Origin of the sequence: Methanofollis formosanus, assembly GCF_019633745.1 — an archaeon.
GTDB classification, from domain to species: domain Archaea; phylum Halobacteriota; class Methanomicrobia; order Methanomicrobiales; family Methanofollaceae; genus Methanofollis; species Methanofollis formosanus.
In genome coordinates this window covers 1,052,244-1,108,405 of the sequence record NZ_CP037968.1, presented here as the reverse complement: position 1 = coordinate 1,108,405, position 56,162 = coordinate 1,052,244, and the positions used below count along the sequence as shown (strand labels likewise).

Sequence of the window (56,162 nt, the reverse complement as noted above, 5' to 3'; positions counted from 1 at the left end):
TTGATGAACTGCGCGCCCCGCTTCTGGGAGTACTGGCGGATGATCCGGTTGACGATCTCACCGTCGAAAGCGCCGATCGCCTTTTTATCGATGGTGCCGGTGATGAGTTCGCCGTCTTTGATCCTGACATAGGCGTCACGTTCGCACATCTCCCGCTTGCAGACCTCACAGTGCTCGCAGGAGGAGGCCTTGAAGATCATGTTGATCTTATCCGGGAGGATCATCGAGAAGACCTGCTTGTTTGTCCAGTAGGGCTTCCCATCCTCGACCTTTTCAGGCTCGGGGAGGTGGTCGAACTCGACGTTCCGCAGCATATAGAGGGTCTCGCTCTTGTCGAACCACCGCTTTGTGTGGGTCAGGAGGAAGATCCCTGAAATGTGATCGTGGATGCCGCCGATGATCGGTCCGCCGAAACGCGGCGAGCGGATGTTCTCCTGGACATTGACCAGGATCTCGGCCTCGGCCCGCGCCTCCTCGGTCTGCGGGACGTGGAGGTTCATCTCGTCGCCATCGAAGTCGGCGTTGTACGGGGGACAGACCGCCGGGTTTAACCTGAACGTCTTGCCGTCCATGACCTTGATGTGATGGGCCATGATCGACATCCGGTGCAGGGAAGGCTGACGGTTGAAGAGGACGAGGTCGCCGTCCTGCATCTGCCGCTCGACCGTCCAGCCGGGCTCGAGCTGCTCGGCGACGTCCTCTTTGTTCTCATCGGAGAGACGGATACGCCGCTGGTCCGGGCGGATGACATAGTTAGCGCCCGGCGGGTCGGTGAGGAGCTTGCGTACGGGGCCGTTCAGGACATATGACCTGGCCACCTCGATGTTCTGCGACGTGACCGGGACCGGAACCGACATCTCGTTGGCGATGGCCAGCGGTACCCCGACCTCGTTCACCCTGAGGTACGGGCTTGGCGAGATGACCGTACGGGCCGAGAAGTTCACACGCTTCCCTGAGAGCGAACCCCTGAACCGTCCGTCCTTCCCCTTCAGACGCTGTGAAAGCGTCTTGAGAGGACGACCGGACCGGTGGCGTGCCGGCGGGCACCCGGCCACCTCGTTGTCCATGTAGGTGGTCACATGGTACTGAAGGAGTTCCCAGAGATCCTCGATGATCAGCTGCGGGGCACCGGCGTCCTGGTTCTCCTTGAAACGCTGGTTGATCCTGATGATATCGACGAGTTTGTGGGTCAGGTCGTCCTCGGACCGCTGTCCGTTCTCCAGGATGATCGACGGCCGCATCGTCACCGGCGGGACCGGGAGCACGGTCAGGATCGTCCACTCGGGCCGCGCCACCGTCGGGTCGATCCCGAGGAGGCGGAGGTCGTCGTCAGGGATCCGCTCGAGCCTGGCACGGATGTCGGCCGGGGTGAGTTTGTGCTCTTCCTTCTTCTCCTTCCCGGCGTCGTCGACGGTGACGACGACTTCCGAGAAGGTCGTCGGTTTCTCGAAGTTGACCTTCAGCTGCTGCTCGCCGCAGTACGGGCAGACCCGTTCTTTCTTGATATCTTTCTCGGTGACCAGTTCGCCGATGACGTCCTCTTTTTCGTCCCCGACGATCCTGGTGATCTCCTCGGGCGAGAGGAGAAGCCTGCCGCAGCTGCGGCAGGTGACTCGCAGGAGTTTCCTGATCAGCCGGGTGTATCCGACGTGGATTACCGGCTTTGCGAGTTCGATATGGCCGAAGTGGCCGGGGCAGTCGCTTGCTTTCTGGCCACAGGTCTTGCATCGCATCCCCGGGTCGATGACTCCGAGGTGGAGGTCCATCAACCCCTGTGAATAGGGATAACCGTCGTCGTCATAGGTATCGGCCCAGATGATCTTCCTGACCGATACCTGGCGGATCTCCTTCGGCGAGAGCAGGCCGAACTCGATCTTTCCAACTCTCTTCGGGCTTGTCATCTCCTCATCCCCCCTATACCATGTCTTCCAGCCGCATCCTGGGTGCGATGCCCATGCTCTTCATCTCGTCGAGGAGAAGTTTGAATGCATAACTCATTTCTACAGGGTAGATATCGGTCTCGCTGTCGCAGTTGAGGCACCGGGTCACGTTGCGCTTGCGGTCGACCATCGCGATCATCCCACACTTGGCGCAGACGTACTGCTCGACCTTGTCGGACTCATCGAGCAGCCGTTCCTTGAGGGCCATGGCGGCGCCGTGTCCGATCATCACGTCGCGCTCCATCTCACCGAACCTGAGACCACCCTCGCGGGCACGCCCTTCGGTCGGCTGCCTGGTGAGCACCTGGATCGGGCCGCGGGACCGGGCGTGCATCTTCGAGGATACCATGTGGTAGAGTTTCTGGTAGTAGATGACCCCGACGTAGATGTCGGCATGGAAGTGCTTGCCGGTGTAGCCGTCGTACATCACTTCACGGCCGGTGTGCGAGAACCCGAGTCTCTTGAGGGCCTCGCGCATGTCCTCTTCCTTCTCGCCGCGGAAGGGCGTGGCGTCGATCCGCCGGCCTTCCAGGGCACCGACCTTGCCGCCGAGCATCTCGAGCATATGCCCGATGGTCATCCGGCTCGGGACGGCGTGCGGGTTGATGACGAGGTCGGGAGCGATCCCGGCCTCGGTGAAGGGCATGTCCTCCTGTGGAACGATCCAGCCGACGACACCCTTCTGCCCGTGCCTGGACGCGAACTTGTCGCCCACTTCAGGCACCCTGAGGTCGCGGGTCCGCACCTTGACGAGACGGGCCGAGTTCTCGCCCTCGGTGATGATCACCGTGTCTACGATCCCGTGCTCGTTGCTGCGCATCGTCACCGAGGTGTCGCGCCGCTTCTCGACGGCGATCAGTTCGCCGCTCGGTTCCTCGAGGAACCGCGGCGGCGAGGTCTTCCCGATGAGGACGTCCTTCTCGCGCACGACGGTCTCGGGGTTGATGATCCCGTCGTCGTCGAGGTTCTGGTAGTACTCCGCACCGTGAGCGCCCGAGACCTCTTCGTCCGGGATCTCGATCCGGTCCACCTGGCCGCCCGGATACCGCCGCTCTTCGCCCTCGTAGGTTCTGAAGAAGTGGGATCTGCCAAGGCCGCGCTCGATGGAGGCCTTGTTGAAGATGAGGGCGTCCTCGATATTGTACCCTTCGTACGAGAGAATGCCCACGACGAAGTTCTGGCCGGCTGGCCGTTCGTCAGAGCCGATCAGGTCGGAGGCCTGGGTGTAGACCATCGGCTTCTGGGCGTAGTGGAGGAAGTTGGCCCTGGTGTCGGGACGCAGTTTCATGTTGGCGGTCGCGAAGCCCAGGGCCTGCTTGACCATGCCTGCACCCATCGTAACACGTGGTGATGCGTTGTGTTCAGGGAAAGGAACGTGCGCCGCCCCGATCCCGAGAATCAGTGAGGGATCGATCTCGAGGTGAGTGTGTTCGGGGGTGACCCCGTCCTCGGTGATCGCGATGAAGAGGTTCTCCTCCTCCTCGGCGTCGACGAACTCGATGACCCCCTGTTTGATCAGGTCGCCGAAGGTCTCTTCCCTGTTCTCAACCTGTGCAAGGTCTTCGTTGGTGATAAGGGGCTTGCCGTCCTTGAGAACGATGAGGGGGCGGCGCGCCCGGCCGCGGTCGGTGTTGATGACCACATCGCCGTTGAACTCCTCGAAGGCGATGTTCACCTCGGGGGAGATCGCGCCGTGTCGGCGCATCGCTCTGGCCTTGTCGACGAGTTCTTTCGGGTTTTCGACCAGCCCGATGAGCGAACCGTCAAGGAATACGCGTGATTTCTTCACTGTTGCTCACCTCCGATCCCGAGGGTCAGCGGTTCGACGCCGAGGTTGTAAAAGATGTTCTTGACCTCCTCTGTATTGTCATAGCCTTTCGAGATCTCTACCATCTGTGCAAAGTTCTTCACAAGACCACAGTTCGGACCTTCCGGGGTCTCGGACGGACAGATCCGTCCCCACTGGGTCGGGTGCAGGTCACGGGCCTCGAAGTGGGGCTGTGACCTGGACAGCGGCGAGATGACGCGGCGCAGGTGCGAGAGCACGCTCATCCGGTCGGTCCGGTCCATCAACTGGGAGACGCCGGTCCGCCCGCCGACCCAGTTCCCTGTAGCCAGGGGGTGAAGGAGCCGTTCGGTGAGCACGTCGGCCCTGACCGCGGTCGAGATCGAGAGGTCGCGGTGGCGCATGCTCGCCCGCTCGAGCTGGTACTTGATGTCTCTGGTGAGGCGGTTGAGGGAGATCCTGAAGAGGTCTTCCATCAGGTCGCCGGCGAGTTTGAGCCGCTTGTTCGAGTAGTGGTCTTTGTCGTCGACCTTCCGCCGCCCGAGGACGAGGTCGAAGCATGCCTCGGCCATGCGGCCGAGATAATGGGCCTTTGCGAGTCTGACGCTCTCGACGGTCTTTTCGTAGCCTTCGTCACCCTCTTTGAGGTTCTCAGGCATCAGGTAGTTGAGGTGCGGCAGGAGATAGGAGTCGAGGACGAACTCGGCCCGCCGACGCTGGTATTCCTTCGTCTGGTTGGGCGCGAGTTTCTTGCCCACATACATGACGCCGCTCTCGACTGAGTCGCATTCGGACTCCTCGAGGTTCTGCATCATGTAGGTGAGGATCTCCTCGTCGGTCGAGACGGCCTCCACGATCTCCCGGTCGGTCCCCAGGCCGAGGGCCCGCATCAGGTCGACGAAGCGGAGGTGCCCGGCGACCGATGGGAACGAGACTTCGAGGAGGTTCTTCTTGTTTTTCTCAACGACGACGAGTGCACGGTAGCCGCGGTACTGCGAGAAGACCTTCGCCACGTAGATCCGTTCGTTGTACCGCTCGGTGAACTCGGTCATGATCTTGTTGGAGGCAAGGTCCTCGAGGGTCATCAGCACCCGTTCAGAACCGTTCACGATGAAGTAACCGCCCGGATCGTACGGATCCTCGCCGTGGTCAGCCTGCTCGTCTCTGGAGACCTCCGAGAGGTTGCAGGCCATCGATCCGACCATGATGGGCAACTGCCCGATTGTCGTTGTGATGGGTTCGCCGCGGATGTCTCCCTGGACCAGCGTCATGTCCAGTTCGAGCGGCGCCGCATAGGTGAGATTGCGCAGGCGCGCCTCGGTGGGGAAGAGCGTGCTCTGTGAACCGTCGGCCTCCCTGACCATCGGTTTCTTAACACGGATCGTTCCGAGTTCGACCCAGACCGCCTCGCTGTTCTTGCCTCTGTTCTCGATGTCGGTCTCGATGATGCGCTGTTCGTCCACGACCTTCTGGAGGTTGTGTTCAAGGAAATGATTGAACGAGTCCAGCTGGTGGCGGGCGACATGATCGCCTGAGAAGTATGCCCGCGATAAAATACTTCTGTCTAACAGGTTTATCCGCCCCGGTTATTTTTTCGGTCTCTTGACCACGTACCGATACGACTCGGCAAGTCCTGCTGTCTGACTTTTCCGAATAATCCTGATGACGTCTCCGGTTGTTGCCTCGATTGACTTCACTGCCGGATCGTCGCCGTAGATCCGTGGCAGTTGTTCGAGCGTGATCTGGTAACGGGACAGCAGTTCCGCAACCTCTCCTTCGCTCATTTTCTGGTGATCCGGCACCATATCGTGCTCTATAACATTAAATCTGGTGCTCAATTTTTGTCCCCCGGGTGAGAAAGAGTCAAGTTCAGGTTATCACCACGTAAAAACCACAGTCTGCGCCATGGAAGCGGGCCTAGAGGGATTTGAACCCCCGACCACCTGGTTAAAAGCCAGGCGCTCTACCTAACTGAGCTATGGGCCCAATGTCCAGACAGCACTATTACAATGTTTTCAGAGCAGATAAGGCTTTCGGGACCGTACGGTCATACGCTCCCGACTGCACACGTCTCTATGGGGAGTGATAAGATTTAATTGCTCCGATCTGCAATATCGGCTGATGAAAAACGGAGATGAGTGTCATCCGGGCATGGGGTGGGCGATACGCGCGATCATGGGGGTCAATTCGGCCATCTACCTGGTGATCGCCGCGGTGCTCTCTCTCCTTGCGGTCATTTCGCTCTACGATGTTGCACTCCGGTTTTTCGTCATCCTGGACGGGGGGTCGATGACCGAAGGGGTGCTTGCGGTCCTGCATGCGCTCCTGGTTACGATCATCATCATCGAGATTCTCGAGACAGTGACGGCCTACTTCAGAACCTGCCGGCTCCAGGTCAGGCCGATCCTCATCGCGGGCCTCACCGCGATGGTGCGCAAGATCCTGGTCTATGGGCTGGAACCGCTTGATGTCTATGATGTGGCCGGGACGGTGGCCATCATCGCGGTGCTGTCGCTGGCTGTTGCGCTGATCGGAAAAGAAAAATAGGGCGGCCGGACCCGGCACGGTGTTGCCGGCCTCTGCTGAATACTTTTATTGGATCTGTTTCTGCTGGAGGGCCTCGATATCTTCCTTGATCTGTTTGAGTCTGCCTTCCTGGAACCTGATGCTGTTCTCCATATTCTTGATTGCAAGCGAGATCTTCTCACTCGCTTTGGAGTCTTTGATATTGTAGGTGGTCTCGAGGATGCGCAGCAGCCGGGTGTTCACGTCGACGCCCTTGGCAAGTCTGGCATATTCGTCGACGAGGTGTCGATCCAGGCCGACCTGCTGCGCGCGTTCGACGTCGTTTCGAATCACCTCGCGGCGCTGGAGCACCCGTTCGATCGCCTCGTAGAGTTCGCGGTGGGTGATCGGTTTGAGAATATAGTCCTCGATGTACGACCCGTAGCCTTCGGCTTCGTCGGGGGTCAATTGCTTGGCGGTCAGCATCAGCACCGGGATTTCTCTGGTCGCCGGGTTGATCTTGATGTTCTCGAGGGTCTCCCATCCGTCCATCGGTTCCATCATGATGTCGAGGAGGATGAGGTCGGGTGTCATCGTTTTGAGGATTTCAAGCCCTTCTTCTCCGCTGTACGCTGCAATCGCACGGTATCCTCCGCGCTCCAGCATCGTGACGAAGACATCGACGATGAACGGGCTGTCGTCGATGACCATGACTGAATACATCACAGTACCTCCGCGATCTCGCGCGCGATCTCTGTCAGAGCCGTGTAGGCCGCTTCCTGGTCGGTGTCATCTTTGAGTATTGCGGCGATAAGCGTCCGTTCCCCGGCGCTGATCACCATCATCAGTGCGCCCTCGCTGGTGGCTACGATCTTCTGCGGGGCGGGGACGTGTGCGATGCTGGCGGCTGCTTCGGCGGATGCCAGGAGCGTCGCGCTCATGGCAGCAAAAGAGGGTACTGATATGTCGTCGGAAAATGCCTTGCCCATCAGGATTCCGTCTCTGGAGGAGAGGACACAGGCCCGGACGCCCTCCACTCCCATGATGTCCTTGATGAACCGGTTGATCCTCTCCTTCAATCCCAGTTGTTCTGTCATGCCCACCTTACCTTGCCTCTGCTCATATAACATATTTTGCTTTCTCTTGGTGCTAGTATGGGGCGTCCTTCTCGATAAAGGGTGCTCAAATTCCCCTTCCCGGAACTCTCAGTGATATTTGTTGAAATTTTTCGGATTTTTTGTCTTTGTAAGGTGAATGGGTGGATCGGCCTGCTCCATATCCGTTTTCGGTTTGAAAACCTTCTTTTTTAATGTCTGAACTTCTGTCCGGCCGTATCGTGGATAGGCATATTTTTAAATCCAAATTCTTACCATTTCGAAGTCATATATATTTTGTTCTATTTCGCCCAATTAACGTATATTTATAATATCTACAAACACTTCAACCTAGTAATGGATATTCCGAGAGGTAACTTCTCTTCCATCAGACGCGATATACCTTTATCTTCCGTACTCGCTGAGATGGCAGAGACCTCCTTCTCAGGCCATGCGATGGTGAACCATGAGGGTGCCTCGATCTCGCTGGTGTTCTCGGAAGGTACCTGTATCCTTGCCGAGTATCTGGACCATCAGGGCACGCCTGCATGGGAGGCGGTCAGGAATCTCGGGGACGGCCCGGTTGAGGTGGCCCTCTATCTCCTGAGCGGGCCGCAGATCCGTCTGGCGGCCGAGTTCAATGCAAAGGCCTCGGTCTCGCGTTCGGAGGTGCCGCCCCCCCCGGTCCGCCCTGCCGACACCCGCAAAGTCGAACCTCTGCCGGCGGGGGGGAAGGCCACTCGCCTTCAGGTGCCCAGGGGGTGCTTCGTTGAGATCAGACGGAATGAGCCCGGTCTGGAGATACTTGAGGGTCTGAACCATTCTGGTTTCACGGGATATGCCATTTTTAACTCTGGTTCCGACAGCTTTACCCTCGTCTTCTCGGGAGGTCTCTGTGTCCTCGCCGGCGGGGGGTGCGAGCACGGCGCCCCGGTGATCGGAAAGGTCAGGGAGATGAAGGACCCCGGCGAGGTGGCTCTCTACTCCCTGACGGCGCCGCAACTCGCCCTTGCCCGCGAGTTCAATCAGGGATGTCAGGTCGGGGACGACCGGCAGCCGCCCGTCCCCCGCCCGGCCCCGCCCGTGCGCAGGCGCGAGGTGGGGGATGCACCCCAACCCGCGCCCTCTGTTCCAAAGGATGCAGGTCGTGGGCCCGTGCCGGGGAAACGTGTAGAGGGGGAGCGACACACCCGGGCGCCTGCAGAGATGCCGCGTGAGGATCCTGTTCTCAGGGATCTGGCCGCTCTGGATGAGATTGACACCGACCAGATGGCGGCCGATCTGAAGGGCAGTTACGTCTCGATACTCGATCGCCTGGAACTCGGTCATCTTGTAGGGGAAAACAAGGAAAAAGGAGTGAAGAAAGAGTATGGATGACGGAACAACGCTTGTTGTTTTGGGGGAGATCATTGTCGTCCTTCTCACCCTGATCGGGGTGGGCATCGCGGCGTGTGTGCTCCAGATGGTCAGAGTCAGGGGTCTTCTCGAAGAGGTCAGGGTCGACAATCAGGAGCGCCAGCAGGCCGGGCTTCTGCGGGAGATCGTCGGGGGGACGGCCCAGGCCCCGGTGGATATGTTCAAACTTTTCAAGCATATCCAGCGTTCCCGTGAGGTCGAATGGGAGAAGCCCCCCCTTGAGATCGAACTCATCAGGGGGCGTGCCGATATTATGGAGAGCATGAAGGCGCTCTGTGAGAAGTATTATCTTGACGCCTTTACGATCTCGACCGACGACGGTCTTGTCGTCGCCTCTTCTGGGGGAGACGCAGCGTCGGATGCCGCGAAGTACAGTTATGTCTTCTCCGAGGGCAGGCTCCCCGACGACCCGACGGTGATGCTCTTCGGTATCCAGCACAAGGGCTCCAGTCTGGTCGGGATCCTGCACACCGAGCACAACATTCCTGAGACGTGGGTACAGGACATGGAGCACGATGCCGTGGAGGTGCTGCAGCAGTGGCTGTAGGGCCGTACCTGGTACCCGCACGACGAGAGACAGAAACAGGCGAGGAATGAGATGATCAAAGCGTATACGATTGCTTCAGGCAAGGGCGGAACGGGCAAGACGACCATGACGGTCAATCTCGGGACGGCGCTCGCACAACTTGGCAAGGAAACCTATATCCTCGACGCCGATGTGGGCATGGCAAACATCGGGATCCTCCTCGGGCTCGAGAACGTCCCGGTCACCCTCCATGAGGTGCTTGCCGGAAAGGCGACCGTCGAAGAAGCGGCCTACGAGGGTCCTGCCGGCCTGAAGGTCGTGCCCTGTGGGATATCGCTTCAGGGTTTCCAGGACGCCAACCCCGACCGCCTCCGCGAGGTGATGCACGATCTTGTCAACCGGTGCGACTATCTCCTCATCGACGCTCCGGCGGGCATCAGCAGGGACGGGGTGGTCCCGCTCGCGATCGCCGACGAGGTAATCCTTGTCGTCAACCCGGAGCTCTCCTCGATTGTCGACGGGCTGAAGACCAAGATCCTGACCGAACTGGTCGGGGGGAATGTCAGGTATGCGATCATCAACCGGGCCGGGCGAGACAATGTCGATTTTGTCGAGCGCAAGATCGAGAAGTCGCTGGGGGTCCAGTCCCTGGGTGCCGTCCCGGAAGACACGTTTGTCCGTGAGTCGGCGGCCTATAAGACGCCGATCGTGATCAAACACCCGACCAGTCCGGCTTCGAGGGCGATCAAGAGGATCGCCGCAGAGATCGCAGGCTGTGAGTATCATGACGACGGCGCGGTGGAGCGTGAAGGTTTCATTGAGCGTCTTGCAAGAACACTGTTCAGGGGGAAAAACTAGATGGCAGCAGAAGCATTTGGGATGGATGGAATTCTCCTCATCATTCTTGGTATCGTGATCGTCATCCAGCTCTTTATCATGTACATCATGTACGTCAGGATCCAGCAACTCCTCCATGAGGTGGACATCCTTGGGAGCAGGATGCAGATTACCGACAGCGAACTCGAAGCGCTTACGAAAAACGTGGAAAAATTCAAGCAGCTCAGGATCTGAGCGGTGTGCCTTTCAGGGGGCACTCATCTTTTTTGGGTTTGTAGTTTTGTAGAATCGGGCATGAACCCGGGGTTCAGGCATATGCGATGAAAATATTCTGAGCAGCGCTTCAGCGTGTGGGCGGATCCCTTTCAATCGCGACAGGGTATCTTGAAGATGGGGTTTCATCGCCGCCTCCCGGCGCGAGACGGCGGTGATGAATCTGCGATGCGGGCGGCACGTCTGATCATCACGCCTTCCCCCATGAATCGCGCCGGGTGTCCTGCCCCCGGACTCCCGGGATGAAGAGGGGGCGGGGAAGGCAGAGGACAGAATTAGAGGTCATCCCAAAACTCTCCGGCCTTGATATGTGACGAGAAGACGTTTCAGAAGTACGGCGTCGTTCAAGAGATTGCTGCCGCCCCTTGGCTATCTTCGTCGTGGGGGGTCCGGGGGGTCTCCCCCCGGCGGGAGAGAGCAAGGAAACACGCTTTCTTCTCTCGGTGGGCGGCACGGCTGATCAGTCCAGATACTTTTGGGATATGCTCTTATTCAGAGGGGGTATTATTTTCTCTGCGTATCGCCCGTGAGAGATCCTGAAGAGGGCCGGTCATCATCTAAATCTGGAGAGTCGATCATCGGGATCATTTTCATGGTAATTCGGCATGAACCCCGGGTTCAAGCATATGGGGTTGAACATTGCTCTGGGCAGCGTTTCAGGGCCTGTAGGGATCCCTCTCCTCGCGACAGGGGAAACCCCTCAATCGCCGCCCTCGCCCATCTTCATCGTGGGTAGGTCCGTGGATGGCCGGTCCCCCGGTAAAATCGTCGAGCCAGGGGTATCTGCAGAGCAGGGTCTTTGGTATCCTGCGTTCCAGACGTTGGGAAGGCCAGCGCACCCCAAAACTTTGCCGGGCATGGGTGCCGGACGGAAGAGTACATATATCGTGAGGTCGAATAGTAATGAGTCATTGGGGTCATAGGGTAGCCTGGACCATCCTAGGAGACTGGGGGTCTTCTGACCCGCGTTCGAATCGCGGTGACCCCATTTCTTTGTTTTTGGTGTTTTTATGAAATTTCAGCCACGGTGTACTGATTGTCTCCTCTCGCGAGTCGTCTATGAGGCGGGCCTGGTGCTCGATGATCCGGCGCGGATCACAGCGGTGCGGGACGCGGCGGCCGAAGTCCTTGCATCCGGCCGGGAGGCCGGGATGGCGGCTCCGGTCATTGCGAGCGCCGTTCACCGTTGCGCCTACGAGATGATCGGTTCGGACGATCCCTATCTCGCGCTCAAACAGGAGAACAATGCCGACGCCCTCGCCGCCGCGGCGGTGGTCGGGCCGCGGCTCTTGACCTTCAGGGACTATGTCTGCGCGGCGGTCCTCGCCAATACCTTCGACTATGGTGTCCAGTCCCATCAGGTGACCGACGACTTTCTTGCGTTCTTTGATGAAGAGTTCTCGCAGGGTCTGACCATCGATGAGACCGATGCGATCCTCTCTCTCTGCGACCGGGTGGTGTATCTGACCGACAACTGCGGCGAAGTGGTCTTTGACCGTCTCCTGATCCGGTATCTCAAGGACGCGGGAGCCGAGGTGACCGTCGTGGTGAGGGGCGCTCCGATCCTCAACGATGCGACGGTCGAGGACGCCCGTGCCCTCGGGTTGGACGCGCTTGCCGACCGGGTGCTGACGACGACGGCCGGCGAGCGCGAGCTCGGGGTGAACCTGGACGTGGCCCCGCCTGAACTGCTCGACGCCCTTGACCGGTGCACGCTGGTCATCGCGAAGGGAATGGCAAACTACGAGTCGCTGACCGAGTACGACGACTTTCCGCCGGTCGCGCATCTGATGGCGGTCAAGTGCGAGACGATCGCGGAGATGGTCGGTGTGCCGAAGGGCTCGCGCGTCGCCCTTCTCAGAGATTAAATCCTCCGTTTTTTCTGTGCTTCCCTGTACCTCCCGGCGACTGCTCTGACGTTGGGATGTTCCGGGCAGAGTTCGCAGGCGCGCCTGCAGAAGATGGCGGCATCATCGAACCGTCCGATGTTCATGAGCCGCGCGGCGATCTCGGTGATGAGGTCGATGTTCTTCGGGTCGAGCCGGCACCCCCTGGCGAGGTAGCCGATCGCTTCCTGATCTGAATCGGCGGTCCTGGCAAGGTAATACATCAGTTCGGGCTGATCGGGTTTGAAACGGTAGGAGGTGAGAAACGCATCCTTTGCCCTTGCTTCTTCACCACGATGATAACAGGCGATGGCGTGGCCGAGCCAGGCATCGCCGTCGTACCGGTTGAGGGTGATCGCGGCGAGAAAGGCCTCGTCGGCAGGTTCGTATCTCCGGAGTTTGAGGAGGGCGGTGCCGAGGAGGATGCACCCCTTGAGGTTTTCCGGTTCGGCGGTTGCGGCTGCAAGGAAACATTCGTACGCGTCAATATATTCTCCGAAGGCCATCAGGACCTCGCCTTTGCCGATCAGAAAGTCCGGGTGGTCGGGTACGGCCTTGAGGGCGCGGTCGAAATACGAGAGGGCCTCCTCGTATTCGTGCATCGAGAGGTGGGTGACTCCTTCGTGGTACCAGCCGAGGGCATACCGTTTCTGTATCGGGATCTCACGTATCTTGCTCACCTGCTCGCCAGAATAATAGATCCAATTTATATTATTTATAAATTTTCTGAATTTAACATTTTATTGATATTATTATTGTTGATTTTAATTGTTTTTATGGGATTATTATCGGTTTCGTTTGCTTTTATGGCTCTGTAGAAATCATCCGTTTTTCATCCACCCAGACCGCCTGTGAACCGAATCCGTTGCCGTTCCCTATGAATCACGCCGGGAGGTGTTGCCTCCCGGACCCCTCACGACGAAGATAACCGGGGGGCGGCAAGGAGGTGGTGGCCCGAGGTGGTGCCCTGCTCCGACGAATGAGCATGGATCCACACACCCTGGAGACCAACGAGAATTTTCATCGCGTATGCTTGAACCCGGGTTCATGGTGAATTACTATGAAAATGATCCTGACGATCCTCTCCTCAGGTTTGCATGAGCGTTTGAACTTGCCATATCCCTTTGAAGCCGATACGCAGAGGATAGAATATTCTTCTGATGGATCGACCGCCCCCATCGTCGAGATTTCCCTGCCATCTCGCCCCGGGAGGTGTTGCCTCCCGGACCCCCCATGATGAGGATAGGTGGGGGCGGCGATTGCGTGAGGTCTCTACGAGTACTCCTGTCTTGAAAAAGAGCGATCAAGCGACGAGAAATTTTCATCCCGTATGCTTGAGGCAGGCGCTCGCCTCATGAAAAATTCTACAAAGCCGGGGGTTCCTCTCATGATCGGGCAGGGGAGACGGAGCCTGAGGATCTGAAGGACACGGTGCGGTCCCTTCTTCTCTCCAGATGCGGGGGTTCGGGGGGTGGCCAGCCTCCGGGATTGATCTCAAGAGGGGGGATTTCGAACATGCATCATGTCACCACATCCGAAATCCGATAACGATATCAGTATCAGGGTGATTTTATGAGTGTATGGGGACGACCGGGGAGTATCTGCGGGAACGAATAGATGAGATTCAGACGGCCGTGATCGTGGGATCCCCATTCCCCATCTATATGGCTTCATCTACATTCTATACCTTATATGCTCTATTATGAGTCCTATTCTCTTGATTGGGCATCTTTATATCTTGAGGGACCAATTTCAACCCATGGAAGTGCTGGGCATCTCTATCGGATGGATCCTCATCGTCCTTGGCGCCCTCTTTCTCTTGATAGAAGCAACAAATCCGGGCTTTTTCATCGCGGTCCCGGGTACGGTGATGATCATCCTCGGAACCCTCTTTGTACTCGGGGTCGATGTCTTCGGCTCACCGATCGGTGTCATCGCGGGAGTTGTCACGGCTCTTGCTGCTGCAGCGGTAACGGTCTGGTTCTATTCCCGGATCACCCCCGATGAGAATCCCCCCACAACCCTCAGCCGCGATTCGGTCATCGGGCTTGAAGGGCTGGTGACGAAAGAGGTCGAACCCGAGAGCATCCGCGGCAAGGTCGCGATCGAGGGGGTCGAGTGGAGTGCCCGCTCAGTAGACGGTATTATCCCGGCAGGGACGAAGGTGGTTGTCGTGCGTTCCGAGGGGGTGCACATTGTGGTGGAGGAGATGAAATAATGGTACTTGAAGAGATCGTCAGCAATCTCATCACGATCTTTCTGATCCTGGTCGTGATCTATATCATGTCCAAGGGGGTCGTGATTGTCCAGCCTTACGAGCAGGGATTACAGATCCGGCTCGGGAAATATATCGGGCGATTGAATCCCGGTTTCCGGTGGGTTTTCCCGGTCATCACCGTAGTAGAGAAACTCGACCTCAGGACCCTGGTGATGGACGTCCCCTCGCAGGAGGTGATCACCAAGGACAACTCGCCGACCAATGTCGATGCGATCGTGTATACTCGTGTGGTCGACCCTGAGAAGGCGTTCTTCGAGGTCTCGAACTATGGGATGGCGACGGTCGCCCTGGCCCAGACCAGTCTGAGGGGGATCATCGGGGACATGGAACTCGACGAGATCCTGTACAACCGGGAACTGATCAATACCAAACTCCGCGACATTCTGGACCGCGAGACCGATCAGTGGGGGGTGAAGGTCGAGCGGGTGGAGATCAAGGAGGTCGATCCGGTGGGTGCGGTCAAGCAGGCGATGACCGAGCAGACCGCGGCCGAACGTGAGCGGCGTGCGGCAATCCTCCGTGCCGAGGGTGACAAGCGTTCCGCAATTCTCCGTGCCGAGGGCGAGCGGCAGTCCATGATCCTCCAGGCCGAGGGCGACCGGCAGAGCAAGGTGCTCCGTGCTGAGGGCGAGCGGCTCTCGAAGATCCTGCAGGCGCAGGGCGAGGCCCAGGGGCTGCGGATCCTCTCCCTCGGGTCCAGACCGCTGGACAAGAAGGCGATCACGGTTCTCTCGCTCGACGCCCTCAAACAGATGGCCGAAGGGCAGGCGACGAAGATCATCTTCCCGTTCGAGGTTTCGAGCCTGGTGAAACAGAGCGCGAAGTTCCTCGGGGCGACCGAGGAGATGCCCGAAGAGGAGGGAGCGGAGGCGGCTCAGGCCCTTGACGAATCGATCCTCGGCGGGATCCCGAGCCCTGAGGAGGTCGATATCCTCCTTCGTCAGCTCGAGGAGAAGATCGAGGAAGGAGAATCGATCGAGGAGCTGAAGTCAGGAAAGAAAGAGTTAGACTGATCTTTTTCATTTTTGCTCTTTTGAATCAGGGATGAAGCGGGAGCATGCCTCGGGCACGCCGGATGATGTTTGTTTCGGGGAGCTCCCCCGCGTGGGGATAGATCCGCGACCCCTTTCCTTGCGACCGGACAATAGGGAGGAACGCCATTCAATAATCGCCCCGCCTCTCCGCTGTCCGTGGGGTGTTGCCGGGGGCGCTGCCTCCGCATCCCTGGATGGCGATGGGGGAGAAGGCAGGGCTGAACGAACGGTTCCAGTTGGACTGACACCGCCCCCAATCGCGGCGATTTCCATGCGTTCTCCCCGGCCATATGGCCCCGCCCCGGCGGTCGGGGGGCTCAGACATTACCTTCGCTCATACGGGCCGTCAGAAGGCGGGACAAATCCATGATATTGTCTGCGTTTCGTGAACGGACCCCATCTGGTTTGATTCCCGGATCTCTTCAATCCTGGCCCGGATCAAGTGCCCGGATCCTCAAATCCAGGTCGATACGGGCGTATTTTCCTCAGGTCAGGGCCGCCGTCGGGGGGTGACACCCCCCTTCCCTCACGGCCGGTAGAAGACCATGATCCAGATCGTCGTCGCGATGAGGGCGAAGAAGGTCCAGGTGATGGCCGACATGATCGTCTGCGAGTATCGCTTCAGTCCCCGCGGTTCGAGGACGCGGTCCAGGCCTTCCTTGAGGATGTATCCGCCGTCGAGGGGGAGCATCGGGATGGCGTTGAAGATCCCGACGTTGATGTTGATCCAGGCCATCCAGAAGAGGAGGTGGATCACCTCCCAGAAGAAGGGGAAGGGGACGGTGAAGAACTGGATGTCAGGCGAGGGCGAGGTGAGGATCAGGAGGTGCTGTCCGATGACGGGGTTGTAGAGGTGTGCGAGGGGGATCGAGATGAAGAGGAAGAACCCGGGCACTGAAAGGACGCTTGCGGCGGTGTTGGTGACGATCTCGGGCTGGTAGTAGTAGATGCCCATGTACCCGCTCTCCCGCGGTCCGGTCTGGTCGGTGATGCTCTCCGGCCAGGAGTCGAGGGTGAGGGAGTATGCACGTTCGGTTCCGTCGTTTTCCAGGACGAGGTCCAGGGTGTCGCCGGGTCTGGTGGTGTTGAGGACGGCGGCGACGTCTGCCGGTGTCGAGACGTCGATGCCGTTCACTTCGGTGATGATGGCGGGCGTCGGGAGGTCGGCGCGGTCGGCCGGGCCGTCCTGGTAGATGCCGTAGACCACCGGGGCGGTCGTCGGCACGACCATGCCCATCAGGAATACGAAGAGGACGATACAGATCGCGCCGAGGACGATGTTGTTCGTGATCCCGGCACCGTACATCCTGGCCTTCGGCATGCCGGTGGTCTTCTCGACGTCCTCTTCGTCGGGTTCGACGAAGGCGCCGATGGGGATGACGGCGTAGAGGAGGCCGGCGCTCTTCACCTTGATGTCCTCGATCCTGCAGAGGACGCCGTGGCCGCATTCATGCACGAGGAGGGTGACGAAGAAGGCGAGCCAGACAGCGACGGTCGAGGGGATGAAGGGGTTGAGGCCGGGGATGAGGAGGACGGCCTGGGGTGCGAGGGAACCGCCCTGCTGGTCGATATTGGTAAGGGTCAACTGGAAGGAGAGGACGACCATGAGCGCCATCCCGATGGATGCCAGCACGACCATCACCACCCCGAAGGTGCCGTAGGCGCGGAGGAATCCTGAGATCGGTTTGAAGAGGTCGAAGAACCCGACTCTGGACGTCCTGATCATCATGATCGGGCCGTAGAATGATATGTGCTCGCTGAAACGTCCGGTCTTCAGGACGTATGCGGCGACGGCGATGTAGATCGCGAGGAGCAATGTGAGTACCAGTACCCAGTCCATCTGAAGATACTGGTAGTTGTCCCTCTCTGATTAAAGTACTGGCCTCCTGACCGGGGCCGCCGGCGCTGTCAGGGATTGCAGGGGGGCGGGTGTCGTGCCTGAACTTTTGTGACGGCCCTGCGATCATGGTGCCGATTTTTTCGACATCGGTTCCGGCGACTGTGCAGGGGCACGGGGCAGGGCGATGTTCTGTTGCCTTCCGGTGATGATGTTTTTCTGCAAAGGCCACGATAAAGGTTATGAGAATGTATTTATAATTTGAATATATCTTATGATCGTACATATAAATGTTAGGTGATGGGATCCATGGATCAAACGAAAAAAATTATTTTGACGGCTCTTGGGATGGCTTTGATCGCCTTCTTCATCGGAGGGGGCACGTACGCGTACTTCAGCGATGTTGAGATGGCTCAGAATAACAACTTCACGGCCGGGACACTGAACCTGTGGGTTGGACAGTATGACCCCTGTAACGAGAGTGTGACTATTAATCCTCTCAAACCCGGGGATAGTGGCATCACTGCCAACTGGACCCTGCGTAACACCGGGAATATTGCAGGCATCTTCAATGTCTCGATGGGTGCGGTGACGGGTGACGAAGGTATTTCGACTGAGCCTGAGGGAGAGATGACGAACGGTTCCACTGTTGGACTTGAAGATAAACTGAGAGTCGCTCTCTGGATTGATGTGGATAATGATGGAGTATGGGAATCTGGAGACCAGTACCTTGACAGTGCAGGTAATATTCGAAATTACTCCGCTGGGGACCCAGACCTCCCAGAGGCTGCCTATGATGCTCTGGATACCTTTGGAAATCGGTCATGGGACGATATCAAAACTGCTGATGCAGACTCTGCCTTTGGCTATTTCAGGATCTCCTACGATCTCCCCCCTGAGACCGGCAACGAGGTCCAGGGCGACAGTTGTTTGTTTAACATCACGTTCAGGCTGAAACAGCCACAGCCGTAAAACCGGACCCACACAGCAAACAACTGATCAATGGCAGAAATAGGAAAGGCGCCGACCGGGCGGCGGGGGGTGCTCCTCCTGCTCCTGGTCGTGGCAGCGGGTGCCATACTCCTTGCGGCGATGGGGGGGTGGCGGGTGGACACCGTGCTCTCGGGGAGCATGGAGCCCGCGATTCCTGTCGGCGGGGTGGTGGTCACGAGGCCGGCGGCGGCCTCGGAGATCGGCGCGGGCGAGATCATCACCTTCCGTGAGGGCGGCCACCTCACCACCCACCGCGTCGTCGAGGTCGTCCCCGGCCCGCCGCGTGCCTTCGTGACGAAGGGCGACGCCAACGAAGATCCCGACCCCTCGACGGTGGCGGCGAAGGACGTGGTCGGCGTCGTCGTCCTTCATCTCCCCTTCCTCGGGTATCTCAGCCACTTTATCCGAAGCCCTCCGGGATTCGTCCTGTTGATCGTCGTCCCCGCCTGTCTCCTCCTCCTGACCGAGGCTGTGTCGCTCCTGCGACAGGTCGGAAAGGGGGGGGAGTAGTTGGGATCCGGTGTGCGGGGCGTCAGGCTGGTTATACTTTTTTTCCTCGCCCTTGCACTCTGCACTGTCCCCTTCGGGGAGAGTGGGTGCGTCTTTGTTGACCGTGAGAAGACCGGGCCGATCACCTTCGAGGCGTGGTGCTCGGAGTGTCGGATCTGGACGACAGAGGATGACTTTGAGGTTTGTGTGCGTGAAGATGTCGATGTGAACTCGCAGCCCGGGAATGTGACCCTGGTCACGGAGAGTATCGGCACACCGGTCGAACCCATGGCCTCGGTGGGGACCGGTTATTGGAGTTCCTGGTCGGAACCCGGGGCGACGTCGTACGCGGCGGGAGGCGATGCCGTCCTGCCCGCTTTTGATCAGGATGTGGATCATCGTGATGCATCCCCAGACCAGTTCGCCGATCAGGATCGTGATCCGGGTTTGAACGCGACCGCCCTGAACGCCTCGTCGGTGGATGTAGAGAGAGGGAGTTTGAAAGTACCGGATGATCTGGTCGATGAAAATGAGAGTGGAAACGGTGAAACCTCTGGAGTTGTTTCCACTTCCAATGAACTTCAGGACCATGAATCCATTCCGGTCGCGACGGCCGGCGCGAATGCAACGGCCGCGAACTTCACCACCGTGGACTCTCTGTCGGGGGACGGTGAGGCATCACCTCTCAACTGCACTGCAGGGGAGGAAGAAGGGGACAACGACGATCCCATCGAGGTTGCGGGAGAGAACAAGAGCACAGAGGGATTTTTCCTTTCTAAAACACCGGACGGAGTCTCCGCCGATGACGACGACCCCCCCGGCGGTGCAATGGCTGCAGGAGGTGGGACCTGGAAATATTGTGCGCCGATCACCATCACCAACCCCGGCGACGTCGCACTTGATGACTATCAGGTGAGGGTCGAGGTGCCGTATCAATGGGGTATGCAGCATGATTTTAGGGACATCAGATTTACGGATGATATCACGGGCCCTCTCCTCCCACACTGGTGTGATGGTTATTCCTTGTTGGGTTCTGCAGTCTTCTGGGTGCGGGTGCCGTCCATCCCTGCGGACGGGACGACCATCTATCTCCACTATAGGAATAATGCTGCAGAGAGTGCGAGCGATGGAGAAGCTACCTTCCTCTTCTATGATGACTTTGAGGATTACATTGTTGAAAATTTCCCGAATGGATGGACAAAGGAGGGAAATTTTGATGTTAGGGTAGTAAATAACGGAGGGAGCAAAGTACTGAGAATAGACGATAATACAGGCGAACGGGGTTATCTTTATCGGGACGATCAGAATTGGTCGGATGTTGCTGTCAGGGAACGATTCAAGTTTGATCCTTCTTCTACATTCTTAGAGACAATCCGGGCAGGTGTCATTGCCCGGTTTGTAGATGGTGAAAATTATATTTCTGGACCGGTCAAAAAAGAACCCCCTTGGCAGAATTCAGCCTGGGTCGAGGGTTATGTTGGGGGTCAACACTGGTTTGATGAACCGTTGGAAGTGCCGGGAGGAGCAACTGGTTGGCATACTGAGGAACTCGGCCTCTTCGGGCAGCGGGCTGATCTCTATATCGATGATACACTTTTGAAAAGTGTTCATCTACCTGCTGATACACCTTCTTCTGGTAAGACTGGTTTCTTTGTTCAAAAATGGTCTGGCTACAGAGACGAACACATCGTCCGTCGCTACTCACCGGTGTATGAGGGGGGCCATTATCTCTCGCCCGGCACCATCACCTCAGACGTCTTGGACACCACTGCCAACGACTCAAAGTGGGACTCCCTCGCCTGGACTGCCAGCATCCCCGCAGAAACCAATATCTCGTTCGAGGTGCGGGCCTCCAACGCTAACTTTTCATATAACAACGCGACCCTTGCCTGGACGCCGGTAGGGAACATTTCCCCGGTAAGCACAAATCTCCCCTCTAGGCGCTACCTCCAGTGGCGGGCAAACCTCTCCACAGACGACACCACTGTAACCCCGGTCCTCCAGGAGGTACGCGTCTGGTACACGCCAGGAGGGTACTGACCGTGCGGGCCACCACATATCTCCTCGCCGCAGTCCTCGTCATATCCCTCGCGACCCCCGTCTTCGCCGCGGAGATCGACCTGGTCGTCGACAAGGGGGCGTCCCTCTCCTGGAATGAGGAAGGGATTAAACCCGGAGAGGAGGGGGAGACCGTCGTAACCCTCAGAAACGCCGGGAGCAGACCCGGCACCCTCTCCCTCTGGGTGAGCGGCCTCACCGAGAGCGACGGCGGTGGTGACGGCGCCGCCCTCGGCCGCTACCTCTTCTTCACTCTCTCGGGGGAGCGGCTGGAGAGCGGAGTAACGTTCCCGGCGAACCTTGCAGCCTTCCCGCACGGGCCTGACGACCGGAATACGATCGGGATCTCCAGGCTCGATGCCGGGGAAAGCGTAAACCTCACCTGGCACTGGGAATTTCAGGAGATCTACAAACCCCAGAACGACGCCCAGGGGGATGCCATCTCCTTCGAGGTCACCTATCTCCTCACCGAGATCCCCGGTCCTCCGTCGCCCCCGGGGCCGGGAGGCGGCGGGGGAGTGAATCCGCTCCCATCCCTCCCGGTCGAAGAGGACGATCGACCTGAGAATGAGAGCTGGGAGGAGGACCGGCCCACCGTCTCGCCGACACCCGGTTCTCTCCCGCCGTCGACCACCAGAGGCCGGGGCCCCATGTTCCACTGGATCCCTGCCCTCCTCGGCATCGCCCTCCTCGCGTACAGCCACAACCGGGCGTCGTCCCGCGGCATGCTGCCGCAGGGATCGGAGCGGGAGACCCTTGTCGGGATGCTCATGGTCCTGGCCGGCGCCGGGGTTGCGGTCGCCGAAGTCGGCTATCCGGGGCAGACCGGTCCGGGAGGGTATTACCACGCCCTTGCCGGGACGCTGGCCGCGGCCATGGTCTCTCTCGTCATCGCGTCCTATTACACCGACAGAGGGCGATTATGGCGGTTGCGCCGGTCTGAACTCTACCCGCACCGAACCGTCAGGACGATCACCCTGCTCCTCTTGATCACCCTCCTCACCGGGGTGCTGATCGTGCTCACCGGCTGGGTGGCCCCGGTGCTTACACCCTAAAAATCGCCGAGACTCGTCTGCCGCCGCCGGTCGAAGAGCCGGGCCACGGTCTCCCAGCTCGTGCGGGCGAAAATGGGGGCGGTGCCGTGTCCCGCGATATAGTCCTTGAGATAGGCGATCGTGACTTTGTCCGAGGGGTATCCGCTCCCGATCGCACCATACTCAACCCTGAGGTCTTCGAGTGCCCGGTCCCTCGTTACTTTGGCGACGATGCTTGCGGCGCTCACCACCGGGAAGAGGGCGTCGCCGTGGTGACGGGCGACAACCTCGCAGCCGTCTCCGACAAGGGCGGCGACCTTCGAGCGGTACCGCTCCTCGTCGACATCGCAGGCGTCGAGGAAGGCCTGTCCGGCCCCCAGGCTTCTGACCGCCTCGGCATGGGCCCTGACCACCAGGTCGTTCATCGTCATCTCCTGCCTGAGGCGATCGATCTCGGCCGCCGGGATCTCGACCACACGCCAGGGGAACGACCCCGTGATCTCGGCATAGAGCGCCTCCCGCCGTTTGGGGGTGAGGGCCTTCGAGTCCCGCACCCCAGCGGGGAGGTCCTCTTCGGCCTCGCACCCGACGACTCCCACCACCATGGGACCAAAGACTGCGCCCTTTCCTGCCTCGTCGACGCCACAGATCATGGGTGATAGGTTGGATGCACAAGCTATTTCAAGCCGGGGGCGGCAAACTGGTGTGTGTACATCATCATCGTTGGTCTCGGCGGGATCGGGAGAAATCTGACGGCGATATCGGCAAATCATGGGAACAGCGTCGTTGTCATCGATCAGGACGAGACGAAGTGCAACGACATCCTGGAGCACTACGACGTGCTTGCAATCGCCGGCGACTCCACCGACAGTTCGGTCCTCGACGATGCCGGGATCGAACGGGCGCAGAGCCTCGTCGCAACGACGAGCGATGATGCCGTGAACCTGATGACCTGCTGGCTGGCAAAACGTTTCAAGGTCCCAAACGTCGTCTCCATCGTGAACCAGAAGGAGCACTCCGCCCTCTTCAAGGAAGTGGGGGTGAAGATCAGCGAGAACCCGGACGAACTCGTGGCGACTCGCCTCTACTACTGGGCCGAGAACCCGAACATGCAGCAACTCGCCTCCATTCCGGGCGGGACGATCTTCGAAGTCGTGGCAGAGGACGATGCGCCGATCATCAACCACGAGATCAGGGAACTTGAGGTGAAGAATTTCGTCTTCATCGCGATCAGGCGGGCGGGCGGCGAACTGATCATCCCGAGCGGGGACGTGAAGATCCGGCCCGGCGACGTCATCACGGTCTTCACCAAGAAAGAAGCCGAAAAAGAGTGCATCGCCATTCTCAACCGGCAGTTGAAGAGCCCGAAGGCCTGAGACGCCGGGAGGTCTCTTTTTTTGGCTCTGTAGAATCGGGCCTGAACCCCCTGCTCAAGCATACGCGATGAACATTGCTCGTCACGTGCTCTCTCTCTTTTCAAGAGAGGAGAATCGGCGGGGATCGTGTTCCGTCGCCGCCCTCACCGATCTTCGGTCCGTGGGGGGGCCGGGGGGTGAAACCCCCCGGCGCGAGATGGCAGAGAAATCTCGACGATGGGGGCGGCCGATCCATCAGAAAAATTTTCTATCCTCTGCGTATCGGCTTCAACGTGATATGACAGGTTCAAACGCTCATGCAAACCTGAGGAGAGGATCGTCAGGATCATTTTCATGGAGCATATCCCAGAAGTATCCGGGGCTCGATCAATCTCGAGATCGAAACTCTTCTCAGCGATGATTCCTCTGCCTTCCTCGCTTCAATCACAATCCCGGGGATTCCTGGGGCGCCGCCCCTGTCGTGATGAATGGGAGAAGGCGTGATGATCCGATATACCGCCCACAGAGAGAAGAAAGAATGGTTCCTTGTCCTCTTATGCCGGGGGGAGACCCCCCGGACCCCCCCCACGATGAAGATAGGGGCGGGGCGGCAGCAATCTCTTGAACGAAGCCGTACTTCAGAAAAATCTTCAGGTCACATAGCAAGGCCGGAGAGTTTTGGGATGACCTCATAGTAAACCATCCTCTTTTCATCACCTCAACCCCCCTGTGACCTTCATCCATCACCTCCCCTCATGCTCACGCCGGGGGCTCCGCCCCCGGACCCCCGGGATGAAGATTGGGACGGGAAGGCGGAGAGATGACCATGAAAGGGGGGTTGCAGTCCGCCGCCTATCTTCGCTCGGGGGGACCGGGTTTTTTTCCCTCGGTGCGAGATGACAGGAAAGGTTCCTGCGATAAGGGCGGCGGATCAGATCGCCGTGCCCCCCGTCCTCGCACCGGGTGCTCTCTCGAAGGTCGCAGCTCCCGGACCCCCCGGCATGGTGATGGGACCTGGAAGGCAGAGAAAAAAAGTCCTGAAGAGCGTATGGCAGTTGCCGGTTCTATCATTCGCGCTCAAGAACTTTTATTCAAAAAAATAAGCCGGGAGCCGGATCCGGCACGTACCCGGGCACCGGTTGATCTAATGTTTGAGTGCGTCTTTGAGTTCTCTCAGCTCAAAGAGCATCTTCGGGTTTCTCTTGATCAGTTCCAGGACGAGGGCCTTGACCGAGAACTCGGCGAAATCGATGTTTGCGATCGAATCGGCGAGGTCGTTCATCTTCTCGTCGGAGAGTTTGATAAAGAACTCCTTGACCTTGTAGTTGCGCTCGAGGTTCTGACCCATCTTCGAAGCCCGCCACTCCACGTCGTACGGCATCAGCGCTGCTTTCGAGGTGTCGCCCGCGGCGATCGCCTTCGCCGCCACCTCTGCCGCAAGTCTGCCGGTGATCATCGCGTTGCCGATCCCGCCGCCGGTGATCGGGTCGACGACCCGTGCGGCGTCGCCGATGATCATCAGTCCGTCTGAGACCGTGCAGTCGATGGGCCGGCAGACCGGGTCGCCGCCGAAGATGCACTCGATGATCTTGCCGTCAGGGAAGTGTTCGGCCATAAAGCGGTCGAGATAGTCCTTGGCACGGTTGCCAGGCATATTCTTCGAGGCCGGGATCCCGATCCCGACATTGGCGCTCCGCTCCCCCTTTGCAAAGACCCAGAGATACCCCTGCGGGGCGACCTCGTTGCCGAGGTAGAAGTCGTTGGAGGCCGGGTCGATGTCGATGTCGGTGACGAGATACTGGACGCAGCTCATCAGTTCCTGTACCGGGACGGCCGTCTCGATCCCGCACCAGCGGGCGAACTTCGACTCCACACCGTCGGCGGCGATGGTGACCTGCGCCCTGACCTCCTGGCGCCTGCCGCAGGACTCGACGACCGCTCCCTTCAGGATGCCGTCCTCGATGATCGGTTCGACGGCCCGTGTCTTGACAAAGACATCGGCACCGGCTTCAGAAGCCTTCCAGACCAGTTCGCGGTCGAAGAACTTCCGGTCGAGGACGTAACCGACCTCCGCCCCGGCCAGGTCCTCCTTGAGCTGGATCTGGGTTCCGTCGGGAGCGACGATCCGGGCGCGTTTGATGTCCGCGGAGATCCAGCGCGGGTCGGGCTCGAGGAAATCGGTGAGGAGTTTCTTCCCGATCCCCTCAGCACACCTGACCGGGGCACCGATCGCCGGTCTCTTCTCGATGAGACAGGCCGAGAGCCCCTTCCTGGCGGCGGTCCACGCTGCGACGGCGCCGCCCGGTCCGCCCCCGATGACGAGGACGTCGTACTCAGACTTCATTGATGACCTCCAGGGCCCCGAGCGGGCACGCCTTCGTGCAGATGCCGCAGTTGATGCAGGTCTCGCTGTCGACGGTGAGGTATGCGTCGATCAGTTCGAGGGCTCCTTCAGGGCATACAGAGACGCAGGCACCACAGTACCCACATATCTCCCGGCGAATATTGAGCATTGTACTCAATATTATCCCGCCATTCCATTAATATTATCTTCATGCCCGGAGTGCCGGTGGTCAGGGACGATCTCATTATTGCTGCGTTTCTCCCGGCCTTCCGTCTCGCCTCCGGCCTGCTCCTGAGGATCTCTTCCGACGGTCCTGACCCCGATCTCCCGCCCGCTTTCTATGGCATAGGCGGCGATCCGCTCGCGGGTATGGGCGACCATCCCACCCGCGGTGAGGATGAGCGAGTCCTCACCGGCGACCGCCCGCAGGAGGCACTTGTCGATGACGCCGTAGGTGAAGTCGGGGATGATCCCCTCCTCGGAGGCCCGTTGTTTCGCCCTGGTGCCCATCGCCCCCACCCGGGCGACGGTGCCGGAAGCGAGGAGGGTGTCGAGTGCGGTGCTATCGGTCCCGGCGGCGTCCCAGATAGAGATGGTGCCGCACCTATCCTGATATCGCCGGCCGCCGGCCAGACTCTCGACCAGGTCGGTGAACGCAAGGGCGCTGCGGGGCGGTTTCTCACCGTTGAAGAGACCTCGGTCGGAGAGCTCCCGGTACAGATCCATCACCGCAGGCGGTTTGAGTCTGGCCTGGTGGAGGAGGGCGGTGTCGGAGAAGATCGTCTCCGGGCTCCCGTGCCTCAGCACTGTGCCGCTCTCCATCAGCACCACTTCATCGGCCCAGCGGTAGGCGAGTTCGACGTCGTGGGTGGAGAGGAGGACGGTCCGGCCTTCGTGGTTCAGTTCGTCCAGGAGGTCCATCACCTCCTCGGCGGTGGCCGGGTCGAGGGCGCTGGTCGGTTCGTCGAAGACCAGCACCTCAGGCTCCATCGCGAGCACCCCCGCGATGGCGACCCGCTTCTTCTCCCCTCCTGAGAGGTGGTGGGGCGGGCGTCTCTCGTAGCCGTTCATCCCGACCTGGTGAAGGGCCCGGTCGACCGCCTCCTTGATCTCGTCCTTTTCCATCCCGAGGTTGAGGGGGCCGAAGGCCACGTCCTGCCAGACGGTGGGGGCGAAGAGCTGGGCGTCTGAGTTCTGGAAGACGAGTCCGACCTTCCGCCGCACCTCCCGGAGGGATCGGGCGTCGTAATGCACCGGTACCCCGCCGACCCGCACCGCGCCTCTCGTCGGCCTGAGCATCCCGTTGCACATCAGAAGGAGGGTTGTCTTGCCGGCGCCGTTCGGGCCGACGAGGGCGACTTTGCTCCCTTCTCTGACGGCGACGTCGATGCCGCGGAGGGATTCGGGGCGGTTGGGGTAGGCGAAGTGTACGTCCTGGAATTCGATTGCTTCTCTCATGGTCGTTCTCAGAATGGCTGTACGCCTCCGGTCAGGAGGGCGATCGCACCGGCAGCGGCGAGGTACACGGCGACGCCGGCGGTGCTCAGGGGCGAAGGGCCGTCACCTCGCTCATCGAGGGCGAACTTCCCGTCATAACACCGGGCGTCCATGGCAAGGATCAAATCTTCCCCTTTCTCCCAGGCCCGCACGAAGAGCGCTCCGGCGAGCATCGGGAAAGAACGGAGCGAGTTCCTGAACCCGGCGTAGCCGTGGCGGATCTCCTGGGCGTTGTGGGTAGCCACTGCCTCGCCGATGAGCATGAAGATGAAGTGGTAGATGAGCATGGCAAGGTCGACGAACTCGGCAGGGAGCCTGAGCGCCCGCATCACCGCGAAGATCTCGACCATCGGGGTGGTGAGCGCGATGAAGAAGAGGGAGCACATCCCCCCGAAGGTCCGGGCCAGGACCAGGGCGGCCTGGTCGGCGCTGCCGGTGGTGGCGGTGAGGGTGATCCCACCGACGGGCAGGGCGAAGAGCGTCTCTCCCCCGCCCTGGAGAAAGAGGATCACGCCTGCGGAGAGGACGGCGAAGGAGAGGGGGATGGTGAGGAGGGTCGCGTAGAACCTCCCCGGTATCCGGGCGAGGAAGACGGTGATCGCCGCCATGGAGACGGCGATGAAGAGCGGGGCGACCGGCCCTGTCGAGAGGATGCCGACGATGATCGCCCCGCCGCCGAGGACGAGTTTGAGCCGGGTGTCGACGTCCCGCAGGGCGTTCTGGTGGGCGTAATCGTCCAGGATATTCTCCATCTTCCTCTCCTGTTCCTTCGCCTTTTTGCATAAAATGGGTAGTTTCAGGTATTGATCCGCCGTCCGCGGTAATAATACCCGAAGAAGAACCCGATCACCAGCGCCCCGATCGCGGCCTGGAGACAGAAGAAGAGCGACTCGATCTCGCCGCTTGCAGGTTCGTAGATGGGGTCGGCCCAGGGTTCGTACTCGGTGCCGGTCATCTCGTTGATGATGTCGCCGGCCTGGCCGTCGGTCCCGCCCCACTCGTGCTCGCCGGTGTTCAGGACGATGACGAATGATCCGGCGAAGAGGAGGATGAGCGCAAGGACGGTAAGCTCCATGGCGTACTTCATGCCCTCGCCCCCTGCAGGCGTGCGGCCACGGCGTCGGAGAGCACCCCGAGCCTGACCAGGATCTCGGAGCGGACGTCGATGATGTACTTGAAGGTCAGGGCGATGACCGCGCCCTCGATGATCGCGAGGGGCACCTGGGTGACGGCGTAGACGCCGGCGAAGGCGAGGAAGGAGGTGACGAACCCGCCGGCCTCTGCCGGGAAGGCGAGGGCGAGCTGGGCCGCGGTCACCACATAGGTGAAGAGGTCGGCGAGGGCGGCGGCGAGGAAGACGGTGAGGTAGGTGTTGAGTCCGACCTTCTGGCCCCCCCGGTAGACCGCATAGGCAAGGAGCGGGCCGGCGATCCCCATGGAGAAGAGGTTCGCGCCCAGGGTGGTGAGGCCGCCGTGGGCCAGGAAGACCGCCTGGTACAGGAGGACGATCAGCCCGAGGATCGAGGTGATGAAGGGGCCGAAGAGGACCGCCCCGAGCCCGGTGCCGGTGGGGTGGGAGCAGCTCCCGCTCACCGAGGGGAGTTTGAGCGAGGAGAGAACGAAGATGAAGGCGCCTGCGACGGCGAGGAGCGGGAGTGCCTCTCTCTTCTCTCTCATCAGTATTCTCAGTTGGTACATCCCGTAGACGACGAACGGGGCGGAGACCAGGAACCAGAAGAGGCACCAGGCCGGTGGGAGGAATCCTTCCATGATATGCACGATCTCACCATTCACAATTTTTTTTGACTTAGTGAAAGATTATCGTACTTCGTGTGCGGTCATGCTATTTATCCTGCGCTGTCGGTCGGGATGGCGGGTTCCTCTCAGGTATGAACCTGGACCCTCGTGCTACGGTTGGATGGGGACGCGCGCAGGGAGGAGGGCAATCGCACTCGCACCGGAGATGCCGGCCTTCGGTGGTGTGATCTTCTGAAAAGAGGTCGTCCCTCTCCCATCCGGCTTCTATCCTCGGGGTCATGACAACGGGAAGGCATGATGATCAGTGTGCCGTCCCCCTTCACCGGATCTGTTCTGCCATCTCGCGAGAGGAGAGGGTGGGGGACGGCACGCGGTAGTGTGATCCCGCTGAGAACTGATCGGCACTCTGCCGTCCCGGATCTATCCCCGGGGTCATGATACCAGGACGGCGTGATGATCAGACCATGCCGCCCCTCATCACCGGATCTGTTCTGCCGTCTTGCGAGAAGATCGTACGGAGGGCGGTCGGGGCGCGTGATCCCGCTGAAAAAGATCGCCTCTTTTCCGTCCCGCTCCAATCTTCGGGGTCATGAATGCGAGACAGCGTGATGTTCAGAATATGCCATCCCTTGTCGTACAATCTTCCCTGGTATTTCGCGAGAAGATGGGGTGGGGGACGGCACGCAGCGCGTGATCCTGCTGAAGAATGATCGGCCCTTTCCCGTCCCGGTTCTATCTTCGGGGTCGTGACAAAGGCGCGGGGTAGCGTGCCCATCCCCCGTCCGGGTTCTATCTTCGGGGTCATGAAAGCGGGACGGCGTCATGATCAAACCATGCCGTCCCCCTTCACCGAATCTGTTCTGTCGTCTCGCAAGAAGATAGGACAGGGGGACGGCATCACCCGTGTTCCTGGTGAAGAATGATCGGCCCTTTCCCGTCCCGGTTCTATCTTCGGGGTCATGACAACGTGGCGGCGTCATGATCAAACCATGCCGTCCCCTCATCATCATCGATCTGTTCTGGTATTTCGCGAAAAGATAGGACGGGGGACGGCATCACGCGTGTTCCTGGTGAAGAATGATCGCCCCTTTCTCGTCCTGCTCCAATCTTCGGGATCATGACAACGTGGCGGCGTACTGATCAGAATGTGCCGTCCCCTCATCATCGATCTTGGTCTGCCGTCTCGCGAGAGGATAGGACGGGGGACGGCACGGGGTGGTGTGTTCCTCTGGTGTGCCGTCCTCCAGTGAACTGCAGGCCCGTACCTGCCTGTCAGGATCCCGAAAATCGTACCCGCTCTTCAAAGGGCGAGGGCCGGACCGATTCGGTCCGGTCGTCTCCCGCGCCTACAGAAAAGAAAACGTGCCGTATTTCCCGCCGCCGCCCGGGACCAGGTTCACCCGTCCGTCCCTGAAGGCGGCGATGGCGTCCCCCACCTCAAGGTCGACCTCGGCGATCTCTTCGGGGGGCACCTCGGCGAGGACGGCGATCTCGGTCTCGAAGGCGTCGGTCAGGCGAGCATACCGTGCCTCCACCTTTCTGGTCGTTGGGGAGGAGACGCCGAGGACCACCCTGATGATCTCGCCGAGCGGGATGATGTGATAGTATGGGGGGCGGCCCGAGCGGTCGCCGCCGCCGCCGAGTTCGTGGGCGCGGTTCTGCACGCCCTTCTTGATCTTCCCGCCGTCGATCGGGCAGGTCCAGGCATGGGCCTCTGCCTCCTCGAGGGTGTATTGCCGGTAGCACCGGGTGCAGGCGGTGCGGTTGTACTTCCCCTCCTCTGGGAAGAACCCGGCGTTGAGCGTGACCTTCCCGCGTTTCACCGCGTCGAAGGCGGCCTTCGGCGTGACCGTGCCGAGGTCGAGGCGGTTGAACTCGCGGCCCAGTTTGACCGGGTGTGCCGAGTGGGCGTCCGAGTTGGAGAGGAAGGGGACGCCGTCGAGTTCTGGGATCCCGGCGCCGTACGAGGTGTCGGCCGAAAGACCGAGTTCAAGAAAATCGATCGGTTCCTCGCCATAACAAGAGGCGACCGAGTCGTGGGAGGCATAGAGCGAGGTCCAGGGGGTGAAGGCGTGGGCCGGACCGACCAGGCCGCCGAGGTCGTGGACCGCCGCGGCGATCGTCTCCCCGCCGAGGCGCACATGCGGCCGCCCCCCGGTCAGGAGGTCGCGGGAATGAGGAGCGAAGACGGCGGCGAGTTCCTCGAAGCAGGAGAAGTCCTCCATGACGATGAGGTGGTGGACGCGTCCTTTCCCTTCCACCTCGGTGGTCGGGAGGACGACCGTCCCGGTCCCGTCCTCATATCTTTCCCAGGCCGCCCGCCACTCTGGGTGGAGGGCGTCCCCGCTTCCCAGCACTCCGACCCCCTTGAGGGCCGCGGCATCGCAGAGGGCCGCCGGCGTCATCGAGGGGGAGGTGGCCATCGAAAAAGGAGAATGGATGTGGAGGTCGGCGTAGACGGCCATGCTCGTTCACCCGATGTAGTTGAGGGACTCTTCCTCTTTGCCCCGCTCCATCTCCTCGTACCGGGCGAGGATCTTCTCCATCTCCGCGGCGTGCTCGGAGAGCCGCGTGGGATCGATCTCGATCCCGAGGAGTCTGGTGAGGACGGCGAGCACCCTGCCGGCACTCTTTGGGTCGACGAGATACCCGGGCGTCTCGCCCATCAGGCAGATCCCGTCCATCCCGCGCTCGGCGGCAAGGCCGAGGAGGAGCCCCGCGGCCCCGACGATCCCGCCGGGTTCGTCGCCGGTCATCGCGCCGCCGGCCCCGGTCACCTCTTCGATGAGTTTCTCGTCGGTCACCGCGCCGAGCACTCTCGGTTCCTCGACGAGGTGCCCGACCCCGAAGCCGCCCAGGGTGTAGACTCGCTTCACGCCGAGTTCTTCGGCGATATCGAGATAGGCGTCGGCGAGGAGATAGTGTCCCTCGTTGGAGGTGCTCTGGAAGTCGCCGATGAGAAATGCGATCGCGATCTCGTCACCCTTCCAGAGAAAGATCTCGTTGGCCGGCAGGCGGACGACGCCGCCCGGGTCGATGAGCACCTGCGGCGGGAGATAGATGGAGATGATATCCACGACCTTCTCCGCGCCGAGTTCCTGGATCATGTGCTCGACGACGAGTTTGCCGACCTGACCGATCCCGGGCAGTCCCTCGATGAGGATGTCTGCCTGGACCTTGTCTTCGGTGAGATATGCGATATCTATGTCGTCCATCGCTTCGCCTGCCTCCTGTAGGCGCCGTATCGGTCCTGGGGCGAGTACCTGGCCGGATGTGCCGTCCTTGTCGGCCCCCCACAGACCGGACAGCGGAAAAACAGGGTGTAGCGGCGGTCCCGCTCGCAGTATCGGATCCGCCCGCTCATGCGCTCTTTGCCTTTCGTACAAACTTTCCGGCGTCGCCGGCCCGTTCCATGACTCCGATTGCCGCAGATGACGCCTTTTCAATGGCTTTCTCGGCTCTCTTGTAGTCGGGAGCGGTGACCTTGATCCGGTAGTTTGGCGCCCCGAGGTAGACGAGTTCGATCTCGACATCTTCCTCGACCTTCGGCTGTGCACTCCGGAGGGCCCTGCGAATGATGTTCACGCCGTCCGGCTTTGTCGAGGTCAGGACGAGGGTGCCGGTGATCGTCACCTTCGGGATCTTTACGTTCTCTTGCGCGACTGCCTTGAGCGCCTCGTTGACTCCTTTCTCAAAGTCAAGCTTCTTCAGCGCGGCGTCGCCTTTTGTCACGATCTCCTCGAATGCCGAATAGAGCAGCCCGAAGTTGGAGTAGAAGGCATCTCTGATCATCTGAGGATCGGCGCCCGTGTCTTTTGCGACAAAACCGATCCACTTCTCGGCCTTCTGCTCGTTCTTCCATTCCTGGATCTTCTCGCGCCGCTGGTGGTCGTTGACATCCTTGAGGGAGAGATCGATGTGGCCGCGCTTGGGGTCGACACTGAGGACCTTGCAGACGACCTTCTGCCCCTCTCTGACGAAGTCTCTGATGTACTTGACCCAGCCGGTTGCGATCTCGGATATGTGGATGAGCCCTTTCTTGCTCGCGTATTCGTCGAGACGCACAAAGGCCACGAAGTCCTTGACGTCTTCAACAGTACATACAACGAGTTCGCTCTCTTCCGGCCATTCGTCTTTATCGTGCATCGGTCAATCTCACTGGAGTTCTGCTGTGATCTCAGCTTTGATCGTTGCCTTGCCACCGGTGGGTTCGGCGAGCACATGCCCGCAGACCGCACAGTCGACGACGGTGGCGGCCTTCTCGAAGATCACCTGTTCGTTCTCGCAGTCAGGGCACTTGACCCTGTAGAACTTGCTTCTGTTCTCTCTGTGCTGACGTACCATTCTTTTCACTCCACAATCTCGAACTTGCCTGCTCTCCAGCCCGCACGGAGGTGTGCCTTCCCGCACTTGGTGCAACGGTACCTGACGTTGACCTTCTTGGTCGGCTTGTCGCCGCCCGGCACCTTTGAGAACTTGCCCATGTTGCCCACTTTGCCTCTCCGGGCTTTCTGCCGGTCGATCCAGTGCAGACCGCTGGTGCGGCCCTTCTTCACCTTCTCAACCTCGTGTACCTCATGCGATCTGCAGTGCGGACAGTAAGCCCTAAATTTTGCTGGCATCTTCATGAAATAAGCCCCTCACGATGGTCGTTGCAGCCCGTTCCGGGCTTTGCGGCAGTGCCGGGTCCGACCGTATTATCTGGGGGATCGGGGATCCATGGAAGGATATCCCGTCATTTTCCCGCCCTGATTGCCCGGCACTATTCTCTCGAATACCTGTATTATTTGATAAGCCTTATATTTAAGGCTATGTTGCGCCCGCAGAGGACGTCCGCATTCTCCTTCGGGAGGGTGACGATGTCCTCGGTCTCGAGGGCGTAGGTGCGGCCGTCGAGTCCCATGAACTCGGGGACCTCCGCTCTGATCAGCACCAGCGCGGTGTCGGCGTCGGCCGCGGCTGCGGCCACCGGTGCCGATCGTTCTCCCTCACCGGCAAAGAAGACCGGTTCGTCCTCGACCGGCGCAGGGGGAGTGAACTCCCTCTCCGTCCCCTCGAGAAGGCCCTCGCGGCACGCGGCGATCTCGCGGCAGACCGCATCGAACATCGCTCGTTCTGCCGGGAGCATCAGTTTCAGTTCCTCCTTGTCCGAGTACTCGGCTTCGTTCTGGGCCTCGGCAAGTCTCAGGATCTTTTTGAGCCTGATCTTGATGATGGCGTTGAGCGTCTCCTTGATCGCCTGGAACCGGTCCTGCAGGACGGCGCTCTCCTCGGAGAAGGGGTCATGGATCCGGTTGATCTCGTCGTAGAGTTCGTCCAGCGAGAGTTTCGCCGTCCTGAAGAGGTCGCCCGGGATCTCGGAGAGTTTTCCGCTCTCCCGCTCGTTCCAGACGATGATCCTGAGGTCGTCGAGGTCCATCATCGTCGTCCACCCCCGATCTCGGCGATCCCGCGACAGCAGAGAAAGACGGCCAGGGCCTCGGGGACGAGGTTGGTCCCCTTCTTCAGGGTGTAGGTATTGCCCAGGACCGGCATGGAGAGGCCGAAGGCGGCGTTCACCTTCACCTCCCGCTCTGAGAAGACGACGGCGTCGACGAGCGGGTCGAAGTCGGGGAGTTCCTTGATCGGCACTTCGACAACCCGCAGACCGCTCCCGCCGTGGAGTGAGGTGGGCATCCTGATCAACCGTTTGATGTCGGTCGTCACCGGTTCGTCGACGAGGGCGGCCCGGTCCTTGACGAGGGGGAGAAGTTCTCCACCGTCCTCAGAGAGGAGGGTGCGCAGCACCGGTGAGGAGAGGAGGTTCTTTGGGATCCTGCCCGCGGCGAACTCCGCGGACTGGAGCGAGGCGATGAACCTCCCGGCATAGGTCTCCCCCACTCCTTCCATCCCGAGCAGGTGCTTGCGGGCGGCCTCCTCGCCGCCTGCAAGGAGCTGGTCGGCATACTCCCGGAGGGCCGAGGCGAACCTTGCCTGCCAGCCCTCGCTTCCTTCTCCGCCAAAGAGGGACGTGGGGACAAGGCCGGTTGCGCAGAGATAGTCGACGACTTCCCGGCGCTCCTGGCTCTCCCAGCTATGGACTCTCGGATCCCTGACATGGACGTGATAGCCCCGCCCGCCCGAGAAGACGAGGGTGAGCGATTTTCTGGAGAAACCGAGTTCGTCGGTGAGCATGCCCAGGAGTTTTTCGGCCTCCTCCTTGACCCGCGCGAGCATCGCATCGTAGGGCACCCCCTTCACCAGGTGATCGGCGTCGATGTCGAAGATGAGGTCGGCACCCGCCCACCCCTTCTCGCCCATCGTCCCCGCGCCCGGGTCGGTGTAATAGGCCGTCGAATAATAGGCGTGCGCCGGCGCCATCGACCTGATGTAGTCGGTGCACTCCTCGCGCGACCCGAACCCCAGGTGACGGCGCATCCGTATCCCCTGCTCCTGGCCGAAGAAGACAAAACCCCACTCCCGCTGCTTGAGCCCCGGGGGCATGGCGAGATAATTCTCGCGATAATACGAATTGAAGCGCTGGCTGAGGAATTCAAGGGTTGCGGGTTTCATTGCAGTCTCTTTACCATGTATGGCCCTTCGCGTTCATAGCCCTGACCCCGGTAATAGGGCCTGACGCCGACACCGCTGTTGACGGCGATCCGCCCGAAGCCGTCGGCGCGTGCGGTCTCCTCGGCCCTGGTCAGCAATTCCCTGCCGAAACTGCGGTGTTGGAACTCTCCTTTGCCCCCATCTGTCCCGATGGGGACCATCATCCCGTAGACATGGAGTTCGCGCAGGAGGGCCGCCCCGTCGAGTTCGGGCCTGATCGTCTCCCCTGGATACCGGAGGCGCGCAAACCCGATGAGGGCGTCGCCAGCCTCGGACTGGATGAAATGTTCGGTCCCACCGCAGCACGCGTACTTCAGGTCGCGCATCGCCGGGGTGCCGGCGGACCGGCGCCGTCCGGCCTCGCGGCACCTGATGCACCGGCATGCCCCGCCCTGCTCGTGCAACCTTTGCTGGGCGAGTTGCCTGAAGTTGGAGTGGCGCGAACCCGCGACGATCAGCCGCGCCGGGATGTCGCGCTGCACCCGCTGGAGACGGACATATTCGGGCAGGAGCGACTTTGCGTAGGCGACCAGGTTTACCAGGTCGTCTTCCGGGTACGGTGCGTACTCTCCCTCTTCCCAGAGGGCCTCGATCTCCGAGCCCGGGGTCACCAGGGTGGGATAGATCTTGAGAAAGTCGGGCCTGAACCGTTCGTCTGCAAAGAGCGTCCGAAACATCTCACGGTCCATTTCAAGATCGCTTCCCGGGAGGTTTGGCATCATGTGAAACCCGACCTTGATCCCGGCGTCCCGCAGCAATCGGTTCGCCTCGACCGCGTCGGCCACTGTGCACCCGCGCCGGTTGAGGGCGAGGACGGCGTCGTCGGTGTGCTGGACCCCGAGTTCGACCTTGGTCACCCCGAGGTCGAGCATCCCCTCGACGTGCTCGCGCCGGCACCAGTCCGGGCGGGTCTCGAAGGTCGTGGCGATGCACCGCACCGGCGCCGACTCGTTCTCCTCCAGGACCGTCGCCGGGTCGAAGGGACGGTGTTCGTCTGAGCGGTACTCGTTCATCGCGTGGACGCACGAGTGGACGAACCACTCCTGATACTCCCGTGGCCGGGCGGTCATCGTCCCGCCCATCACGATCAGTTCGGCCTTGTCCACATGGTGGCCCAGGGCCTCGAGCTGCGAGAGTCTGGCCTGCACCTGGGCATAGGGGTCGAACTCGTGCTGGGTGCCGCGGAGGGCCGCCGGTTCCTGGCCAGTGTAACTCTGTGGCGAACCGAAAGGATGGTCGGGGCCACCCGGGCAGGGGAGACACTTGCCGTGCGGGCAGGGGGACGGAGAGGTCATCGCCGCGATCGGGGCGACGCCCGAGATCGTCCGGGTCGGTTTGACCAGAAGGACCTCGCGCAGCACCTCCTCTTCGTCGGGGGTGGCTGCAGCGAGGATGGCGGAGTTCTTGGGGATGGAACTCACGCCGTATTTTCGGCAGACCGCGATCTTGACCCGCTGGAGATCGGAGGGTCCGCAGGGCTGAGAAGAGATGCGGGAGATAATCTCCCGGCAGAGGTCGACGTCATCCATACCGTCTTAATGTTCTTGTGCTACGCCTTCATTATGGGTTGCCTTGTGGATCCCTTCCACCTGCTGGGCGTGGGGAGTGGCGCTACGCAGCTGGTGGACCAGGTCCTCGCCGAGGGCGAGGATCGCCTTCTTGTGGGAGATATTGTTCTTGTGGATGTGGGCGGGGGAGACGCCGAGGACATCGTAGTCGGGGGTGTAGACCTCCTCTCCGGTAGTAGTTTCATAGTACTTCTTGATATGCATCAAGAGCATGTGTAAGTGGAGCAACTCTTCTTTCTGCACACGATCACCTAACTTCAAAAATTACATTTTTTCTCCGATTGATATAGTTTATTGGTGATCTTTATATTGGACTTCACGAGAGCGGCCGGGTGCCTCGTAGGACTTGCTGTAGGCGACGCGTTGGGTGCGCCCCTCGAAGGGCTGCCTCCGCCGGAAAACCGTGTTACCAGGATGCTTGGCGGCGGGATTCACGATATTCGGAGTGGCGAGTTCACCGACGACACGCTCCAGGCCATCGGACTTGCCGAATCGCTCATATCGTGCCGCGGATTCTCGCCCGAGGACTTCATGGAGAGGCTGATCAGGGCCTTCGAGGAGGCTCCCGAATTTTACGGGCCCACCTCCGGGACGGTCTTCACCCTGGTCGGGGAGGGGTGCGCTCCCGAAGAGGCTGCGGCCGTCGCACACCTCCGGAACAGAGGGAGCAGGACAAACGGCAGTGTGATGCGTGCCCCGCCCCTCGGCGTCTATTATCCGCCGCGCGCGGTGCGTGAGGTGAGCCTTGCGTGCTCTGCGCTCACCCACTATGACCCGGTCGCCGGCGAGTGTTCGGCCTTCGTGAACCAGATGGTCTCTGAGATGTGCCGGGGCGTCCCGAAGGTGCGGGCCTTCACCCACGCCCTCGACCGGTGCCGGGACCCCGAGGTCGCCGAACGCCTGGGTGAGTTCCACCGGTGGCCGCTCGAACCGTCGCTCGATGCCGTCCTCGCCACCCACGCCGCCGTGGCCGTCTTCATGGGCTCGGACGGGTTTGAAAAGACGGTGGTGCGGGCGGTGAACCTGGGGGGCGACGCCGACACCGTGGGGGCGATCGCCGGGGCGCTTGCCGGGGCCTGCTATGGTTTCCCGTTCATCCCGCACCGGTGGCTCGTTGGGCTCCGTCACACCGGCGAACTCCTCGCCCTCTCGAGGAGGCTCTGCGCTGCGGCCAGAGGATGAGGGGGTGATACGCTCCGTAGATCTGGCAGCGGGCAGGAAAACCACTCCATGCCGCCCCAGACCGATCTTCTCGCGAGATAGCAGAACAGATCCGGTGATGAGGGGCGGCGCCATGTTCTGATCATCACGCCGTCCTGTATTCCTGACCCCGAGGATAGGAGTGAGACGGGAGCGGGCCGATCATCATTCATCGGCTTTGTAGAATCGGGCATGAGCCTCGGGCTCAAGCATACGGGATGAACATTTCTCGTCACGTGCTCTCTCTCTTATCAAGACAGGAGAACTGGTGGAGACTTCGTTCCATCACCGCCCCTTGGCTATCTTCGTCGTGGGGGGTCCGGGGGTTTCCCCCGGTGCGAGATGGCAGGGAAATCTCGACGATGGGGGCGGCCGATCCATCAGAGGAATTTTCTATCCTCTGCGTATCGGCTTCAACGTGATATAAAGAGTTCAGACTCTCATGCAAACATGAAGAGAGGATATTCTGGATCATTTTCATGGTAAATCATCTTGATGGTTCTCTTCGACGGGGGGCTTGCCGCCCCCCGAACCCCCCGCGCGAGCGATAGGCGGGGGACTGCAACCCCCCTTTCATATTCATTGCTCCGCCTTCCACCCCAATCTTCATCCCGGGGGTCCGGGGGCGGAGCCCCCGGCATAAGCATGAGGGAAGGCGATAGATTCAGTTCACAGGGGGGTTGTGGTGATGAAAAGAGGATGTTTTCTACAGAGCCCATTTATCGGGAACACGCGTGAGCCGTCCCCCGCCCAATCTTCTCGCGAAAAGGCAGGACAGATCCGGTGAAGAGGGGGACGGCATGTTTGGATCATCGTACCTTTCTCGTCGTCATGGCCCCGAAGATAGAACCCGGACAGGAGCGGGCCGATCATTATCCTGAGGACCACGCCACCCCGTGCCGTCCCCAGCCCAATCTTCTCGCGAAAAGGCAGGACGGATCCGGTGAAGAGGGGGACGGCATGGTCTGAACATCACACTGCCCTGTCGTCGTGACCCCGAAGATAGGAGTGAGACGGGAGCAGGCCGATCATCATTCATTGGGAACACGCGTGGAGCCGTCCCCCGCCCTATCTTCTCACGAAAAGGCAGGACAGATCCGGTGAAGAGGGGGACGGCATGTGCTGATCGTGACGCTGTACCGTCGTCGTGACCCCGAAGATAGGAGTGAGACGGGAACTGGCCGATCATTATTCATCGGGAACACGCGTGGTGCCGTCCCCCGCCCAATCTTCTCGCGAAAAGGCAGGACGGATCCGGTGAAGAGGGGGACGGCATGTGCTGATCATGACGCTGTACCGTCGTCGTGACCCCGAAGATAGGAGTGAGACGGGAGCGGGCCGATCATCGTTCGGTAGGATCACGCGTGGTGCCGTCCCCCGTTCGATCTTCTCGCGAAATACCAGAACAAATTCAGTAATCGGGGACGGCACATTTTGATCACAACGCTGTCCCGGTTTCATGACCCCGAAGATAGAACCGGACGGGAGGAGGTTGATCTCTGTCGCCGTCCCCCGCCCAATCTTCTCGCGAAAAGGCAGGACAGATCCGGTGATGAGGGGGACGGCATGTGCTGATCATGACGCTGTACTGTCGTCGTGACTCCGAAGATAGGAGTGAGACGGGAGCGAGCCGATCATTTTTCTGAGGAGGACACCACCGCGTGCTGTCCCTCGCCCCATCTTCTCGCGAAATGACAGAAAATATTATTCAGTGATCGGTGACGGCACGCGATCACCAAACCTCCCCGCCGTCGCGATCCCGAAGATTGAACCAGGACAGGAGTGGTTCGATCATTATTCTGTTGGATCACGCGCTCTCGCCGTCCCCCGCCAGAGAGAACCATCAAGAGAATATCTTCAGGGTCAAAAAGTGAGGTTTTCTAAAAGGATCTGAAACTTCTGTGGTCAGGCCCCCACAGGCCGCAGTTCGACGAGTTTGAGGATGCGCCCCTTCTCGCAGACGTCGGGGCCGCTGCCCAGCACCTTCGCGACGATATATTTCTCGCCCTCGATGATCCCGTCGGGGTGGCAGAGATGATGGCTCCGGCACCCGGTCCTGGTGCAGGCGGACTCAAAGTGAAGACTGGAGTTGAGGATGGCCCGGTCGGCCGGGATGAGGGTGGTGACCGGGGCCTCGATCACCTCGACCGCACAGACTCCGTCCTTGTGGACGGCACACTCCTGCCTGGTCTTCGGCCTGACCGCGACGACCTGATACTTTTTCCCTGGCTGGAGGTTGTGGCAGACCTTCCAGAGCTTGCAGTTCCTGCACCCGGTCGCCTCGCCCTCGTATACGAACTCGAGCCCGATCTCCGCGAGGCACGTCCCGAGCAGGGTTACTTTTGTTTTTGGTTTGGCCATGACTCCTCACTCCTTCTCATACAGCATCCTGACAAGCCGCCTGGCACTCTCCCTGGAGAGGCCCATGTCCAGGATCGTAAACCGCTCCGGCCTGATGGTCCGGGCCTCCAGAAGGGCTTCGACCGCGGTCTCGTCGTCGATCCCCAGTTCTGCCGGGGTCGTCGGCGCCCCGATCCTCTTGAGCGAGTCCCGGATCCACCGCCAGTCCCCGCCGTGGAGGTACATCGTCATGATCGCCCCGACCCCGCACTGTTCGCCGTGGAGCGCCTTCCCTGGGGCGAGGCGGTCGAGGGCGTGGGAGAACTTGTGTTCCCCCCCGCTCGCTGGCCTGGAGGACCCGGCGATGGACATCGCCACCCCCGAAGAGACGAGGGCCTTCATCACGATCCAGGCGCTCTCTTCGGTCCGGGCGCTGATCACCCCGGTGTTCTTCACGACGATCTCGGCGGTCATCTTCGAGAGGGCCATCGCGTATTCCGAGACGGCGTCGCCCCTGAGGCGGTGGGCGAGTTCCCAGTCCAGGATCGCGGTGTAGTTGGAGATGATGTCGGCACACCCCGCGGCCAGGAGACGGGGCGGAGCGGCGGCGACGATCGCGGTGTCGGCGACGACGGCGATCGGCGGGTGGGCATCGAGCGAGACGCTCCCTTCAGGGGTCGGGATCGAGGCCCTCGCCGAGGCGATCCCGTCGTGGGCCCCCGCGGTCGGGACCGAGACGAACTGGCGGTCGAGGTTGTACGAGACGATCTTGGCGGTGTCGATGACTCGGCCGCCCCCGGCGCCGATGACGAAGTCGGCCCCGGCCCCCACCTCTTCGGCGACCGCGATCTCGTCGAGAGAACCGGCGCGGACGATAAAGGTGGTCACCTCGCACCGATCTTCCAGGAGGGAGGCGATCCGGTCGCCCGCGATCGCCCTCGTCCGCTCACCGGTGATAAGCAGGGCATGTCTGCCGAGGCCCAGGTCCTGGCAGACCGAGGGGAGTTCATCAAGCATGTTATGCCCGATGAGCACGTCACGCGGGAGCTGCATCCACTTGGACTTGTCAAAGACCTTCTCCCTGAGTACTTTAATACCCTCTCCGCCCATTGAGATCACAGATGATTAGGGACTTCATCTACAAATATTACATCGATCCGATCAGGTACGGTCAGGCGTACACGGTCGTCGATACGCTTACGTATGCGATAATCCTGATCATCGCGGTCTATCTCGTCTACCGGGGCCTCCAGCGGTTCGGAATTTCGGTGGACCGGAAGTTCGTCCTCTCCACCATCCCGTACGTCGTGCTCGGCGGACTCCTGCGGGTGGTCGAGGACACCGGGATGATCACCTCAGACGTCAGGTTCCTGCTGATCACCCCGCTCATCTTCTTCGTGATCTTCTTCATCACCGCCGGGGCCCTCTTTGTCTCCCGTCTCCTCGAACTCAGAGGCGTGGTCTCCGACTATGCCCGGCCCTATGCCTGGACCGGGATCGTCCTCTCGGTGGCGTCCTTCCTTCTCCTGATGTACTGGGGGGCGACGCACACCCAGATCGACCTCTTCGTCCTCTTCGTCATCCCGGCGATGGCGGTGGTCACGACGGCCATCGTCTGGGGCGCCCTTCGGTATCTCGCCGGCTGGGAGTATGTCGCCGAACCCCTGTACACGCTCCTCATCTTCGGGCACATGCTCGACGCAAGCGCCACGAGTTTCGGGATCGACCTCCATCCACTCCATTATGTGGAGCAGCATGTCGTCGGTTCCCATCTCATCGGCCTGACCGGCACGGCCTTCTCGATGTTCCTCCTGAAACTGGTGGTGATCGTCCCGGCGATCTACATCCTTGAACTCTACCGGAAGGAGGGGAGTCCTGCCTTCTGGCACCTGGTCCTGCTCGCGATGATCGTCGTCGGGATGGCGCCCGGGATCAGGGACCTGATGCGTATGGTGCTCTATGTCTAGAGACGCACTTCTTCTCCCGCTGGCCGTCGCCCTCCTCCTCTTTTTCGGTGGCGGCGGGGCGGGCTACGCCCTCGCGGCCTCGGGCGACCCCGCGGCACAGACGCTCATGGATACCGTCAAAGAAGGTGTCTTCGCCCAGGTCGCCGACGACGCGCCCCTCATGCTTGCGGCGAAGATCTTCCTCAACAACCTCCAGGCCTGTGCGATCCTCTTCCTGGGAGGGGCGACCTTCGGGCTGCTCACCTTCTTCATCCTCTTCTCCAACGGTCTGGTCGTCGGCATCTTCGTCAACGAGGTCGTCGATACCCTCGGCCCGCTCGGCCTGGCAGTCGGGATCGTCCCTCACGGGATCTTCGAGCTTCCGGCCATCTTCATCTCGGGCGCCCTCGGTCTTGCCCTGGCCAGGGCGCTGGTGGCCGAACTGACGGGCCGGGGCGACGCCGTGGCCGAGGCCACCAGGATGGGCGGGCAATTCCTCCGTATTGTCGTCCCTCTTCTCGTCGTGGCGGCCGTTATAGAGGCATTTATTACGCCCGCACTCCTACATATGGTGATTTGAGGTACCCCAATGGAAGAAGAGAGCGGTTCACTCCCATCAAAATCTGACTTTTCGGCATGGTACAATGACGTGCTCTGGCGGGCTGAGATCATGGACGTCCGCTACCCGGTCAAGGGGCTGTATGTCTGGTATCCCTTCGGGTTCGGGCTGCGGCGGCAGACCTATGCCATCCTCCGCGACCTCCTCGACAACTCCGATCATGAGGAGACGCTCTTCCCGCTTCTCATTCCAAAGACCGAGTTCATGAAAGAGGCCGAGCACATCAAGGGGTTCGAGGACGAGGTCTACTGGGTCACTCACGGCGGTCTCTCCGAACTCGACATCCCTCTGGCCCTCCGGCCGACGAGCGAGACCTCCATCTATCCGATGTTCGCCCTCTGGGTGAGGTCGCACGCCGACCTCCCGCTCAAGGTCTACCAGATCGTCAACACCTTCCGGTACGAGACGAAGCACACGAGACCGCTCATCCGTCTCAGGGAGATCACCTCGTTCAAGGAGGCCCACACCGCCCATGCCACCTGGGACGATGCGGCCGCGCAGGTGGAGATCGCCCTCTCGCTGTACACCAGGTTCTACGACGACCTCTGCATCCCGATCACCATCTCCCGCCGGCCCGACTGGGACAAGTTCCCGGGCGCCGACTACACGATGGCCGTCGACGCCCTGATGCCCGACGGCCGGACGCTTCAGGTGGGAACGGTCCACCACCTCGGCGACCACTTCTCGAAGACCTTCGAGATCACCTACGAGGACGCCGAGGGGCAGCAGCAGTATGTCCACCAGACCTGCTACGGGATCTCGGAGCGGTGCATTGCGGCGACGATCGGGGTCCACGGCGACGACAAGGGTCTTGTCCTCCCGCCGAAGGTGGCCCCGGTCCAGGTGGTCGTCATCCCGATCATCATGAAGAAGCGCGCCGACGAGGTGCTGGCGGCGGCCGAGGTGCTGAAGGCCGAACTCCAGGATTCGGGCCTGAGGGTGAAGATCGATACCAGGGACATGCGGCCGGGCGCGAAGTACTATCACTGGGAGATGCACGGCGTGCCCCTGCGGGTCGAGGTCGGGCCGCGCGACCTGGACGCCGGCACGGTCGTCGCCGTCACGAGGGATGGCGAGAAGACGACGGTGCAGCGTGACGAGGTCGTCACCGCGGTCCCCGAGATCCTGGGCGCCTATGCGGCCCGTCTGCGCACGAACGCCGAGGAGTTCCTCACCTCGCACATCACCGAGGCCGGGAGTGTCGAGGAAGCGGCCGAGGCGGTCAAGACCGGGATCGCGGTCGTCCACTGGTGCGGCGACGAGGCCTGCGCCGAAGAACTGGAAAAAGCGACCAACGGGAGCGTCCTCGGGACCGAGGTGCGCAGCGAGCATATCACAATATCCGAGGGTCCGTGTGCGGTCTGCGGTCGGCAGGGAACCTCGACCGTGATCGCACGGACGTACTGAGATCGTCTCAGATCTCTCTGTTTTGAGGGGGTTGGCCGACCCCCTCCTGTACTCACCCTGGCGGCGCCCACGGTGCGAGTGTTTGGGAAAGCATGATGATCCGATGTGCCGCCCCCTATCGCACGATCGTTCCTGCCGTCTCGCGAGGGGATGGGGTGGGTGCGGCGATGGATTGAGGTCTCCACCGATTCTTCAGTCTTGAAAAGAGAGAGAGCAAGCGACGAGACATTTTCATCGCGTATGCTTGAACCCGGGGTTCATGCTCACTTACTATGAAAATGATCCTGACGATCCTCTCTTCAGGTTTGCATGAGCGTTTGAACTCTCCATATCACGTTGAAGCCGATACGCAGAGGATAGAAATTTCCTCTGATGGATCTGCCGCCCCCATCGTCGAGATTTCCCTGCCATCTCGCGCCGGGGGGGTTGCACCCCCCGGACCCCCCACAACGAAGATGGCCGAGGGGCGGCATGATGCTCGACTTCGATTCGCTCCTCGTTCGGAAGGATGTGGGTCAGGAATCGATCCAGTTCTGATATGATATTTTCATCCCGTATGCGTGAGGCGTGCCTTCGCCTCATGAGCAATTCTACGCCGCCGAAAAAAAGGAATATGATCCAGGCAGAGGTCCGTCTCCCGGACTCTTCCGGAATATCTTCACTGAGAACAGGTGGGGCACCGGAAGAAGACGGAATATCCGGGTTTGTTCGTGTCGCCGGCAAAGATCTTTTTCCCGCCCTTAAAGAAGAGGCGGCCGCAGTCTGCGCAGTGCCGGGGGAGGAGGCGCTCCCGACGAGTATAGGGCAGTTCGATCTCGAAGGCGGCGTTGTCGGCGGCGTTGTCGCCGGCGTTCCCGTCCTCTCGCTTCTCCTCGAATTTCTCGATGATCTGCATGGCCTGGAGGGGGTTGGCCCCGAGTTCGTCGAGTTTCTTGAAGAGGAAGTAGTGGCCGATGAGCCAGGAGAGGTCGGAGCGTTCGAGCGCGTCGTCCATTTCGAGGCACTCGTCCTCGAGGTCCTCGAGGGGAGAACCGCAGAGCGGGCACTTTCCGCCGATCAATTCCTCAAGGTAGACCTCCTCGTTGCAGTACGGACAGATGGTGTGGTGTGCGCGTGTGCGTGATGTCATCTCTACTCCATGAGGAAGACGGTGGCCGCGAGTACGGTGGTCCAGGTGCCTTCTTCATCTACGACTGCACTCTCGGTGATATTAAGGGTTTTTTCCGGGATCTTGTCGGTGATGCTGTTATACATATTGTATGCAAGGCGTTCGGCATACTCTCCGGTCTTCTCTTTCCCGTCGCCGAAGGCGTGGTGCTCGGCGAAGTATCCCCACTGATTTTCCATGTCTTCAGGGATGGCAACGCCGATAGAGGCCGAGATCCGCCGGTGCGGTTCGTTGGAGGCGATCCGCGACATGACGGTGAAGACGATGCTTCCCGGCTCGAGGTCGGCGAGGCCGTCGCGGCGCGGGATGATCCGGCACTTGGGCGGCAGGATCGAACTCACGGTCACCAGATTGTAACACTCGATCTTTGCTGCTCGCAACGCCATCTCAAAGGATCCGAGATACTCGGAGTCCCGTCCCACGCCGCAGGTGAAAAACACCCTCTTTGGCACAAATGTTCTGGTCAATCCGTCGCTCACCCGTAAAATCAATTGTGTCTCTATTTGAGACCCCCCCCTACTTAAAAGTATATTTCTTTGCAGAATATATCAGAGATTTCGTGATATTATCTGGCGAGATGTATTTTCTCTGTTTTTCGGTCAAGATTTGTTTTCATCCTGCTGATCGGGTGGCTTAATCATCATGCTCTGCCACCAGGCGAGTGAATCTATCGTTTTTGCCTCTTGGAGTCGTGAATGGGGGATGATTCATTCTTTCAATTTATATAATGTGTCGGTTCCGATTGGAGCCTCGTATTTCCGGCCTGCCGATGCGGAAAGAGAGTGACCGGAGTCGGGTCTATCCGATACGCCGGAGCGGACTCGAAGGGCGTTTGGTTTTTGATGCCGGTCCAGGGGCGAAGCCGTGCATAAATGGTACTTCATCGTGTATGCTGAACTCTCATTTCCGGCTTTATCCTGACACCCCGGCCCATCCCCAATCGCGGCGATTTCCGTGCACTCTCAACGGCAATATGCAGCCGTACCCGGAGTTCATGGGGGAGAATATCCTCCGTGCTCATATTGACCCTCAGGGGGCGGGACAGATCTATGATAATGGCCGCGTTTTCTGAACTGGCGTTGATTTATCGGGATGCTCGATCTCTGCAATGTGAGCCCGGATCAAGCCTTCTGATCCCGGGATGGGGGCCGGTATGGGCGTTTTTCCGTCGGGACGGGCTCGGCCCCGGTGGAGAGATCGGTTCGTCTGTATTCGGATGCGAATAGAGGAAAATTGGGCTCTGTAGAAACTATCCTCTTTTCATCACCTCAACCCCCCTGTGACCTTCATCCATCGCCTTCCCTCCTGTTCACGCCGGGGAAGACCCCCGGACCCCCTGGATGAAGATTGGGGCGGAAGGCGGAGCAATGACCCTGAAAGGGGGGTTACAGTCCACCGCCTATCGCTCGCGCGGGGGGTTCGGGGGGCGGCACGCCCCCCGTCGAAGAGAACCATCAAGACGATTTACCATGAAAATGATCCAGACGATCCTCTCTTCAGGTTTGCATGAGAGTTTGAACTTGCCATATCCCGTTGAAGCCGATACGCAGAGGATAGAAAATCTCTCTGATGGATCGGCCGCCCGTAATCGTCAAATCTTTCCCGCAATCTCGCGCCGGGGGCTCTGCCCCCGGCCCCCCACGACGAGGATAACCGGGGCGGCGATGAAACTAGATCTTCCAAAGATCCTGTCGCGAGGATTGGGATCCCGCCCACACGCCGTAGCGCAGCTCAGAAAATTTTCATCCCGTATGCTTGAGCCCAGGGTTCATGCCCGATTCTACAAAGCCGAAAATTGGACAGAGTCAGGCATGAACCCCGGGCTCAAGCATACGCGGTTGAATATTGTTCTGAGCAGCGCTTCACCGTGTGGGCGGATACCTATCCTCGCGACAGGGGGATCACTCAATCGTCGCCCTGTTCCTATCTTCTTCGTGGAGGGTTCTGGGGGGGGGCAACACCCCCCGGCACGAGACGACGGGAAAGGTTCTGCGATTGTAGGCGGCACGTCTGATCATCGCGCCTTCCCTCCCATACGCACCGGAGGCGTTGCTCCCGCGACTCCCCTCCCTTCACTCCTTCAGATACTTCTCAGGCTCCGCTTCGAACGCCTTCTTGCACCCCGGGGCGCAGAAATAGTAGGTCTTTCCCCTGTACTCGGTGATATGCCTCGCCGTCGCCGGGTCGACTTTCATCTTGCAGACCGGATCGATCTCCATCAGGCTTCCCTCTTTGCTTCGGGTATATATCCTTTCAGGAGGAGCGAGAGGGTGACGACCGTGACCGAACTGGCGGCCATGGCGAGGCCCGCGAACTCGGGCCTGAAGACGATCCCGAAGGAGGGGTACAGCACCCCGGCGGCCACCGGGATGAGGGCGGCGTTGTAGGCGAAGGCCCAGAAGAGGTTGAGTTTCACCCGGCCGATGGTTTTTCGTGCGAGTTGCACTGCGGCCGGGACGTCGGTGAGGTCGTCCCTGACCAGGACCACGTCGCCGCTCTCGATGGCCACGTCGGTCCCGCCGCCGATGGCGATCCCGAGGTCGGCCTGGGCCAGGGCCGGGGCGTCGTTGATCCCGTCGCCGACAAAGGCGACATGCCCGCCCCGCTCCTGGAGCGCCCGCACCTCGGCCGCCTTCTCGTCGGGGAGCACCTCGGCCAGAACCCGATCGATCCCGACCTGGTCGGCGATGGCCCTGGCCGTGCGCGGGTTGTCGCCGGTGACCATCACCGCCGAGAGCCCCATCTCCCTGAGCGCCTCGACCGCCCTCGCCGCCGTCGGTTTGAGGGTGTCGGCGACGGCGACGACCCCGACGACCTCACCGTCGGCCGCGAGGTATGAGACGGTCTTGCCCTCCGCCTCATAGCGTTCACCCTCCTCCGCGGCCCGGCCCGCCAGCACGACTCCCTCGTCTTCGAGGAGGGCGCGGTTGCCAAGGGCCACCCGCCGTCCGCCGACCGCGGCGACGATCCCCTTGCCGCGGACTGTCTCAAACCCCGTGCTCTCCGGGAGAGCGAGCCCCTCTTCTTTTGCCCGGCGCACGATCGCGGCGGCCACCGGGTGCTGGGAGTTCTGTTCGATGCCGGCGGCGAGGCCGAGCACCCCGGCCTCGTCCTCGCCGACTCCCACCACGTCGGTCACGGCCGGCGTCCCCCTGGTGAGGGTGCCGGTCTTGTCGAAGGCGACGACGTCCAGACCCTCGGCCACCTCCAGTGCCTCGCCGCTCTTGATCAGGATCCCGAGTTCGGCCCCGCGCCCGACTCCGACGGTGATCGCCGTCGGCGTGGCAAGCCCGAGGGCGCAGGGGCAGGCGACGACCAGGACGGCAATGAGCGTGGAGAGGGCGAAGATGAGCGGGGCGTCGAGGACGAAGTACCAGATCAGGAAGGATGCCGCGGCGATGGCGAGGACTGTCGGGATAAAGTAGGTGACCGCGGTGTCGGCGATCCGCTGGACCGGCGGCCGCGTCCCCTGCGCCTCCTCGACGAGCCTGATGATCTGGGCCAGGACGGTGTCTCTCCCGACCCGTGTCGCCGTCACCTCCAGCACGCCGTCGCCGTTGACCGTCCCACCGACGACGCTGCCGCCCGGCCCTTTCCCGACCGGGACCGGTTCGCCGGTGACCATCGACTCGTCCACATAACTCTCCCCCCGCCTCACCTCGCCGTCGACCGGCACCTGTGCACCCGGCAGGACCAGCACGACATCTCCGGGCTTCACCTCGTCGATGGGCCGCTCCACCCGTTCACCGTCGACGAGCACCGTGGCGGTCTTCGGCCTGAGACGGACGAGGGCGGCGATCGCCTCGCCGGTACGTCCCTTCGCCCTGGCCTCCAGGTACCGGCCCAGGGTGAGGAAGGTGGCGAGCATCACCGCCGTCTCGTAGAAGAGGAAGTCGGTGGTGAGCACGATCCCGAAGGTGCCCAGCACCGAGGCGCCGAAGGCGACGCCGATGCCCATCGAGTACATCACGTCCATGTTCAGGGTCCGGTTCTTCAGGGCCCGCCAGGCCGCCAGGAAGATCGGCCAGGAGAGGTAGAGAAACGGCGGGGTGGCGACGATGAGGAGGACGTAGGGCATCGCCACCGGGAGCGCCGGTGCAATAAACATCAGCGCCATCAGGGCCGCCGAGGCGACGGCACCGACGACGGTCCGCCTGAGTCGGTCTTTGAGGTCGGCCTCCCGCGCTTTGCGTTCGATCTCGCCGGTCTCCTCACCCTCCGTCCCGAGATACTGGTATCCCGCGCCCTCGATCGCCGCCCTCATCTCAGGGACGCCGACGACCGAGGGGTTGTAGGTGACATAGGCCCGTTCGGCCCCCAGGTTCACCATCGCGGTGTGGACGCCGGGAAGGGCCTGCAGCGCCGCCTCGACCGTCTTCACGCAGGTGGCGCACATCATCCCGCCGACCTTGAGGGTCGCCCTGCCGGTGACGACGCCGTACCCGGCCCCGGCCACTGCCTGCTCGATCTCGGCCGGCGAGACCAGGGAGGGGTCGTACTCCACCGAGGCCTGTTCGGCCCCGAGGTTCACCGATGCGCTGCTCACTCCCTTCGTCTCTTGAAGGGCCTTCTCGACGGTGACGGCGCAGGTGGCGCAGTGCATCCCGGTCACCTTCAGGGTCTCGGTGCGTTTCTCCTCCTTCTTCTCCCCGGCCTCCATAGTTCTCACTACGATCTGCCCCGATATCAACGCTTGGTCATGCCCGCCCTGGCCACGGAGGCGCAGCGGTGGGCGGCCCTGAGGGGTTCGGGTCGCCGGTACCCCACAGACATGGCAAGGACCAGGTCGACCGCGGCGGCGTGGCCGACGAGGTGGCCGGGGGAGACATAGACCGGGCGGGCGCCGGTCCTGGTCCGCACCGCCCACCCCACTGCCTCGCCCTCGAAACACACCGGGGCGGCGGCACCCCTCTCCGCCCCTGGTTCTCCGGCCTTCCCGACGAGGAGACGGTCGGCGACTCCGATGGAGGGGATGCCGAGGAGAACGCCGAGGTGCGAGGCGATCCCGCACCGGCGCGGGTGGGCGGTGCCGTGGCCGTGGACGAGGATGAGGTCGGGGGTCCGGTCCAACCGTTCGAGGGCGGCGCAGAGGGCCGGCCCCTCCCTGAAGGCGAAGAGACCAGGGACGTACGGGAACCTCGCCTCGCACGCGGTCCAGGCCTCGTCGACGTCTTCCAGTCCGGGAAAGGAAAAGAGGACGGCGGCGCCGTAGACGGTCGCGCCGTCGCGGGAATACGCGGCGTCGAGTCCTGCCACCAGCGCGGGTGTAGGCGCACCTCTGGCGACGACCCGGCGGCGGAGGCGTGCCTGGAGAGCCAGAGCCTCGCCGGGATCGTCGGGCCAGACCGCGTGCATGGAGGGAGATGGCGTCTCCTCCCATAAGGACTATCACTCTTCCCGCAGAGGAGGGGGCATGAGCCTGAAGCGGGCATACTTTGCGGCCGGGTGTTTCTGGGGAGTGGAGGAGGCGTTCAGGGAGGTGCCTGGCGTCGTCGATACCGCGGTCGGGTATATGGGCGGGACAGCCGATCACCCCACCTATGGGCAGGTCTGCACCGGGAAGACCGGGCATGCCGAGACGGTGGAGGTTGTCTACGATCCCGGGCAGGTCACCTATGCCGACCTCCTCCGTCGCTTCTGGACGCTCCACGACCCCACGACGCCTGACCGGCAGGGGCCCGACGTCGGGACCCAGTACCGTTCGGCGGTCTTTTTCACCGACGAGGAGGAGCGGGCCCTGGCCCTTGCCGAGAAAGAAAAACTTGAGAAGTCGGGGAGATTTCGGCGGCCGGTCGTCACCGAGATCGCGCCCGCCGGTCGGTTCTGGCGGGCCGAGGAGTATCACCAGCGCTATTTCGAGAAGATGCGCCGGCGTGTCAGGCCGGTCAGATGAAGAGGTGCTCGAAGAGGATCCGCACCCCGATGAAGAGCAGCACCGCCCCGCCGACGACCTCGGCCCACTCCCGGTGTCTGCCGCCAAAGACTCCACCGAACCAGAACCCGACGAGCGAGAGGAGAGCGCTGACGATCCCGATGATCGCCGCCGGCACCAGCACGGCCGACCCGAGGACGGCGAAGGAGAGGCCGACGGCAAGGGCGTCGATGGAGGTGGCGACGCCCAGGGTCAGGAGGACGAGCGGCTTCTCGAAAGCGACCGGTTCGCCGTCCTCCCCCCTCAGACCCTCGTAGATCATCTTCCCGCCGATGAAGAGGAGGAGGAAGAAGGCGACCCAGTGGTCGATCCAGCCGATGAACCCGGCGAGGGCCGATCCGGCATACCAGCCGAGGACAGTCATCCCGGTCTGGAACCCGCCGAAGACGAGGGCGAGGGTGAGGGCGGTTCTGGCCCGTCCTTCCCTGACCGAGACGCCGCCCGCGACCGAGACTGCGGTGGCGTCCATGGCCAGACCGACCGCGATGAGGATGACTGTGGGGAGGTCCATTGATCATCAGGGTTGGGGTCAGGAGATGATGAAACCCCCGTTTCACCACATCTTTTATCAGGGGACGAGGCGATCCCGGCCCCATGCAGCAGCTGGTTGAGAGTGCGGCGCGGCTGGTCGCTGAAGGAGACGCCCGGATGGAACAGGGCGACTATGCCGGAGCGCTGGAGAGGTATGACGCCGCCCTGAAAGAAGAGCCGGCCCATACCGCAGCCCTGTACCGGAAAGGCATGGTCCTGACCGCGATCGGCCGGACCGACGAGGGGATCGCCTGCTTCGACCGGGCGCTTGCCGTCGATCCCGACCTCCCCGAGGTCTGGTTGCGGCGGGGAATGGCCCTGTACTATGTGGACCGGTTCTGGGATGCGGCCGAGAGCACCCGCCGGGCGGTCGCGATCGACCCAGAGTATGCCTACGCCTGGTATGTCCTCGGCCGTTCCCTGAAGGCGGTGGGCCACCTGCACAGCGCCCTCAACGCCTATAACCGGGCGGCGGAGATCGAACCCGAGAACCAGGCGGTCTGGTTCATGCGCGGGATCGTCCTCGCCCTGATGGAACGGCACGAGGAAGCGGTCGAAAATTTTGAACGGGCTATCGAACTCGACCCTACCGACCTGGATGCCCGCAAGAACGCGGCCTGGTCTCTTTATCTCCTCGGGCGGTATGAGAGGGCGCTTGAGACCTGCGACGCCGTCCTGGAGGTCTGTCCCGAGCACGGCCAGGTGGTGTACCTCAGGGGCCTGGTGGTGCGGGCGATGGCAGGCGAACCTCCTGTCGAATGAAGGAGGTTCAGAGCCGTACGGTGGCGCCGGGATCGAAGTAACCTGCAAACCCGTCGAAGCGTTCGATGTACTCGACGATCAGCCCGGTCAGTTCCGACCTGGCGGCCATCATCTGCCTGACGCCGGCGGCCGGCGATCCCGTAAGTGGGAGGGCGAACCCCACGCCGTCCTCTTCCAGTCCAGCCGCGACGGCCGTGATGCCGCGGGTCGCAAAGGCGAGGTGGTGGACGCCGGGACCGAAGCGGGCGAGGAAGGGATCGGCCGCGCCGGGTATCGTCCCTGAGACGAAGTTGAGAGCGAAGCTCGCATTTTTCACCCGCACCACGCTGTTGACCGAGCGGAAGGGGACGACATACTCCGAGCCCTCGAAGACGCCGCCGGTGAGGTGGAGACATTCAAGCACCGCCGCCGCACGGTCGCGAGGGTCGAGGCGTATCGCCAGGTGGTCGGGGCATCCGGCGGCCGCGAGGTAGGGTCGGTCAGGGACGCTGAGTGAGAGGGAAACCTCTCGCCCTTCGGGTGCAGGGATCCCGCCGGTGGTGAAGAGGTAACGCACGCCGGTGCGCTCCGGCCGACCGGCCTCGACCGTTCCGGCACCGGCCGGGCGGCACGGGATACCTGCGGCCGCACATGCCGCGGTGAAGGCGGGGAGATCGCGCACCCTGAACACCGCCGCCGCACATCCGGATCCTTTCCGGACCGTTCTCTCCTCCCTGACCAGGACGGGGGGACACCCCGGCCGCTCCAGGACGATCGTGAGGAGGCCGTCGACCTCGGTCGCCCGTGCCGGGCGGTAGCCGGTGAGCCCGGCAACCTCGCCGGCCACCGCCGCCCCTTCTCCGGGCCCGGCCCTGAGGACGAGGCGGTCGAGGGCGGTCACCCCCGGTGCTCCGGAAATCCCGCTGGCCGCCGCCGCAAAAAGCCCGGCCTCCTCCTCCCTGAGGGCGGCGAGGTCGGGGCCTTCAGATGGTGATGATTTCATAGTCGGCGGTGCCCAGACCGATCTCCTCGCCGTACCGCACCTGCCGCATCCCGTCGGTGTACGGGGCAACGCCCCTGAACTTATCCTCGCCGGGCGCATAATTGCCGAGAAGACGGCTCTCCCTGATCCCCGGCCTGGAATTGACCAGATCGAAGCTTGCCGCATCGATGGCGACCGGGTCGGTGGAGGCGAGGATCCCGATGTCGGGAACGATCCTCGAGTCGCTCCACGGGCAGCAGTCGCAGTCGGGAGTGATGTCCACCAGGAAGTTGAGGTACCCGACCTTCCCTTCCTTCCCCTGCACGGCGCCGAGGGCATATTCGGTCATCATCTCCATGAAGGGCACCAGACCGTTTTCCCAGTCGAAGTCGAGCGCGCCGGTCGGGCAGACGGTCATGCACTCACCGCAGCCGATGCACTGTTCTTTTATCACCCGCACTGTCTCGTCCTCCCCTTCGAGGGCACCTTTCGGACAGGCATTGATGCAGGCCCAGCACCCCTCGCAGGCGTCGGCGTCCACGACCGGGCAGAGTCCCTGGTGCTGCTCCATCTTCCCGGCGGCCGGGGCGCACCCCATCGCCAGGTTCTTGATCGCCCCACCGAACCCGGCCATCCCGTGTCCCTTCACATGAGAGAGGACGACCATACTCTCCGCGTCCAGGATGTCGCCGGCGATCTTCACCTGCTCGAAATACTTCTTCCTGATCTCGACCTCCTGCCAGTTCCCTGACCTGATGCCGTCGGCGATCACCAGCGGCGCCCCGGTCACCTCGTACCCGAAGCCGTGACGGAGTGCGGTGGTAAGGTGGTCGACGGTGTTCTCCCGCATCCCGGAGTACAGGGTGTTGGTATCGGTGAGGAAGGGGTTGCCCCCGGCTGTCCGCACCCTGTCGACCACCTCCCGCACCCAGAACGGTCTGATATGGGTGTCGTTGCCCCACTCTCCGAAGTGGAGTTTGATCGCCGTCAGGTCGCCGTCGCCGATGCACGAGGCGATCCCTGCGGCGTCGAAGAGTCGTCTGATCTTATTGAGGGTGTTCTCCCGCCTCGGGCCGATCCCGGCCTCCGCAAAGTAGACCCTGCCTGTCATAGTATCCGGTTAATCGTCACGTCAAGGGATAAATGATAGTGCAGGGGGGCGTGGAGAAATGGGCATGAGCCGAAAACGCACCTCAATCATACCACATGGAGACTCTCCGGGGGTCCGGGGGGCAGAGCCCCCGGCGCGTATGGTGCTGGAAGGCGTGATGATCCGATGTGCCCCCCTCATCGCAGCATCTTTCCCGCCGTCTCGCGAGAAGATTGGGCGGGGACGGCGATGGATTGAGATTTTTATCGGGTATGCTTGAGGCGTCCTCTCGTCTCATGCTGAATTACTATGAGGTCATCCCAAAACTTCTCTGGCCTTGATCGGTGAGTGGAAGACGTTTTTGAAACACGGTGTCGTTCAAGATATTGTTGCCGCCCCTATCTTCGTCGTGGGGGGTCCGGGGGGTCTCCCCCCGGCAGGAGAGAGCAAGGAAACAATCTTTATGCTTTCTGTGTGCGGCACGGCTGATCGATCTGCCTTCCTCTGTCACTCGCACAGGGGCCGCCGCCCCCGGATCCCTGGGATTGCGATTGGGACGGGAAGGCGGAGAGATGACCATGAAGAGGGGGCTGCAATCCGCCACCTATCTTCGTGCTGGGGGAAACTCCCGGACCCACCACGACGAAGATAGGTTGGGGCGGCGATGGAACACGATCCCCACCGATTCTCCTGTCTTGAAAAGAGAGAGAGCACGTGACGAGAAATTTCCATCGCGTATGCTTGAGCCGCGGGTTCATGCCGAATTCTACAGAGCCCCCGGACAGATCCGGTGTCCACGTTTTCTCATCTCTCTTCTTCTGCGTTCAGCATCTCGATGACCTCGCCCATGAGCATCCTGACCATGGCCGGGGTCGTGCTCGTGACCGCCTCGCGTCGCTCCCCGATCCGCATCACCGAGATCCACTCCTGCCGGTCGATGACGAGGGTGAGGTCACCCTTGACGGTGAATTCGTCTGCGGTGTAGTCCGTGACATAATTCTCGATGATCTTCTGGTGTGCTTCCGGAACCTCATGGATGGGGAACCTCATGCCGGAGAATTTCCACCGGTCGTCCACGATGACGGAGAGGTCGCAGCGTTTCCCGGC

Annotated in this window: 56 protein-coding genes and 2 tRNA genes (2 of these 58 cut by a window edge); 21 read left to right on the top strand and 37 right to left on the bottom strand. The window is 61.2% G+C overall.

What is annotated here, in order from left to right; genetic code table 11:
• From E2N92_RS05010 to E2N92_RS04990, 5 genes are all read right to left on the bottom strand, one after another.
• Positions 1-1,901, bottom strand: partial view of a DNA-directed RNA polymerase subunit A' gene (locus E2N92_RS05010; RefSeq protein WP_220682594.1) — the 5' portion only. The gene continues 757 nt to the left of window position 1, outside the view; 1,901 of the gene's 2,658 nt are visible here — the first part of the coding sequence; its start codon is at positions 1,899-1,901; the stop codon falls past the left edge of the window.
• A 13-nt stretch (positions 1,902-1,914) separates the two neighbouring features.
• Positions 1,915-3,729 carry a DNA-directed RNA polymerase subunit B gene (gene rpoB, locus E2N92_RS05005; RefSeq protein ID WP_220682593.1) on the bottom strand — a complete coding sequence of 605 codons (1,815 nt, stop codon included), beginning with the start codon at positions 3,727-3,729 and terminating at the stop codon, positions 1,915-1,917.
• Positions 3,726-5,297: a DNA-directed RNA polymerase subunit B'' gene (locus E2N92_RS05000; RefSeq protein WP_220682948.1), complete on the bottom strand. Its 1,572-nt coding sequence runs from the start codon at positions 5,295-5,297 to the stop codon at positions 3,726-3,728. Before E2N92_RS05000 ends, rpoB begins: the two co-directional genes overlap by 4 nt.
• Positions 5,298-5,312: 15 nt before the next feature.
• Positions 5,313-5,564 carry a DNA-directed RNA polymerase subunit H gene (locus tag E2N92_RS04995; RefSeq protein WP_220682592.1) on the bottom strand — a complete coding sequence of 84 codons (252 nt, stop codon included), beginning with the start codon at positions 5,562-5,564 and terminating at the stop codon, positions 5,313-5,315.
• Positions 5,565-5,638: 74 nt separating this feature from the next.
• Positions 5,639-5,712, bottom strand: a tRNA-Lys gene (locus E2N92_RS04990).
• A 135-nt stretch (positions 5,713-5,847) separates the two neighbouring features.
• On the opposite strand from E2N92_RS04990, the gene E2N92_RS04985 reads away from it, so the two are divergent.
• Positions 5,848-6,273: a phosphate-starvation-inducible PsiE family protein gene (locus E2N92_RS04985; RefSeq protein WP_220682591.1), complete on the top strand. Its 426-nt coding sequence runs from the start codon at positions 5,848-5,850 to the stop codon at positions 6,271-6,273.
• A gap of 45 nt (positions 6,274-6,318) precedes the next feature.
• Here E2N92_RS04985 and E2N92_RS04980 read toward each other — a convergent pair whose 3' ends face one another.
• Together E2N92_RS04980 and E2N92_RS04975 are read right to left on the bottom strand one after the other, a co-directional pair.
• On the bottom strand, positions 6,319-6,954 hold the full coding sequence (locus tag E2N92_RS04980; RefSeq protein ID WP_220682590.1) for a response regulator: 636 nt from the start codon (positions 6,952-6,954) through the stop codon (positions 6,319-6,321).
• Positions 6,954-7,328, bottom strand: coding sequence for a roadblock/LC7 domain-containing protein (locus tag E2N92_RS04975; protein ID WP_220682589.1), 375 nt, complete (start codon positions 7,326-7,328; stop codon positions 6,954-6,956). Before E2N92_RS04975 ends, E2N92_RS04980 begins: the two co-directional genes overlap by 1 nt.
• A 423-nt stretch (positions 7,329-7,751) precedes the next feature.
• Here E2N92_RS04975 and E2N92_RS04970 point away from each other — a divergent pair, with 423 nt between their 5' ends.
• The 6 genes from E2N92_RS04970 (at position 7,752) to E2N92_RS04945 (ending at position 12,245) form a co-directional block, all read left to right on the top strand.
• A complete protein-coding gene (locus E2N92_RS04970) occupies positions 7,752-8,702 on the top strand; it encodes a hypothetical protein (RefSeq protein ID WP_220682588.1) in 951 nt (316 codons plus the stop codon).
• Entirely contained in the window at positions 8,695-9,288 is a 594-nt protein-coding gene (locus tag E2N92_RS04965; RefSeq protein WP_220682587.1) for a hypothetical protein, read from the top strand. The genes E2N92_RS04970 and E2N92_RS04965 overlap by 8 nt, the downstream gene beginning before the upstream one ends.
• 51 nt (positions 9,289-9,339) lie before the next feature.
• On the top strand, positions 9,340-10,125 hold the full coding sequence (gene minD / locus E2N92_RS04960) for a cell division ATPase MinD (protein ID WP_220682586.1): 786 nt from the start codon (positions 9,340-9,342) through the stop codon (positions 10,123-10,125).
• Positions 10,126-10,338 carry a hypothetical protein gene (locus E2N92_RS04955; RefSeq protein ID WP_220682585.1) on the top strand — a complete coding sequence of 71 codons (213 nt, stop codon included), beginning with the start codon at positions 10,126-10,128 and terminating at the stop codon, positions 10,336-10,338. It abuts the gene before it with no gap.
• A gap of 952 nt (positions 10,339-11,290) precedes the next feature.
• Positions 11,291-11,365, top strand: a tRNA-Pro gene (locus tag E2N92_RS04950).
• A 22-nt stretch (positions 11,366-11,387) separates the two neighbouring features.
• On the top strand, positions 11,388-12,245 hold the full coding sequence (locus E2N92_RS04945; protein ID WP_220682584.1) for a damage-control phosphatase ARMT1 family protein: 858 nt from the start codon (positions 11,388-11,390) through the stop codon (positions 12,243-12,245).
• On the opposite strand, the gene E2N92_RS04940 is transcribed toward E2N92_RS04945, so the two are convergent.
• Positions 12,242-12,943: a tetratricopeptide repeat protein gene (locus tag E2N92_RS04940; protein ID WP_220682583.1), complete on the bottom strand. Its 702-nt coding sequence runs from the start codon at positions 12,941-12,943 to the stop codon at positions 12,242-12,244. The two genes, E2N92_RS04945 and E2N92_RS04940, sit on opposite strands and share 4 nt — an antisense overlap.
• Positions 12,944-14,022: 1,079 nt before the next feature.
• Between E2N92_RS04940 and E2N92_RS04935 the strand changes: the two genes are divergently transcribed.
• Positions 14,023-14,481, top strand: coding sequence for an NfeD family protein (locus tag E2N92_RS04935; protein WP_220682582.1), 459 nt, complete (start codon positions 14,023-14,025; stop codon positions 14,479-14,481).
• Positions 14,481-15,554 (top strand): SPFH domain-containing protein, encoded by a 1,074-nt coding sequence (locus E2N92_RS04930; RefSeq protein WP_220682581.1) that lies wholly within the window; start codon positions 14,481-14,483, stop codon positions 15,552-15,554. The genes E2N92_RS04935 and E2N92_RS04930 overlap by 1 nt, the downstream gene beginning before the upstream one ends.
• Before the next feature lie 547 nt (positions 15,555-16,101).
• Here the strand turns inward: E2N92_RS04930 and E2N92_RS04925 are convergent.
• Complete coding sequence (locus E2N92_RS04925; protein WP_220682580.1) at positions 16,102-17,415, bottom strand: site-2 protease family protein; 1,314 nt, start codon at positions 17,413-17,415, stop codon at positions 16,102-16,104.
• 297 nt (positions 17,416-17,712) lie between these two features.
• On the opposite strand from E2N92_RS04925, the gene E2N92_RS04920 reads away from it, so the two are divergent.
• The 4 genes from E2N92_RS04920 to E2N92_RS04905 are packed head-to-tail and all read left to right on the top strand — an operon-like array spanning position 17,713 to position 22,007.
• Complete coding sequence (locus E2N92_RS04920; protein ID WP_220682579.1) at positions 17,713-18,384, top strand: TasA family protein; 672 nt, start codon at positions 17,713-17,715, stop codon at positions 18,382-18,384.
• 30 nt (positions 18,385-18,414) lie between these two features.
• On the top strand, positions 18,415-18,915 hold the full coding sequence (locus tag E2N92_RS04915; RefSeq protein WP_220682578.1) for a signal peptidase I: 501 nt from the start codon (positions 18,415-18,417) through the stop codon (positions 18,913-18,915).
• Complete coding sequence (locus E2N92_RS04910) at positions 18,916-20,934, top strand: DUF2341 domain-containing protein (RefSeq protein WP_220682577.1); 2,019 nt, start codon at positions 18,916-18,918, stop codon at positions 20,932-20,934.
• Between the two features lie 2 nt (positions 20,935-20,936).
• The gene (locus tag E2N92_RS04905) at positions 20,937-22,007 is read left to right on the top strand and encodes a hypothetical protein (protein WP_220682576.1); all 1,071 of its coding nucleotides are present in this window, start codon (positions 20,937-20,939) and stop codon (positions 22,005-22,007) included.
• Here the strand turns inward: E2N92_RS04905 and rnhB are convergent.
• Positions 22,004-22,639 (bottom strand): ribonuclease HII, encoded by a 636-nt coding sequence (gene rnhB / locus E2N92_RS04900; RefSeq protein ID WP_220682575.1) that lies wholly within the window; start codon positions 22,637-22,639, stop codon positions 22,004-22,006. The genes E2N92_RS04905 and rnhB overlap by 4 nt on opposite strands.
• Before the next feature lie 54 nt (positions 22,640-22,693).
• Here rnhB and E2N92_RS04895 point away from each other — a divergent pair, with 54 nt between their 5' ends.
• Together E2N92_RS04895 and E2N92_RS04890 are read left to right on the top strand one after the other, a co-directional pair.
• Positions 22,694-23,362 carry a potassium channel family protein gene (locus tag E2N92_RS04895; protein WP_220682574.1) on the top strand — a complete coding sequence of 223 codons (669 nt, stop codon included), beginning with the start codon at positions 22,694-22,696 and terminating at the stop codon, positions 23,360-23,362.
• Positions 23,363-24,237: 875 nt separating this feature from the next.
• Positions 24,238-24,444, top strand: a complete 207-nt coding sequence (locus E2N92_RS04890; protein WP_220682573.1) for a hypothetical protein — start codon at positions 24,238-24,240, stop codon at positions 24,442-24,444.
• A gap of 41 nt (positions 24,445-24,485) precedes the next feature.
• Here the strand turns inward: E2N92_RS04890 and E2N92_RS04885 are convergent, their stop codons facing one another.
• The 16 genes from E2N92_RS04885 to E2N92_RS04810 all read right to left on the bottom strand — a co-directional run bounded on the left by E2N92_RS04885 (position 24,486) and on the right by E2N92_RS04810 (position 37,327).
• Positions 24,486-25,685, bottom strand: a complete 1,200-nt coding sequence (locus E2N92_RS04885; protein ID WP_220682572.1) for an NAD(P)/FAD-dependent oxidoreductase — start codon at positions 25,683-25,685, stop codon at positions 24,486-24,488.
• The gene (locus E2N92_RS04880; RefSeq protein WP_220682571.1) at positions 25,675-25,854 is read right to left on the bottom strand and encodes a 4Fe-4S binding protein; all 180 of its coding nucleotides are present in this window, start codon (positions 25,852-25,854) and stop codon (positions 25,675-25,677) included. The genes E2N92_RS04885 and E2N92_RS04880 overlap by 11 nt, the downstream gene beginning before the upstream one ends.
• Positions 25,855-25,865: 11 nt before the next feature.
• Complete coding sequence (locus E2N92_RS04875; RefSeq protein ID WP_220682570.1) at positions 25,866-27,143, bottom strand: energy-coupling factor ABC transporter ATP-binding protein; 1,278 nt, start codon at positions 27,141-27,143, stop codon at positions 25,866-25,868.
• 8 nt (positions 27,144-27,151) lie between these two features.
• Entirely contained in the window at positions 27,152-27,934 is a 783-nt protein-coding gene (gene cbiQ / locus E2N92_RS04870; RefSeq protein WP_220682569.1) for a cobalt ECF transporter T component CbiQ, read from the bottom strand.
• Positions 27,935-27,978: 44 nt separating this feature from the next.
• On the bottom strand, positions 27,979-28,269 hold the full coding sequence (locus E2N92_RS04865; RefSeq protein WP_220682568.1) for an energy-coupling factor ABC transporter substrate-binding protein: 291 nt from the start codon (positions 28,267-28,269) through the stop codon (positions 27,979-27,981).
• Positions 28,266-28,961, bottom strand: coding sequence for an energy-coupling factor ABC transporter permease (locus E2N92_RS04860; RefSeq protein WP_220682567.1), 696 nt, complete (start codon positions 28,959-28,961; stop codon positions 28,266-28,268). Before E2N92_RS04860 ends, E2N92_RS04865 begins: the two co-directional genes overlap by 4 nt.
• Before the next feature lie 1,325 nt (positions 28,962-30,286).
• On the bottom strand, positions 30,287-31,405 hold the full coding sequence (locus E2N92_RS04855) for an endonuclease Q family protein (protein ID WP_220682566.1): 1,119 nt from the start codon (positions 31,403-31,405) through the stop codon (positions 30,287-30,289).
• Positions 31,406-31,411: 6 nt separating this feature from the next.
• Entirely contained in the window at positions 31,412-32,155 is a 744-nt protein-coding gene (locus E2N92_RS04850) for a proteasome assembly chaperone family protein (RefSeq protein WP_220682565.1), read from the bottom strand.
• Entirely contained in the window at positions 32,143-32,304 is a 162-nt protein-coding gene (locus E2N92_RS04845) for an RNA-protein complex protein Nop10 (protein ID WP_220682564.1), read from the bottom strand. Before E2N92_RS04845 ends, E2N92_RS04850 begins: the two co-directional genes overlap by 13 nt.
• Positions 32,301-33,086: a translation initiation factor IF-2 subunit alpha gene (locus E2N92_RS04840; RefSeq protein WP_220682563.1), complete on the bottom strand. Its 786-nt coding sequence runs from the start codon at positions 33,084-33,086 to the stop codon at positions 32,301-32,303. Before E2N92_RS04840 ends, E2N92_RS04845 begins: the two co-directional genes overlap by 4 nt.
• 9 nt (positions 33,087-33,095) lie before the next feature.
• On the bottom strand, positions 33,096-33,284 hold the full coding sequence (locus E2N92_RS04835) for a 30S ribosomal protein S27e (protein WP_220682562.1): 189 nt from the start codon (positions 33,282-33,284) through the stop codon (positions 33,096-33,098).
• Between the two features lie 5 nt (positions 33,285-33,289).
• A complete protein-coding gene (locus E2N92_RS04830) occupies positions 33,290-33,568 on the bottom strand; it encodes a 50S ribosomal protein L44e (protein ID WP_220682561.1) in 279 nt (92 codons plus the stop codon).
• 155 nt (positions 33,569-33,723) lie between these two features.
• Complete coding sequence (locus tag E2N92_RS04825; protein ID WP_220682560.1) at positions 33,724-34,362, bottom strand: DNA replication complex subunit Gins51; 639 nt, start codon at positions 34,360-34,362, stop codon at positions 33,724-33,726.
• Positions 34,359-35,492, bottom strand: coding sequence for a DNA primase small subunit domain-containing protein (locus E2N92_RS04820; RefSeq protein WP_220682559.1), 1,134 nt, complete (start codon positions 35,490-35,492; stop codon positions 34,359-34,361). Before E2N92_RS04820 ends, E2N92_RS04825 begins: the two co-directional genes overlap by 4 nt.
• Entirely contained in the window at positions 35,489-37,060 is a 1,572-nt protein-coding gene (locus tag E2N92_RS04815; RefSeq protein WP_220682558.1) for a tRNA uridine(34) 5-carboxymethylaminomethyl modification radical SAM/GNAT enzyme Elp3, read from the bottom strand. The genes E2N92_RS04820 and E2N92_RS04815 overlap by 4 nt, the downstream gene beginning before the upstream one ends.
• A gap of 6 nt (positions 37,061-37,066) precedes the next feature.
• Positions 37,067-37,327 (bottom strand): UPF0058 family protein, encoded by a 261-nt coding sequence (locus tag E2N92_RS04810; RefSeq protein WP_246589321.1) that lies wholly within the window; start codon positions 37,325-37,327, stop codon positions 37,067-37,069.
• A gap of 81 nt (positions 37,328-37,408) precedes the next feature.
• Here E2N92_RS04810 and E2N92_RS04805 point away from each other — a divergent pair, with 81 nt between their 5' ends.
• Positions 37,409-38,281, top strand: coding sequence for an ADP-ribosylglycohydrolase family protein (locus E2N92_RS04805; RefSeq protein WP_246589320.1), 873 nt, complete (start codon positions 37,409-37,411; stop codon positions 38,279-38,281).
• Between the two features lie 1,923 nt (positions 38,282-40,204).
• On the opposite strand, the gene E2N92_RS04800 is transcribed toward E2N92_RS04805, so the two are convergent.
• Both E2N92_RS04800 and E2N92_RS04795 read right to left on the bottom strand, forming a co-directional pair.
• Positions 40,205-40,660 (bottom strand): UPF0179 family protein, encoded by a 456-nt coding sequence (locus tag E2N92_RS04800; protein WP_220682555.1) that lies wholly within the window; start codon positions 40,658-40,660, stop codon positions 40,205-40,207.
• Between the two features lie 6 nt (positions 40,661-40,666).
• Positions 40,667-41,749, bottom strand: a complete 1,083-nt coding sequence (locus E2N92_RS04795) for an NAD(P)-dependent glycerol-1-phosphate dehydrogenase (RefSeq protein WP_220682554.1) — start codon at positions 41,747-41,749, stop codon at positions 40,667-40,669.
• Between the two features lie 11 nt (positions 41,750-41,760).
• On the opposite strand from E2N92_RS04795, the gene E2N92_RS04790 reads away from it, so the two are divergent.
• From E2N92_RS04790 to proS, 3 genes are read left to right on the top strand one after another with little or no spacing between them, the layout of a single operon-like run.
• Positions 41,761-42,606, top strand: coding sequence for a DUF63 family protein (locus tag E2N92_RS04790; protein WP_220682553.1), 846 nt, complete (start codon positions 41,761-41,763; stop codon positions 42,604-42,606).
• Entirely contained in the window at positions 42,599-43,165 is a 567-nt protein-coding gene (locus E2N92_RS04785; RefSeq protein WP_220682552.1) for a stage II sporulation protein M, read from the top strand. The genes E2N92_RS04790 and E2N92_RS04785 overlap by 8 nt, the downstream gene beginning before the upstream one ends.
• A 9-nt stretch (positions 43,166-43,174) precedes the next feature.
• A complete protein-coding gene (gene proS / locus E2N92_RS04780; protein ID WP_220682551.1) occupies positions 43,175-44,611 on the top strand; it encodes a proline--tRNA ligase in 1,437 nt (478 codons plus the stop codon).
• Between the two features lie 658 nt (positions 44,612-45,269).
• Here the strand turns inward: proS and E2N92_RS04775 are convergent.
• From E2N92_RS04775 to E2N92_RS04755, 5 genes are all read right to left on the bottom strand, one after another.
• Positions 45,270-45,740 carry a hypothetical protein gene (locus E2N92_RS04775; RefSeq protein ID WP_220682550.1) on the bottom strand — a complete coding sequence of 157 codons (471 nt, stop codon included), beginning with the start codon at positions 45,738-45,740 and terminating at the stop codon, positions 45,270-45,272.
• A 2-nt stretch (positions 45,741-45,742) separates the two neighbouring features.
• Entirely contained in the window at positions 45,743-46,231 is a 489-nt protein-coding gene (locus E2N92_RS04770) for a pyruvoyl-dependent arginine decarboxylase (protein ID WP_246589319.1), read from the bottom strand.
• Between the two features lie 1,620 nt (positions 46,232-47,851).
• Positions 47,852-47,998 carry a YHS domain-containing protein gene (locus tag E2N92_RS04765; protein WP_220682548.1) on the bottom strand — a complete coding sequence of 49 codons (147 nt, stop codon included), beginning with the start codon at positions 47,996-47,998 and terminating at the stop codon, positions 47,852-47,854.
• Positions 47,998-50,439: a heavy metal translocating P-type ATPase gene (locus E2N92_RS04760; RefSeq protein WP_220682547.1), complete on the bottom strand. Its 2,442-nt coding sequence runs from the start codon at positions 50,437-50,439 to the stop codon at positions 47,998-48,000. The genes E2N92_RS04765 and E2N92_RS04760 overlap by 1 nt, the downstream gene beginning before the upstream one ends.
• Before the next feature lie 26 nt (positions 50,440-50,465).
• On the bottom strand, positions 50,466-51,134 hold the full coding sequence (locus E2N92_RS04755; RefSeq protein WP_220682546.1) for an endonuclease V: 669 nt from the start codon (positions 51,132-51,134) through the stop codon (positions 50,466-50,468).
• A gap of 58 nt (positions 51,135-51,192) precedes the next feature.
• Here E2N92_RS04755 and msrA point away from each other — a divergent pair, with 58 nt between their 5' ends.
• On the top strand, positions 51,193-51,672 hold the full coding sequence (gene msrA, locus E2N92_RS04750; protein WP_220682545.1) for a peptide-methionine (S)-S-oxide reductase MsrA: 480 nt from the start codon (positions 51,193-51,195) through the stop codon (positions 51,670-51,672).
• Here the strand turns inward: msrA and E2N92_RS04745 are convergent.
• Positions 51,665-52,222, bottom strand: coding sequence for a manganese efflux pump MntP (locus E2N92_RS04745; RefSeq protein ID WP_220682544.1), 558 nt, complete (start codon positions 52,220-52,222; stop codon positions 51,665-51,667). The genes msrA and E2N92_RS04745 overlap by 8 nt on opposite strands.
• An 83-nt stretch (positions 52,223-52,305) precedes the next feature.
• On the opposite strand from E2N92_RS04745, the gene E2N92_RS04740 reads away from it, so the two are divergent.
• A complete protein-coding gene (locus E2N92_RS04740) occupies positions 52,306-53,004 on the top strand; it encodes a tetratricopeptide repeat protein (protein WP_220682543.1) in 699 nt (232 codons plus the stop codon).
• Between the two features lie 7 nt (positions 53,005-53,011).
• Here E2N92_RS04740 and E2N92_RS04735 read toward each other — a convergent pair whose 3' ends face one another.
• The 3 genes from E2N92_RS04735 to E2N92_RS04725 form a co-directional block, all read right to left on the bottom strand.
• Positions 53,012-53,986: a VOC family protein gene (locus E2N92_RS04735; protein WP_220682542.1), complete on the bottom strand. Its 975-nt coding sequence runs from the start codon at positions 53,984-53,986 to the stop codon at positions 53,012-53,014.
• Positions 53,967-55,076: a DUF362 domain-containing protein gene (locus E2N92_RS04730; protein ID WP_220682541.1), complete on the bottom strand. Its 1,110-nt coding sequence runs from the start codon at positions 55,074-55,076 to the stop codon at positions 53,967-53,969. The genes E2N92_RS04735 and E2N92_RS04730 overlap by 20 nt, the downstream gene beginning before the upstream one ends.
• Before the next feature lie 783 nt (positions 55,077-55,859).
• Positions 55,860-56,162 carry the 3' portion of a TrmB family transcriptional regulator gene (locus tag E2N92_RS04725; protein ID WP_220682540.1) on the bottom strand. The gene runs 459 nt beyond the window's last position, so 303 of the gene's 762 nt are visible here — the last part of the coding sequence; the start codon falls outside the window, past its right edge — the gene reads right to left on this strand; the stop codon is at positions 55,860-55,862.

Bases quoted from the DNA above. Each gene is read 5' to 3' on its own strand.
- E2N92_RS04835 (WP_220682562.1), bottom strand. From the start codon at position 33,284: ATGGTACGTCAGCACAGAGAGAACAGAAGCAAGTTCTACAGGGTCAAG.
- E2N92_RS04850 (WP_220682565.1), bottom strand. From the start codon at position 32,155: ATGGACGACATAGATATCGCATATCTCACCGAAGACAAGGTCCAGGCA.
- E2N92_RS04945 (WP_220682584.1), top strand. From the start codon at position 11,388: ATGAAATTTCAGCCACGGTGTACTGATTGTCTCCTCTCGCGAGTCGTC.
- E2N92_RS04735 (WP_220682542.1), bottom strand. From the start codon at position 53,986: ATGAAATCATCACCATCTGAAGGCCCCGACCTCGCCGCCCTCAGGGAG.
- E2N92_RS04920 (WP_220682579.1), top strand. From the start codon at position 17,713: ATGGGATCCATGGATCAAACGAAAAAAATTATTTTGACGGCTCTTGGG.
- E2N92_RS04730 (WP_220682541.1), bottom strand. From the start codon at position 55,076: ATGACAGGCAGGGTCTACTTTGCGGAGGCCGGGATCGGCCCGAGGCGG.
- E2N92_RS04925 (WP_220682580.1), bottom strand. From the start codon at position 17,415: ATGGACTGGGTACTGGTACTCACATTGCTCCTCGCGATCTACATCGCC.
- E2N92_RS04740 (WP_220682543.1), top strand. From the start codon at position 52,306: ATGCAGCAGCTGGTTGAGAGTGCGGCGCGGCTGGTCGCTGAAGGAGAC.
- E2N92_RS04760 (WP_220682547.1), bottom strand. From the start codon at position 50,439: ATGGAGGCCGGGGAGAAGAAGGAGGAGAAACGCACCGAGACCCTGAAG.
- E2N92_RS04865 (WP_220682568.1), bottom strand. From the start codon at position 28,269: ATGAAGTACGCCATGGAGCTTACCGTCCTTGCGCTCATCCTCCTCTTC.
- E2N92_RS04830 (WP_220682561.1), bottom strand. From the start codon at position 33,568: ATGAAGATGCCAGCAAAATTTAGGGCTTACTGTCCGCACTGCAGATCG.
- E2N92_RS04875 (WP_220682570.1), bottom strand. From the start codon at position 27,143: ATGAGAGAAGCAATCGAATTCCAGGACGTACACTTCGCCTACCCCAAC.
- E2N92_RS04825 (WP_220682560.1), bottom strand. From the start codon at position 34,362: ATGATGGACCTCGACGACCTCAGGATCATCGTCTGGAACGAGCGGGAG.
- cbiQ (WP_220682569.1), bottom strand. From the start codon at position 27,934: ATGGAGAATATCCTGGACGATTACGCCCACCAGAACGCCCTGCGGGAC.
- E2N92_RS04880 (WP_220682571.1), bottom strand. From the start codon at position 25,854: ATGCTCAATATTCGCCGGGAGATATGTGGGTACTGTGGTGCCTGCGTC.
- rnhB (WP_220682575.1), bottom strand. From the start codon at position 22,639: ATGATCTGTGGCGTCGACGAGGCAGGAAAGGGCGCAGTCTTTGGTCCC.
- E2N92_RS04855 (WP_220682566.1), bottom strand. From the start codon at position 31,405: ATGGCCGTCTACGCCGACCTCCACATCCATTCTCCTTTTTCGATGGCC.
- E2N92_RS04915 (WP_220682578.1), top strand. From the start codon at position 18,415: ATGGCAGAAATAGGAAAGGCGCCGACCGGGCGGCGGGGGGTGCTCCTC.
- E2N92_RS04840 (WP_220682563.1), bottom strand. From the start codon at position 33,086: ATGCACGATAAAGACGAATGGCCGGAAGAGAGCGAACTCGTTGTATGT.
- msrA (WP_220682545.1), top strand. From the start codon at position 51,193: ATGAGCCTGAAGCGGGCATACTTTGCGGCCGGGTGTTTCTGGGGAGTG.
- E2N92_RS04965 (WP_220682587.1), top strand. From the start codon at position 8,695: ATGGATGACGGAACAACGCTTGTTGTTTTGGGGGAGATCATTGTCGTC.
- E2N92_RS04985 (WP_220682591.1), top strand. From the start codon at position 5,848: ATGAAAAACGGAGATGAGTGTCATCCGGGCATGGGGTGGGCGATACGC.
- proS (WP_220682551.1), top strand. From the start codon at position 43,175: ATGGAAGAAGAGAGCGGTTCACTCCCATCAAAATCTGACTTTTCGGCA.
- E2N92_RS04845 (WP_220682564.1), bottom strand. From the start codon at position 32,304: ATGAGCGGGCGGATCCGATACTGCGAGCGGGACCGCCGCTACACCCTG.
- E2N92_RS04820 (WP_220682559.1), bottom strand. From the start codon at position 35,492: ATGAAACCCGCAACCCTTGAATTCCTCAGCCAGCGCTTCAATTCGTAT.
- E2N92_RS04765 (WP_220682548.1), bottom strand. From the start codon at position 47,998: ATGGAGATCGATCCGGTCTGCAAGATGAAAGTCGACCCGGCGACGGCG.
- E2N92_RS04790 (WP_220682553.1), top strand. From the start codon at position 41,761: ATGATTAGGGACTTCATCTACAAATATTACATCGATCCGATCAGGTAC.
- E2N92_RS04935 (WP_220682582.1), top strand. From the start codon at position 14,023: ATGGAAGTGCTGGGCATCTCTATCGGATGGATCCTCATCGTCCTTGGC.
- E2N92_RS04795 (WP_220682554.1), bottom strand. From the start codon at position 41,749: ATGGGCGGAGAGGGTATTAAAGTACTCAGGGAGAAGGTCTTTGACAAG.
- E2N92_RS04745 (WP_220682544.1), bottom strand. From the start codon at position 52,222: ATGGACCTCCCCACAGTCATCCTCATCGCGGTCGGTCTGGCCATGGAC.
- E2N92_RS04930 (WP_220682581.1), top strand. From the start codon at position 14,481: ATGGTACTTGAAGAGATCGTCAGCAATCTCATCACGATCTTTCTGATC.
- E2N92_RS04975 (WP_220682589.1), bottom strand. From the start codon at position 7,328: ATGACAGAACAACTGGGATTGAAGGAGAGGATCAACCGGTTCATCAAG.
- minD (WP_220682586.1), top strand. From the start codon at position 9,340: ATGATCAAAGCGTATACGATTGCTTCAGGCAAGGGCGGAACGGGCAAG.
- E2N92_RS04815 (WP_220682558.1), bottom strand. From the start codon at position 37,060: ATGGATGACGTCGACCTCTGCCGGGAGATTATCTCCCGCATCTCTTCT.
- E2N92_RS04785 (WP_220682552.1), top strand. From the start codon at position 42,599: ATGTCTAGAGACGCACTTCTTCTCCCGCTGGCCGTCGCCCTCCTCCTC.
- E2N92_RS04755 (WP_220682546.1), bottom strand. From the start codon at position 51,134: ATGCACGCGGTCTGGCCCGACGATCCCGGCGAGGCTCTGGCTCTCCAG.
- E2N92_RS04970 (WP_220682588.1), top strand. From the start codon at position 7,752: ATGGCAGAGACCTCCTTCTCAGGCCATGCGATGGTGAACCATGAGGGT.
- E2N92_RS04800 (WP_220682555.1), bottom strand. From the start codon at position 40,660: ATGGCCAAACCAAAAACAAAAGTAACCCTGCTCGGGACGTGCCTCGCG.
- E2N92_RS04955 (WP_220682585.1), top strand. From the start codon at position 10,126: ATGGCAGCAGAAGCATTTGGGATGGATGGAATTCTCCTCATCATTCTT.
- E2N92_RS04885 (WP_220682572.1), bottom strand. From the start codon at position 25,685: ATGAAGTCTGAGTACGACGTCCTCGTCATCGGGGGCGGACCGGGCGGC.
- E2N92_RS04775 (WP_220682550.1), bottom strand. From the start codon at position 45,740: ATGACATCACGCACACGCGCACACCACACCATCTGTCCGTACTGCAAC.
- E2N92_RS04890 (WP_220682573.1), top strand. From the start codon at position 24,238: ATGACAGGAAAGGTTCCTGCGATAAGGGCGGCGGATCAGATCGCCGTG.
- E2N92_RS04980 (WP_220682590.1), bottom strand. From the start codon at position 6,954: ATGTATTCAGTCATGGTCATCGACGACAGCCCGTTCATCGTCGATGTC.